This is a genomic window from Streptomyces sp. NPDC048516 (assembly GCF_043199875.1).
GTDB lineage: Bacteria > Actinomycetota > Actinomycetes > Streptomycetales > Streptomycetaceae > Streptomyces.
On record NZ_JBICWS010000008.1, the window covers coordinates 223926 to 281596 of the forward strand.

At 71.8% G+C, this 57671-nt stretch carries 47 protein-coding genes and 1 pseudogene (2 of these 48 cut by a window edge); 13 read left to right on the plus strand and 35 right to left on the minus strand.

Annotated features, from left to right (window positions below; translation table 11 throughout):
• From serA to ACGFR7_RS18450, 6 genes are all read right to left on the minus strand, one after another.
• Positions 1 to 563, minus strand: partial view of a phosphoglycerate dehydrogenase gene (gene serA, locus ACGFR7_RS18425; RefSeq protein WP_393319877.1) — the beginning only. It extends 1030 nt beyond the left edge of the window; only the first 563 of its 1593 coding nucleotides appear in the window; it begins with the start codon at positions 561 to 563; its stop codon lies beyond the left edge, outside the window.
• 296 nt (positions 564 to 859) lie between these two features.
• Positions 860 to 1858, minus strand: coding sequence for a ketol-acid reductoisomerase (gene ilvC / locus ACGFR7_RS18430; RefSeq protein ID WP_393319880.1), 999 nt, complete (start codon positions 1856 to 1858; stop codon positions 860 to 862).
• Between the two features lie 101 nt (positions 1859 to 1959).
• Positions 1960 to 2484: an acetolactate synthase small subunit gene (ilvN, locus tag ACGFR7_RS18435; RefSeq protein WP_350254180.1), complete on the minus strand. Its 525-nt coding sequence runs from the start codon at positions 2482 to 2484 to the stop codon at positions 1960 to 1962.
• Between the two features lie 40 nt (positions 2485 to 2524).
• Positions 2525 to 4384: an acetolactate synthase large subunit gene (locus ACGFR7_RS18440; RefSeq protein ID WP_393319882.1), complete on the minus strand. Its 1860-nt coding sequence runs from the start codon at positions 4382 to 4384 to the stop codon at positions 2525 to 2527.
• A gap of 208 nt (positions 4385 to 4592) precedes the next feature.
• Positions 4593 to 7511: a putative bifunctional diguanylate cyclase/phosphodiesterase gene (locus ACGFR7_RS18445; protein ID WP_393319885.1), complete on the minus strand. Its 2919-nt coding sequence runs from the start codon at positions 7509 to 7511 to the stop codon at positions 4593 to 4595.
• 302 nt (positions 7512 to 7813) lie between these two features.
• Complete coding sequence (locus ACGFR7_RS18450; protein ID WP_393319888.1) at positions 7814 to 8776, minus strand: 2-hydroxyacid dehydrogenase; 963 nt, start codon at positions 8774 to 8776, stop codon at positions 7814 to 7816.
• 88 nt (positions 8777 to 8864) lie between these two features.
• Here ACGFR7_RS18450 and ACGFR7_RS18455 point away from each other — a divergent pair, with 88 nt between their 5' ends.
• The 3 genes from ACGFR7_RS18455 to ACGFR7_RS18465 all read left to right on the plus strand — a co-directional run bounded on the left by ACGFR7_RS18455 (position 8865) and on the right by ACGFR7_RS18465 (position 11701).
• A complete protein-coding gene (locus ACGFR7_RS18455; protein WP_393319891.1) occupies positions 8865 to 9905 on the plus strand; it encodes an aldo/keto reductase in 1041 nt (346 codons plus the stop codon).
• Positions 9906 to 10218: 313 nt separating this feature from the next.
• On the plus strand, positions 10219 to 11400 hold the full coding sequence (locus ACGFR7_RS18460; protein WP_393319893.1) for a PQQ-dependent sugar dehydrogenase: 1182 nt from the start codon (positions 10219 to 10221) through the stop codon (positions 11398 to 11400).
• 85 nt (positions 11401 to 11485) lie between these two features.
• On the plus strand, positions 11486 to 11701 hold the full coding sequence (locus ACGFR7_RS18465) for a DUF6191 domain-containing protein (RefSeq protein ID WP_393319896.1): 216 nt from the start codon (positions 11486 to 11488) through the stop codon (positions 11699 to 11701).
• A gap of 53 nt (positions 11702 to 11754) precedes the next feature.
• On the opposite strand, the gene ACGFR7_RS18470 is transcribed toward ACGFR7_RS18465, so the two are convergent.
• The 6 genes from ACGFR7_RS18470 to ACGFR7_RS18495 form a co-directional block, all read right to left on the minus strand.
• Positions 11755 to 13155 carry a DUF4157 domain-containing protein gene (locus ACGFR7_RS18470; protein WP_393319898.1) on the minus strand — a complete coding sequence of 467 codons (1401 nt, stop codon included), beginning with the start codon at positions 13153 to 13155 and terminating at the stop codon, positions 11755 to 11757.
• 264 nt (positions 13156 to 13419) lie between these two features.
• On the minus strand, positions 13420 to 16587 hold the full coding sequence (locus ACGFR7_RS18475) for an AAA family ATPase (RefSeq protein ID WP_393320184.1): 3168 nt from the start codon (positions 16585 to 16587) through the stop codon (positions 13420 to 13422).
• A gap of 139 nt (positions 16588 to 16726) precedes the next feature.
• Positions 16727 to 16924: a hypothetical protein gene (locus tag ACGFR7_RS18480; protein WP_393319901.1), complete on the minus strand. Its 198-nt coding sequence runs from the start codon at positions 16922 to 16924 to the stop codon at positions 16727 to 16729.
• Between the two features lie 230 nt (positions 16925 to 17154).
• Positions 17155 to 17814: a hypothetical protein gene (locus tag ACGFR7_RS18485; protein WP_393319904.1), complete on the minus strand. Its 660-nt coding sequence runs from the start codon at positions 17812 to 17814 to the stop codon at positions 17155 to 17157.
• A 116-nt stretch (positions 17815 to 17930) separates the two neighbouring features.
• Entirely contained in the window at positions 17931 to 20189 is a 2259-nt protein-coding gene (locus ACGFR7_RS18490) for an MMPL family transporter (RefSeq protein WP_393319906.1), read from the minus strand.
• Between the two features lie 299 nt (positions 20190 to 20488).
• The gene (locus ACGFR7_RS18495; protein ID WP_393319909.1) at positions 20489 to 22603 is read right to left on the minus strand and encodes a phosphocholine-specific phospholipase C; all 2115 of its coding nucleotides are present in this window, start codon (positions 22601 to 22603) and stop codon (positions 20489 to 20491) included.
• Between the two features lie 461 nt (positions 22604 to 23064).
• Between ACGFR7_RS18495 and ACGFR7_RS18500 the strand changes: the two genes are divergently transcribed.
• Positions 23065 to 24150 (plus strand): DMT family transporter, encoded by a 1086-nt coding sequence (locus ACGFR7_RS18500; RefSeq protein WP_393319912.1) that lies wholly within the window; start codon positions 23065 to 23067, stop codon positions 24148 to 24150.
• Between the two features lie 331 nt (positions 24151 to 24481).
• Positions 24482 to 26212: a chitinase gene (locus ACGFR7_RS18505; protein WP_393319915.1), complete on the plus strand. Its 1731-nt coding sequence runs from the start codon at positions 24482 to 24484 to the stop codon at positions 26210 to 26212.
• Here the strand turns inward: ACGFR7_RS18505 and ACGFR7_RS18510 are convergent.
• On the minus strand, positions 26197 to 26634 hold the full coding sequence (locus ACGFR7_RS18510) for an ATP-binding protein (RefSeq protein ID WP_393319917.1): 438 nt from the start codon (positions 26632 to 26634) through the stop codon (positions 26197 to 26199). The two genes, ACGFR7_RS18505 and ACGFR7_RS18510, sit on opposite strands and share 16 nt — an antisense overlap.
• A gap of 113 nt (positions 26635 to 26747) precedes the next feature.
• On the opposite strand from ACGFR7_RS18510, the gene ACGFR7_RS18515 reads away from it, so the two are divergent.
• The 3 genes from ACGFR7_RS18515 to ACGFR7_RS18525 are packed head-to-tail and all read left to right on the plus strand — an operon-like array spanning position 26748 to position 28845.
• Positions 26748 to 27569, plus strand: a complete 822-nt coding sequence (locus tag ACGFR7_RS18515) for a helix-turn-helix domain-containing protein (protein ID WP_393319919.1) — start codon at positions 26748 to 26750, stop codon at positions 27567 to 27569.
• Positions 27566 to 27823 carry a DUF397 domain-containing protein gene (locus ACGFR7_RS18520; RefSeq protein ID WP_393319922.1) on the plus strand — a complete coding sequence of 86 codons (258 nt, stop codon included), beginning with the start codon at positions 27566 to 27568 and terminating at the stop codon, positions 27821 to 27823. Before ACGFR7_RS18515 ends, ACGFR7_RS18520 begins: the two co-directional genes overlap by 4 nt.
• A gap of 17 nt (positions 27824 to 27840) precedes the next feature.
• A complete protein-coding gene (locus ACGFR7_RS18525; RefSeq protein WP_393319924.1) occupies positions 27841 to 28845 on the plus strand; it encodes an aldo/keto reductase in 1005 nt (334 codons plus the stop codon).
• 35 nt (positions 28846 to 28880) lie between these two features.
• Here the strand turns inward: ACGFR7_RS18525 and ACGFR7_RS18530 are convergent.
• The 3 genes and pseudogenes from ACGFR7_RS18530 to ACGFR7_RS18540 form a co-directional block, all read right to left on the minus strand.
• Positions 28881 to 30516: pseudogene (locus ACGFR7_RS18530) on the minus strand (alpha/beta fold hydrolase).
• Positions 30513 to 30914, minus strand: a complete 402-nt coding sequence (locus ACGFR7_RS18535) for a hypothetical protein (protein WP_393319926.1) — start codon at positions 30912 to 30914, stop codon at positions 30513 to 30515. The pseudogene ACGFR7_RS18530 and the gene ACGFR7_RS18535 overlap by 4 nt, the downstream one beginning before the upstream one ends.
• 159 nt (positions 30915 to 31073) lie before the next feature.
• Positions 31074 to 32780 carry a N,N-dimethylformamidase beta subunit family domain-containing protein gene (locus ACGFR7_RS18540; protein WP_393319929.1) on the minus strand — a complete coding sequence of 569 codons (1707 nt, stop codon included), beginning with the start codon at positions 32778 to 32780 and terminating at the stop codon, positions 31074 to 31076.
• Positions 32781 to 33071: 291 nt separating this feature from the next.
• Between ACGFR7_RS18540 and ACGFR7_RS18545 the strand changes: the two genes are divergently transcribed.
• Positions 33072 to 33917: a hypothetical protein gene (locus tag ACGFR7_RS18545; protein ID WP_393319932.1), complete on the plus strand. Its 846-nt coding sequence runs from the start codon at positions 33072 to 33074 to the stop codon at positions 33915 to 33917.
• A 39-nt stretch (positions 33918 to 33956) separates the two neighbouring features.
• Here the strand turns inward: ACGFR7_RS18545 and ACGFR7_RS18550 are convergent, their stop codons facing one another.
• The 16 genes from ACGFR7_RS18550 to ACGFR7_RS18625 all read right to left on the minus strand — a co-directional run bounded on the left by ACGFR7_RS18550 (position 33957) and on the right by ACGFR7_RS18625 (position 51351).
• Positions 33957 to 34859, minus strand: coding sequence for an LLM class F420-dependent oxidoreductase (locus ACGFR7_RS18550; RefSeq protein WP_393319934.1), 903 nt, complete (start codon positions 34857 to 34859; stop codon positions 33957 to 33959).
• Positions 34860 to 35106: 247 nt separating this feature from the next.
• Positions 35107 to 36615 (minus strand): Asp-tRNA(Asn)/Glu-tRNA(Gln) amidotransferase subunit GatB, encoded by a 1509-nt coding sequence (gene gatB, locus ACGFR7_RS18555; protein ID WP_393319937.1) that lies wholly within the window; start codon positions 36613 to 36615, stop codon positions 35107 to 35109.
• Between the two features lie 16 nt (positions 36616 to 36631).
• Positions 36632 to 36865: a hypothetical protein gene (locus ACGFR7_RS18560; RefSeq protein WP_030087700.1), complete on the minus strand. Its 234-nt coding sequence runs from the start codon at positions 36863 to 36865 to the stop codon at positions 36632 to 36634.
• Positions 36866 to 36870: 5 nt separating this feature from the next.
• Positions 36871 to 38364, minus strand: a complete 1494-nt coding sequence (gatA, locus tag ACGFR7_RS18565; protein ID WP_393319940.1) for an Asp-tRNA(Asn)/Glu-tRNA(Gln) amidotransferase subunit GatA — start codon at positions 38362 to 38364, stop codon at positions 36871 to 36873.
• Between the two features lie 5 nt (positions 38365 to 38369).
• Positions 38370 to 38666, minus strand: a complete 297-nt coding sequence (gatC, locus tag ACGFR7_RS18570; protein WP_393319943.1) for an Asp-tRNA(Asn)/Glu-tRNA(Gln) amidotransferase subunit GatC — start codon at positions 38664 to 38666, stop codon at positions 38370 to 38372.
• Between the two features lie 293 nt (positions 38667 to 38959).
• Entirely contained in the window at positions 38960 to 39103 is a 144-nt protein-coding gene (locus tag ACGFR7_RS18575) for a hypothetical protein (RefSeq protein ID WP_393319946.1), read from the minus strand.
• Between the two features lie 150 nt (positions 39104 to 39253).
• On the minus strand, positions 39254 to 39496 hold the full coding sequence (locus ACGFR7_RS18580) for a hypothetical protein (RefSeq protein ID WP_393319948.1): 243 nt from the start codon (positions 39494 to 39496) through the stop codon (positions 39254 to 39256).
• A 98-nt stretch (positions 39497 to 39594) separates the two neighbouring features.
• Positions 39595 to 41703, minus strand: a complete 2109-nt coding sequence (locus ACGFR7_RS18585) for a putative bifunctional diguanylate cyclase/phosphodiesterase (RefSeq protein WP_393319950.1) — start codon at positions 41701 to 41703, stop codon at positions 39595 to 39597.
• A gap of 156 nt (positions 41704 to 41859) precedes the next feature.
• Complete coding sequence (gene ligA, locus ACGFR7_RS18590) at positions 41860 to 44076, minus strand: NAD-dependent DNA ligase LigA (RefSeq protein ID WP_393319953.1); 2217 nt, start codon at positions 44074 to 44076, stop codon at positions 41860 to 41862.
• A gap of 31 nt (positions 44077 to 44107) precedes the next feature.
• Positions 44108 to 45064: a methionine synthase gene (locus ACGFR7_RS18595; RefSeq protein ID WP_393320187.1), complete on the minus strand. Its 957-nt coding sequence runs from the start codon at positions 45062 to 45064 to the stop codon at positions 44108 to 44110.
• A 187-nt stretch (positions 45065 to 45251) separates the two neighbouring features.
• Positions 45252 to 45941 (minus strand): SDR family oxidoreductase, encoded by a 690-nt coding sequence (locus tag ACGFR7_RS18600; RefSeq protein WP_393319956.1) that lies wholly within the window; start codon positions 45939 to 45941, stop codon positions 45252 to 45254.
• 46 nt (positions 45942 to 45987) lie between these two features.
• The gene (locus ACGFR7_RS18605) at positions 45988 to 46530 is read right to left on the minus strand and encodes a TIGR00730 family Rossman fold protein (RefSeq protein ID WP_393319958.1); all 543 of its coding nucleotides are present in this window, start codon (positions 46528 to 46530) and stop codon (positions 45988 to 45990) included.
• A 201-nt stretch (positions 46531 to 46731) separates the two neighbouring features.
• Positions 46732 to 48108 (minus strand): NADP-specific glutamate dehydrogenase, encoded by a 1377-nt coding sequence (gene gdhA / locus ACGFR7_RS18610; protein WP_393319961.1) that lies wholly within the window; start codon positions 48106 to 48108, stop codon positions 46732 to 46734.
• Positions 48109 to 48799: 691 nt separating this feature from the next.
• Positions 48800 to 49492, minus strand: a complete 693-nt coding sequence (locus tag ACGFR7_RS18615) for a DJ-1/PfpI family protein (RefSeq protein WP_393319964.1) — start codon at positions 49490 to 49492, stop codon at positions 48800 to 48802.
• Positions 49489 to 50460, minus strand: coding sequence for a GlxA family transcriptional regulator (locus ACGFR7_RS18620; RefSeq protein ID WP_393319967.1), 972 nt, complete (start codon positions 50458 to 50460; stop codon positions 49489 to 49491). The genes ACGFR7_RS18615 and ACGFR7_RS18620 overlap by 4 nt, the downstream gene beginning before the upstream one ends.
• A 159-nt stretch (positions 50461 to 50619) precedes the next feature.
• Entirely contained in the window at positions 50620 to 51351 is a 732-nt protein-coding gene (locus tag ACGFR7_RS18625) for a VC0807 family protein (RefSeq protein ID WP_393320189.1), read from the minus strand.
• A gap of 413 nt (positions 51352 to 51764) precedes the next feature.
• On the opposite strand from ACGFR7_RS18625, the gene ACGFR7_RS18630 reads away from it, so the two are divergent.
• Positions 51765 to 52526 (plus strand): DUF4232 domain-containing protein, encoded by a 762-nt coding sequence (locus tag ACGFR7_RS18630; RefSeq protein WP_393319970.1) that lies wholly within the window; start codon positions 51765 to 51767, stop codon positions 52524 to 52526.
• A gap of 101 nt (positions 52527 to 52627) precedes the next feature.
• The gene (locus ACGFR7_RS18635; protein ID WP_393319973.1) at positions 52628 to 52876 is read left to right on the plus strand and encodes a hypothetical protein; all 249 of its coding nucleotides are present in this window, start codon (positions 52628 to 52630) and stop codon (positions 52874 to 52876) included.
• A 136-nt stretch (positions 52877 to 53012) separates the two neighbouring features.
• On the opposite strand, the gene mnmA is transcribed toward ACGFR7_RS18635, so the two are convergent.
• The gene (mnmA, locus tag ACGFR7_RS18640; RefSeq protein ID WP_393319976.1) at positions 53013 to 54143 is read right to left on the minus strand and encodes a tRNA 2-thiouridine(34) synthase MnmA; all 1131 of its coding nucleotides are present in this window, start codon (positions 54141 to 54143) and stop codon (positions 53013 to 53015) included.
• Positions 54144 to 54188: 45 nt separating this feature from the next.
• Between mnmA and ACGFR7_RS18645 the strand changes: the two genes are divergently transcribed.
• The gene (locus ACGFR7_RS18645; protein ID WP_393320192.1) at positions 54189 to 55031 is read left to right on the plus strand and encodes an N-acetylmuramoyl-L-alanine amidase; all 843 of its coding nucleotides are present in this window, start codon (positions 54189 to 54191) and stop codon (positions 55029 to 55031) included.
• Between the two features lie 12 nt (positions 55032 to 55043).
• Here the strand turns inward: ACGFR7_RS18645 and ACGFR7_RS18650 are convergent, their stop codons facing one another.
• Entirely contained in the window at positions 55044 to 56213 is a 1170-nt protein-coding gene (locus ACGFR7_RS18650) for a cysteine desulfurase family protein (RefSeq protein WP_393319979.1), read from the minus strand.
• Between the two features lie 210 nt (positions 56214 to 56423).
• On the opposite strand from ACGFR7_RS18650, the gene ACGFR7_RS18655 reads away from it, so the two are divergent.
• A complete protein-coding gene (locus ACGFR7_RS18655) occupies positions 56424 to 57278 on the plus strand; it encodes an alpha/beta fold hydrolase (protein ID WP_393319982.1) in 855 nt (284 codons plus the stop codon).
• 23 nt (positions 57279 to 57301) lie between these two features.
• Here the strand turns inward: ACGFR7_RS18655 and ACGFR7_RS18660 are convergent, their stop codons facing one another.
• On the minus strand, positions 57302 to 57671 hold the 3' end of the coding sequence (locus tag ACGFR7_RS18660; RefSeq protein ID WP_393319984.1) for a thioesterase family protein. 479 nt of this gene lie beyond the right edge of the window; the window shows 370 of its 849 coding nt (coding positions 480-849); its start codon lies beyond the right edge, outside the window — the gene reads right to left on this strand; it ends in the stop codon at positions 57302 to 57304.

The following is a 57671-nucleotide window of genomic DNA, read 5'->3' on the forward strand; positions in this document are numbered from 1 at the left end:
AGCAGCTTGACGCCCATCTGCGCGGCACGGGCCGGCTGGACGTAGGGGTCGTAGGCGACGACCTTCATACCGAACGCCGACATCCGCTGGGCGACCAGGACGCCGATCCGGCCGAGGCCGACCACGCCGAGGGTCTTCTCGCTGAGCTCGACACCGGTGTACTTGCTGCGCTTCCACTCGCCGTTCTTCAGGGCGGTGTTGGCCTGCGGGATGTTGCGGGCCGTGGCCACCAGCAGACCGCAGGCGAGCTCGGCGGCGGTGACGATGTTGGAGGTCGGGGCGTTGACGACCATCACGCCGGCCTTGGTGGCGGCGGAGACGTCGACATTGTCCAGGCCCACGCCCGCGCGGGCGACGACCCTGAGCTTCCTGGCGGCGGCGATGGCCTCGGCGTCGATCTTCGTCGCGCTGCGCACGAGGACGGCGTCGACATCGGCGATGGCGGGCAGCAGCTCGGCGCGGTCCGCGCCGTTGCAGTGCCGGATCTCGAAGTCCGGACCGAGGGCGTCGACGGTGGCGGGCGACAGCTCTTCGGCGATCAGTACGACTGGTTTCGGGCTCACGTGCTCTTCAGTCCTCACTAGTCCTGGGGGTACCTCCCACGCCCTCAAGGCTGTGGGGGAGGGCGGCCGTCCCGACGGCCGAAGGCGGTGAAGGGGGAAAGCCGCGTGGAAGACGCACGACGCTGTGAGCCTGACGCGCTTGTGGTTGGCAAGTGTAGTGGCGTTGGGGGGCGTGTCCTGTGCCGGTCCGTAAGGATCACCCGTGCGTGGTTCCACACGGTGGACAAGGCGCTCCGGCGGCCGGGCTCATGGACGAGGGGGCCGCGAGCTGTTCCGCGGCCCCCTGTCCGATCGGCTTACGCCTCGTCGTCCACCCAGCTCATCAGCTTGCGCAGCTGCTTGCCGGTGGTCTCCAGGAGGTGGTCCTCGTCGGCCTTCTTGTACTCGTTGTACTTCGGCAGACCGGCGTTGTACTCCGCCATCCAGTTGTTGGCGAAGGTGCCGTCCTGGATCTCGGCGAGCACCTTCTTCATCTCGGCCTTGGTGTTCTCGTTGATGATCCGCGGGCCGGTGATGTAGTCGCCCCACTCGGCGGTCTCGGAGACCGACCAGCGCATCTTCTCCAGGCCGCCCTCGTACATCAGGTCCACGATCAGCTTCAGCTCGTGGAGGCACTCGAAGTACGCGATCTCGGGCTGGTAGCCCGCCTCGACCAGGGTCTCGAAGCCGGCCTTCACCAGCGCCGAGGCGCCACCGCACAGGACGGCCTGCTCACCGAACAGGTCGGTCTCGGTCTCCTCGGTGAAGGTGGTCTTGATGACACCGGCGCGGGTGCCGCCGATGCCCTTGGCGTAGGAGAGCGCGAGCGCGAAGGCGTTGCCGCTCGCGTCCTGCTCGACGCCCGCGATGCACGGGACGCCGCGGCCTTCCTCGTACTGGCGGCGGACGAGGTGGCCCGGGCCCTTGGGGGCGACGAGGGCGACGTCCACGCCGGCCGGGGGCTGGATGAAGCCGTAACGGATGTTCAGGCCGTGGCCGAAGAACAGCGCGTCGCCGTCCTTGAGGTGGCCCTTGATGGACTCCTCGTAGACCTTGGCCTGGATCGGGTCCGGCACCAGGATCATGATGACGTCGGCCTCGGCGGCCGCCTCCGCGGGGGTCACCACGCGCAGGCCCTGCTCCTCGGCCTTGGCCTTGGACTTGGAGCCCTCGTGCAGACCGACGCGCACGTCGACACCCGAGTCGCGCAGGGACAGCGCGTGGGCGTGGCCCTGGCTCCCGTAGCCGATGACCGCGACCTTGCGGTTCTGGATGATGGACAGGTCGGCATCGTCGTCGTAGAACAGCTCGGCCACTTCGGGTATCTCCTTGGATCTAGCGGGGTGCCCACACAGTACGTCGGGCGGGGTGAGGAAAGTCGGTGGGTCTCGCCATACGGTCCGGTCGGGCCGCAGGGTCAGGCCGAACGGTCCAGTGCGCGCAGCGAGCGGTCGGTGATGGACCGGGCGCCGCGGCCTATGGCGATGGTGCCGGACTGCACCAGTTCCTTGATGCCGAACGGCTCCAGCATCTTGAGCATCGCCTCCAGCTTTTCGCTGGACCCGGTGGCCTCGATCGTGACGGCCTCGGGCGAGACGTCCACGGTCTTGGCGCGGAAGAGCTGGACGATCTCGACGATCTGCGAGCGCGTCTCATTGTCGGCGCGGACCTTCACCAGGACCAGTTCGCGCTGGACCGCGGCGCCCGGCTCAAGCTCGACGATCTTCAGGACGTTGACGAGCTTGTTGAGCTGCTTGGTGACCTGCTCCAGCGGCAGCGACTCGACGCTGACCACGATGGTGATGCGGGAGATGTCGGGGTGCTCGGTGACCCCGACCGCGAGCGAGTCGATGTTGAAGCCGCGGCGGGAGAACAGCGCGGCGATCCTGGCGAGGATGCCGGGGGTGTTCTCCACCAGGACGGAGAGCGTGTGCTTGGACATGGTCTTCTCTCTTCTTCCGTGCGTCCGTGACGTCCTGGGCTCAGTCGTCTTCGTTGTCGCCGAAGTCGGGACGCACGCCCCGGGCGGCCATGACCTCGTCGTTGGAGGTGCCGGCGGCGACCATCGGCCACACCTGGGCGTCCTCGTGCACGATGAAGTCGATCACGACCGGGCGGTCGTTGATGGCATTGGCCTTGGCGATGACCGCGTCCAGCTCGGCCGGGTCCTCACAGCGCATCGCCACACACCCCATCGCCTCGGACAGCTTCACGAAGTCCGGGATACGGGTGCCGGCGCTCGGCTGCTTGCCGTCGGCCTCGGGGCCGGAGTGGAGCACGGTGTTGGAGTAGCGCTGGTTGTAGAAGAGGGTCTGCCACTGGCGGACCATGCCCAGCGCCCCGTTGTTGATGATCGCGACCTTGATCGGGATGTTGTTCAGCGCGCAGGTGACCAGCTCCTGGTTGGTCATCTGGAAGCAGCCGTCGCCGTCGATCGCCCAGACGGTGCGGTCCGGCTGCCCGGCCTTGGCGCCCATCGCGGCGGGGACGGCGTAGCCCATCGTCCCGGCGCCGCCGGAGTTCAGCCACGTCGAGGGCTGTTCGTAGCCGATGAAGTGGGCGGCCCACATCTGGTGCTGGCCGACGCCCGCGGCGTAGATGGTGTCGGCGGGGGCGAGCTGCCCGATCCGCTCGATGACCTGCTGCGGGGAGAGGCTGCCGTCCTCGGGCAGGTCGTAGCCGAGCGGGTAGGTCTCCCGCCAGCGGTTGAGGTCCTTCCACCAGGCGGTGTAGTCGCCCTTGTGGCCGGCGTCGTGCTCGGCCTGGACGGCGACGATCAGGTCGGCGATGACCTCGCGGGCATCGCCGACGATCGGCACGTCCGCGGCACGATTCTTGCCGATCTCCGCCGGGTCGATGTCCGCGTGGACGACCTTGGCGTACGGCGCGAAGGAGTCCAGCTTGCCGGTGACGCGGTCGTCGAAGCGGGCGCCGAGGGTGATCAGCAGGTCCGACTTCTGCAGCGCGGTGACGGCGGTGACCGCACCGTGCATACCGGGCATGCCGACATGCTGCGGGTGGCTGTCGGGGAAGGCGCCCAGGGCCATCAGGGTGGTGGTGACGGGGGCGCCGGTCAGCTCGGCGAGCACCTTCAGCTCGGCGGTGGCGCCGGCCTTCATCACGCCGCCGCCGACGTAGAGCACCGGGCGCTTGGACTCGGCGATCAGCCGGGCCGCCTCGCGGATCTGCTTGGCGTGCGGCTTGGTCACCGGGCGGTAGCCGGGGAGCTCGGTGTGCGGCGGCCAGACGAAGGTGGTCTGCGCCTGGAGGGCGTCCTTGGCGATGTCGACCAGGACCGGGCCCGGGCGGCCGGTGGCCGCGATGTGGAACGCCTCGGCGATCGTCCGGGGGATCTCGGCGGGGTCGGTGACCAGGAAGTTGTGCTTGGTGATCGGCATCGTGATGCCGCAGATGTCCGCTTCCTGGAAGGCGTCCGTGCCGATCGCCTTGGACGCGACCTGGCCGGTGATCGCCACCATCGGGACGGAGTCCATGTGGGCGTCGGCGATCGGGGTGACGAGGTTGGTGGCACCCGGGCCCGAGGTCGCCATGCACACCCCGACCTTGCCGGTGGCCTGGGCGTAGCCGGTGGCCGCGTGACCGGCGCCCTGCTCGTGGCGCACCAGGACGTGCCGGACCTTCGAGGAGTCCATCATCGGGTCGTACGCAGGAAGGATCGCACCGCCGGGGATGCCGAACACGGTGTCGGCCCCGACCTCCTCGAGCGAACGGATCAGGGACTGCGCACCCGTGACGTGCTCGACGGCGGCGGGCTGCTGCGGTCCGCCGGAGTGACGGGCCCGCGGCTGCGGATGGTGGGCCCCGGAGGCCTGCTCGGTCATCTGCGTCTCTTCTCGAAGCTGAGGGTTTTGACGGGATATGTGAGGTTGCTATGCAACAAAAAACCCCCCGTGCCAGGTGGCAAGCGAGGGGAGCGCGTCGGTGTGCGAGTCGGGTTTCGTCAGTGACCCGGCTTCAGCCGACGCGCTTTCCAAGTACGAGAATTCGGGTGCGCATGGCACAGACCCTCCCCCCGCCGTGCACCGAGTGTCAAGTGGGTGGGACGGAGGTCTCACTATTTGAGCGCAATGGCGGATGCATGAGCGAATCCGGACCCGCCGGCCCGCCACGCCGGACGGGCAGCCCGCTGCCGGTGAGCACCACCGCCCGGCTCTGGCCCGGCAGGTCCGGCACCGGGTAGTGGGCGTGCGTCAGGGACCGCCGCAGCCGGTGCTCGTCGAGCGGTCCGGAGAATGCCATGCCCATGCCGTGCGTGCAGCCCATGGAGCGCAGCGCGAGGACCTGCTCGGGCAGGTCGACGCCGTCGGCGACGGACTGCATGCCCAGGTCTCCGGCGATCCGCAGCAGCCCCGCGGTGATCTTGTGCAGCCGGGCGGACTCCACCACTCCGTCGACCAGCCCGCGGTCCAGCCGCAGGACGTCCACCGGAAGCCGGCGCAGCGCGCTGATGGCCGCATATCCGCTGCCGAAGCCGTCGAGGGCGATCCGTACGCCGAGGCGGCGCAGCGCGACCAGCCGGCGCTCCAGGTCGTCGAGCGGGATGCGGGAATCGCTGTCGGACAGTTCCAGGACCAGCGCGCGCGAGGGCAGGCCGTGCCGGGTGAGCAGCGACTCGACGCCCTTGGGGGACAGTGCGTGGTCCAGCAGCCGGCGGGCGGAGAGCCGGACCGCGACCGGGACCGGGTAGCCCGCTCGGTGGCGCGCCGCGGCCTGCTCGACGGCCGCCTCCAGCTGCCACCGGTCCAACTCCGCGGTGCGCTCGCCGTCGTCGGTGAAGCGGCCGCGGTCACCGACCCGCAGGAATTCGGCGGGGGTGAAGAGGATGCCCTGGGCTGAGCGCCAGCGGGCGTGCGCCGCGACCGCGGTGACCCGGCCGCCGGCCAGCTCCACCACCGGCTGGTGCAGCAGCGTGAACGCCCCGTCGTGCAGGGCCGTACGCAGCTTGGTGGCGAGCTCGGCACGGTGTGCCACCTCGCTCTGCATCTGGGGTGCGTAGAGCTCCACCCGGCCCTTGCCGGCCTGCTTGGCGCGGTACATCGCCAGGTCGGCGTTGCGCAGCAGGCCCGCGGGGCTCACCCCGGGGTCGGCGAAGGCGACGCCGATGCTGGCCGCCACCCGGACGTCCCGGCCGTCGATGCGGTAGGGCTCGGAGAGCTTGATGCGCAGCCGGTCGGCGATCTCGTGGATACGGAATTCGCGGGCGGCACGGTCGCGGGTGCCGTCCCCGGTGATCAGCGCGGCGAACTCGTCGCCGCCCAGGCGCGCCGCTATGTCCCCGGAGCGCACCGAGTCACCCAGCCTGCGGGCGGCCTGCACCAGCAGTTCGTCGCCGGCCTGATGGCCGATGGTGTCGTTGACCTGCTTGAAACCGTCGAGGTCGATGTAGAGGACGGCGGTGTCGTGGTCGCTGGCCCGGCGGCCGATGACGGCCTGGGTGACGCGCTCGGTGAACAGTGCGCGGTTGGGCAGGTCGGTGAGCGCGTCGTGGGAGGCGTTGTGCTGGAGCTGGGCCTGCAGCCGGACGCGTTCGGTGACATCGCGGGAGTTGAAGATCAGGCCGCCGTGGTGGCGGTTGACGGTGGATTCGACGTTCAGCCAGCCGTCGCCGCCGGAGCGCTGTTCGCCGGCCCGGAAGCGGCATTCGATACGGGTGGTCGGTTCGTCCTCGGGGGCGGCGGCGAGGAATCTGCGGACCTCGTGCACCACCCGTCCCAGGTCTTCGGGGTGGATCAGCGAGGCCAGCTCGGAGCCGACCAGTTCCTCGGCGTCGCGGCCGTAGACCCCGGCGGCGGCCGGGCTCACATAGCGCAGCACACCGGTCGGGGCGGCGATCATGATGACGTCGCTGGAGCCCTGCACCAGGGAGCGGAAGTGGTTCTCCTTCTGCGCCAGCTCCTGGGTGAGGGTGATGTTGTCGAGCAGCATGATGCCCTGGCGGACGACCAGCGCCAGCACCACCGTGCAGCCGGTGAAGAGCACCACGCGGTCGATGCGGCGCCCGTCGAGGACGTTGGTGAGGATGCCGAGCGTGCAGACGGCGGCGGCGAGATACGGGGTCAGCGCGGCGAGCGAGCCGGCGATGGGGCGGCTGCCGTGCGGCTGGACCCGGCGGGCGGCGGGCTTGACGTCCTCCTCGGGGCACTCCTCGCCCGCGCGGCGGGCCACCCAGGGTGCGTACGCGAGCAGCATCGAGCCGGCGAACCAGCCGGCGTCCAGGATCTGTCCGGAGCGGTAGTGCTCGCGCAGCAGCGGCGAGCTGAACAGGGCATCGCACAGCACCGTCAGCGCCAGCGCCGCGACAGCGGTGTTGATGGCCGAGCGGTGCACCGAGGAGCGCCGGAAGTGCAGCGCGAGCACCATGCTCACCAGCACGATGTCCAGCAGCGGGTAGGCCAGCGACAGCGCGCTCTGCGCCACGCTGCGGCCCTGGAAGTGGGCGGTGTGGGCGAGCGCGAGGCTCCATGAGAGAGTGACCAGCGATCCCGCGATCAGCCAGGAGTCGAGACCCAGACATACCCAGCCGGCCCTGGTCACGGGCCTCTTGGCGAGCACCAGCAGGCCGACGATGGCCGGTGGCGCGAACAGCAGGAAGCAGAAGTCGGCCAGGCAGGGACTGGGGACCGTGGTGCCCTGGATGACCTCGTACCAACCCCATACGCCGTTGCCGAGTCCGGCCATGGCGGACGAGGCGGCGAACAGCATCCATGCCGGGCGGAACCGGCTGCGGCGCTTGCGGGCGTACAGGCCGCAGGAGAAGGCCGCCAGGAACGCCGCGAAGCTGAGGCCGAAGTCCCCCATGAACGCGGCGACTTCGGGTGACCCCCAGCCGAAGGCGGCGCCGACGGCATAGCCGCCGCAGAGCACGGCGAGGACGATCTGCGGCACCACGCCCGGTGGTTTGCCGGCCGGTGCCGGTGGCCGCGAGAGCATCGCCCCGAGGGCGCTCACCGGACTCTTCCCCTCATCCGTGCCGGGCGTCGCGAGCGGTGCGCCTGCGGACCTCGCAGCATTCCCGTGGGCGGTCGTGGATCGCGCTTCTCGCGAATCATCCATCGGCTGTACATCGCCCGTCGCCCCCCTCGAGTTCCGGATCTTTCGCATCGCGCCGTGTCCTTCCCGGCGTCGTCCCCGCTCGGGACGATACACCAGTTCCGTCACTCAGGGACATAGCGTCTCTACGGAGCGTGACTGTCAGCGAATGACGAACACGCTTTGCAGTCGTACGGCCTCGTACTGCTACGCGCAAGCGGTCAGTCGGCGGTGGCGACCACGTTCCGCAGGGGCTCGCCGGCCGCGAAAAGCGTCAACTGATCGCGCAGCAGCCGCTTCGCACGGGGCAGGAAAGCAGAGCTGGGGCCACCGACGTGTGGAGTGATGAGTACGCCCGGAGCGTGCCACAGCGGATGCCCGGGGGGCAGGGGTTCCGGATCGGTGACATCGAGTGCGGCGCGCAGCCGTCCGGATTCCAGTTCGGCGAGCAGCGCCTCGGTGTCGACGATCCCGCCGCGCGCGATGTTCACGAGCAGCGCGCCGTCCTTCATCCGCGCCAGGAAATCGGGTCCTACCAGGCCACGCGTGGTATCGGTGAGCGGAGTCGCCAGCACGACCACGTCCGCATCGGGCAGGAGGGCGGACAGGTCGGAGAGTGGATGCACAGGACCGCGCACAGTGTCACGCGCGGTGCGCGCGACGCGCATCACCCGCGCACAATCAAAAGGTGTGAGCCGGTCCTCGATGGCACTGCCGATCGAACCATAGCCCACAATGAGGACCGACTTGTCGGCGAGCGCCGGCCGGAAGCCGTGCCGCCACTCCCCCGCGTCCTGGCCCCTCACGAAGCCCGGGACATCGCGCAGTGCGGCGAGGATCAGGGTGAGCGCCAGCTCGGCGGTGCTGGCGTCGTGCAGCCCCCGGGCGTTGCACAGTTGGGCTCCGGACGGCATCCACTCCAGCCCCGGGAGCATGTTCTCGACGCCGGCGGTGAGGGTCTGCACCACCCGTACGCGGCTCATCCGGGCCAGCGGGCTCAGGCTGGTCTCCGTGTCCTTCATGTAGGGGACGGCGTAGAAGGCGCAGCAGGCCGGGTCGGCCGGGTAGTCGGGGCCGGCGTCCCAGTGGACGTAGCGGAGACCGCCAGGGAGACCGTCGATCTCGTCGGGCGGGATCGGGAGCCATACGTCATGCGCATCGGTGCGCTGGTCTGCGGTTGCCATGGCCGCAGGCTATGCGAAGAGACCTTCCGTTCAGACGTTAGTTTGGTCTGGCCCTTGATCGGGGGCGAGGGGACGGAGGCACAGCCAGGTGGAGCGCAGGACAATCGGTGCGGCGGCTCTCGACGTGGGCGCCATCGGGCTCGGCTGTATGCCGATGAGCTGGGGGTACACCGAGTCGCAGCGCAGCTTGGACAGCTCGCTGCGGGCCGTGCACACCGCGCTGGACCGGGGGTGCAGCCTGCTGGACACCGCAGATATGTACGGCCCGTTCACCAACGAGCTGCTGGTGGGGCGGGTGCTCAAGGAGCGGCGGGCGGAGGCGTTCGTCTCGACGAAGTGCGGGCTGCTGGTGGGCGAGCAGCACATCGTCGCCAATGGGCGGCCCGGCTACGTCAAGCGCGCCTGCGACGCCTCGCTGCGGCGGCTGCAGACCGACCGTATCGATCTCTACCAGCTGCACCGGGCCGATCCCGAGGTGCCCGTCGAGGAGACCTGGGGAGCGATGGCGGAGCTGGTGGCGGCGGGGAAGGTGCGGTCGCTGGGGCTGTGTGCGGTGGGCGCGCAGGCGGTACGGCCGTCCCGCGCGGCCCGTACGGAGCGCCGCCCGGCGAGTGGCGGGGCGCGCCCCCGCTCCCGGATGCACGACGGCACGCTGGCCCAACTGGAACGTATCCAGCAGGTGTTCCCCGTCAGCAGCGTGCAGGCGGAGCTGTCGGTGTGGTCGCCGGAGGCGTTGGAGGAACTGCTGCCGTGGTGTGAGTCGCGGGGGGTCGGTTTCCTCGCGGCGATGCCGCTGGGGAACGGCTATCTGACCGGCACCCTCACCCCGGGGCAGGGCTTCGAACGGGAGGACATACGGGCCCGCCACCCCCGCTTCACGGCCGAGATGATGGCCGCGAACCAGCCGGTGGTGGCGGGGCTGCGGCGGGTCGGCGCCCGGTACGGCGCCACGCCGGGGCAGGTGGCGCTGGCGTGGGTGCTGGCGCAGGGCCGGCATGTGGTGCCGGTGCCGGGCACGAAGAAGGAACGCTGGGCCGCGCAGAACGCCAAGGCCGCGCAGCTGACACTGACCCGCGAGGACCTGGCGGAGATCGCCGAACTGCCACCGGCGCGCGGGTCCTGGTACTGAGGGGCTTGGCACTGACGCGTCCTGGTGACGACAGGTCCCGGTGACGACGGGTGCTGGTGACGACGGGTGCTGGTGACGACGGGTCCCGGTGACGACGGGCCTTGGTGACGACGGGTCCTGGTACTGAGCGGGACGTCCCTGGGCCGGGAGAGCGGCACGGCGCGGAGGCCGCGCGTGTCCCGCTCGCGGCACGGCCGCCCCGGCCGGATCATGGCAGGTGGGAGTGGTGCGGGAACGGACATCGCGCGGCGCGGCGAGGCCACGGTGTGGTGTTCTGGTCCACTCCACGTCTGCCGACGAGAGGACCTCTGCCGTGCAACGCCGTTTCCAGACCGCCGTGTTGGCCGCCGCTTCGCTGCTCCTGGCAGCGGGCTGCACGTCCGGCGGCGCGCAGCCCCGGGGCGGGGGGAGCTCCGCCCCGGCCGAGAACCGTGGCGGAGCCGCCTCGCCGAGCGCCACCGCGTCGTCGGCCGCGCCGCCCGCCAAGGGCGCGGTGCAGGTGACCGGCACCCTGGCCACCGGGCTGAAGTCGCCGTGGGGCGTGGCGGTGCTGCCGGGCGGGGATCTGCTGGTCTCCTCCCGTGACACCGGAAAGATCTTCCGGGTCGCGGCGCACGGCGGGAAGATCACCGAGCTGGGATCGGTGCCGGGGGTGGATCCCGGGGGTGAGGGCGGGCTGCTGGGGATCGCGGTGTCGTCGACGTTCGGTGCGGACCACCAGGTGTACGCGTACTTCACCACCGCGTCCGACAACCGCATCGCCCGCATGATCTACGACGAGAAGCGCCCCCAGGGCAATCAGCTGGGCGCGCCCGACACGATCTTCAAGGGGATCCCCAAGGGCCAGATCCACAACGGCGGCCGGATCGCGTTCGGCCCGGACAAGATGCTCTACGCCGGCACCGGTGAGACCGGGGACACCGGGCTGGCGCAGGACAAGCAGTCCCTGGGCGGCAAGATCCTCCGGATGACGCCGGACGGACAGCCGGCACACGGCAACCCGGAAGCGGATTCGGTGGTGTACGACTACGGCCACCGCAATGTGCAGGGTCTGGCCTGGGACGACGACAAGCGTCTGTGGGCCTCGGAGTTCGGCCAGAACACCTGGGACGAGCTCAATCTGATCGAGCCGGGCAGGAACTACGGCTGGCCCGAGGTCGAGGGCAAGGGCAAGGCCAGGGGCGGGACCGCGGGCACCGTGTTCACGGACCCCGTCGAGGTGTGGAAGACCGCGGACGCCTCGCCCAGCGGTATCGCCTACGCCAAGGGATCGATCTGGATGGCCTCTCTGCGCGGCGAACGGCTGTGGCGGATCCCGCTGAACGGGACGAAGCCGGTGGCGGCTCCGCAGGCTTTTCTGGAAGGCACCTACGGCCGCCTGCGGACCGTCGTGGCGGCCGATGACGGGGCGTTGTGGCTGGTCACCAGCAACACGGACGGACGGGGCACACCGCACAAGGGCGACGACCGGATTCTCCGCCTCAAGGTGAGCTGACCGGGCTGATCCCCTTTCCGGATGGCCTGCCTACACTCGGGGGCAGGGGACGGGTGCGTGTCAACCGACGAGGGGGCAGGGCACCATGTTCAACATCGCCGAAGAACTGTTCGCACCGGGGCGCAAGCACACCGACGAGGAGCGGCAGAAGATGTCGCTCGTCGTCGATGACGTGGGTGACGGTGACCCCGGCAAGGGCCCGGTCGATCTCTCCTCGGGGACCGTCGTCGTCAGGGCGCCCCGGCAGCGGCCGGGCGGGGAGCCCGGCCGGGAGCGGGACCGGAAGCGGGAGCGGCCCTGAGGGAGCCGGTCCGGTCGGACCGCCCGATGCCGCAGGGGGTGCGCTCCTCGGGCTCAGGAGACTCGGTCGATGCCCTCGACGAACATCTGGAACAGCAGCCGTGACCACTTGGTGCCCAGGGCCAGGCTGAAATCTCCCCGCCCGTCCACCAGATCGCGGTTCCCCTGCTCGTCCCGGTCGTACTGCCGCGGATTCTCCTGCTTGATCCCGACATACCCCTCCAGCATCCCCTCGCCCTTCTTGGCCTGCGGCATGCCGCCGTGGAGGTTCCTGAGGGACTGCGGTGCGCGGCCCTTGCTGTCCCCGGCGACGGCCATGTGGTCCGGATGGAACAGCAGCTCGTGCGCGCCGGGCTTCAGCGTGAACTTCATCAGCACCTGTGTGGCGGGTTTCTTGTAGTAGGTGCGGGCCTGTTCCTCGTCGCCGAGGTGATGGCCGATCGGCAGGACGCCGTCCTTCGGGTTACCGGGGTCGCGTGCGGTCTTCTTCGTCTCGCCATATGTCTTGTTGAACGCGCCCCCGAGGGTCTTCTCCCCCTGATTGTCCATGATCCAGTCGTTCATGGCGGAGATCTTCTCGGCCGGCGTATGGCCCTCCCCGCCCCACCACTCCTCGATGTCCTCGGCCTCCGTTGCCTCCATCGCCCGGAACAACTCGAGCCGTCCCATCCCGTTCAGCTCGGTCTCGGACTTCCCGGCACACATATTGGCCAGCTCCTTGATGAGCTTGGGCCCGATATCGAGGAGGATCGCGTCCCCGGTGCGGCCCTTCGACGTCTTGGCAGGCGCCTTCACGGGCTTCTTGTCCGCCGCCCGCTCCTGCCAGTACTGGTCGGTGAGGTGGTCCTGGACGTTCCGCTGCACCATCGGCGTGACCGCCGGCCGCTCACGCGCCGCCGCGCGCTGTACCTGTGGCCCGGCCGGGACCGGGCCCGACATCACCCGGCGCGCGGTGGCCTCGGCTTCGCGCTCGAACCGGTCCGAAGGGTCCGAGACACGCAGCCCCGCCCCGTTGTCGGTTCCGGCGACGGGACCCTGACGCTGCTGGACCACGTGGGTGAGCTCATGGGCCAGGGTGTGCTTGTCGTTACCGCCCGCCCCGATCACCACATGGCTGCCGGAGGTGTAGGCGCGGGCGCCGACCTCGGCGGCGGAGGCCTTGGCCGCACTGTCGTCATGGATACGCACGTCGGAGAAGTCCGCGCCGAGCCGGGCCTCCATATCGCTGCGGGTCGCCTCGTCCAGGGGCCGGCCGCCGGCACGCAGGGTGTCGTGGACGGCAGACCGCTGCACGGCGGGCTGCTCGGTCCGGTGTCCGCAATCAGCGTGGTGCTGGTGTGGTTCAGGCTCGGCCCAGGAATGTCCGGCCTGGCGGAGCATCTGCACGACGGCGGCATTTCCGGCGCCGGCCTGCCGGGCGAGTGGGCCGCGCAGCGGTGCCGATGGGGTGGCCACGGGCTTGTCGGCTGGAGTACGGACGTGGGCAGGCCCGGTCGTTGGGGCCCTCTCGTGATCCTGCATGGGAATCCTTCGTCTGGCGCGCGACGTGTCGACTTTCCTGGATACACAGCGGATGCAGCCGGATGCCAGGTACGCGCGGGCAGAGTGGACCCTCCACAAGGGCAGCCCGACCCCGCCGACGGCTGCCCGTTCGGACGGGACCGCCCGGGGCGGTCGCGGCCGGTGCCGGCCCGGCGTGGCCCGGGCCCGCCGTGCCGGTCAGGAGGACACGGCAGATCCCGGGCCGGGTGCCGGCTCCCCGAACAGGCGCAGACGGTGCGCCACCGCGCCCGCCTCGCCGCGGCCCGAGACGCCCAGCTTGGCGAGGATGTTGGAGACATGGACGCTGGCGGTCTTCGGGGAGATGAACAGGGCGTCGGCTATCTGGCGGTTGCTGCGCCCCTCGGCGACCAGGCGCAGTACCTCGCGTTCGCGCGGGGTCAGGCCGAGGGATTCGGCGGGGACGGCGCCGGCGGGTGACGGGTCCACGGCCGCCGCAGGGGCGGCACCGGACGCCGGCTCCGTCGCGGCCGCCGGCTGCAGGCCGGGCAGGGGGACGCGGGCCCGCTGGGCGAGGAGGGCGAGTTCTTCGGCAAGCGGGCGGGCGCCCATCGTCGCGGCGGCGGTGTGCGCCTGGTTGAGCAGGAGCACGGCGGCCTCGCGCGGGGTACGGCCGTGCAGTCCGAGGGTGGCCCGCTCGCTGCCGTGGAGGAGGGATTCCGCCCAGCGGTAGCAGGCCCGGGCGAGCTCGTGCGGGCGTTCCAGGGGCTCGAAGGCGGCGACCGCCTCCGCCCAGGAGTCGGGGGTTTCGCGGCCTTCGGCGCGGCGGAGTTCGGCGTCGAGCGCGAGGCCGTGGGCCGCCCAGACCGGGCAGAGCCGGGGCAGCTTCTTCGCGGCCTCCCGGATGCGGGCGAGGACCGCGGCCCGGCCCGGCTCGGCGGCGGGAAGTCCGCGGGCGTCCGCTTCGGCGGTGGCGGCCGACCAGAGCAACGGCCAGGCGTAGCGCTGGGTGCCGGGCGGGAAGCCGGCGTCCAGGGCCTGCTGGAGGATGCTGCGGGCATCGAGGAGGCGGCCCTGGTGGGCGGCGATCCGCAGGGCGTGCCGCGCCATGACCAGGACATTCTGCGGCTGCGGGTCGTGGGTGCCGTAGTGCTCCTGGGCGACGGCCAGTTCGCGTGCGGCGGCGGCGAAGTCTCCCCCGTTCAGCGCGAGGTCGGTGTGGCGGCTGGCGGCCAGCGCGATGGTCCGGGGGTTCTGGGCGAGGCGGCGGGCATCGGCGACGGCCCGGCCCGCTTCCTCCCAGCGGCCCAGCGACTGCAGGGATTCGGCGCGGTTGCCCAGGACCCAGCTGGTGCTGTCCTTGAGGCCGTAGCGGGTGGTGAGTTCGACGCCCTGCTCGGTGACCTCGACGGCTTCACGGGAGCGGCCGACGCCTTCCAGGGCGGACGGGAAGTTGATGTGGCCGCGGGCGATGACGGCGAAGTAACCGCGGTCGACGGCGCGGCCGAGGCTGGTGCGGAAGTCGTCGAGGCCCGCGTCGACCTCCCCGGAGTCGACCCGCAGCCCCGCCAGGGTCAGCCGGGAGTTGAGCTCGGCCTCTTCATCGCCGACCAACTGGGCCAGTTCCACGGCGCGTTCGGCCGTCGCGAAGCTGCCGGGTCCCGGGTCGTGCAGGATCGCCCAGCTGGCGACGGCGGCCAGCACCTCGGCGTGCACGGAGGACGGCGGCAGGCCGCGCATCAGCTCCTGTGCGGCACCCAGGTCCTCCCAGCCGTTGCCGCGGCCGGTGCCCTGGCAGAGCCGGGAGCGCTGCACCAAGAACCACGCCGTACGAAGGGGGTCCCCGCTGCTCGCACCGTGTGGAGAGCTCGGGGAAGGGTCGCTCTCGCCGCGCAGTGACCGCAGGGCGCGCTTGACGATCGTGAAGGCGCGTTCGTTGTCGCCGGAGAGCCGGGCGGCCACCGCGATCTCGGCGAGCAGGTCGAGGAAGCGCAGGGCGTCGCCGTCGTGGCAGCCGCAGGCCGGGTACGCCTCGGCGTAGTCGACCGGGCGCACCCCCTGGCGGACCTCGGTGGGCGCGTCGTCCCACAGTTCCAGGGCGCGCTCCAGCAGCCGCAGTTGTTCGGCGTAGGCATGGCGGCGGCGGGCCTGGACGGAGGCGGCGAGGACGGCGGGCAGCGCCTTGGCGGCGTCATGGGACTTGTACCAGTAGCTGGCCAGCCGGGCGGCGCAGACATCGGCGCGGACCAGTGCGGGGTTGGCTTCCAGCGCCTCGGCGTAGCGGCGGTTGAGGCGGGTGCGCTCGCCGGGCAGCAGATCGTCCACGACTGCCTCGCGGACGAGGGCGTGCCGGAAGCGGTAGCCCGTGCCGTCCCGGGTGGGCACCAGGGTGTTGCTGCCGACGGCGGACCGCAGCGCCTCGATGAGGTCGTCCTCGGGCATCCGGCAGACGGCGGAGAGGAGTTCGTGTTCGACCGTGGAGCCGCCCTCCGCGGCCGTGCGCACCACTCGCTGGGCGTCCTCGGGAAGCGCCTCGACGCGCACCAGCAGCAGATCACGCAGGGGGTCGCTGAGGCCGTACAGCGCGCCGTCGGCGAGGCTGCGGGCCAGCTCCTCGACGAAGAAGGCATTGCCCTCGGAGCGCTTGAAGACCCGGTCGACGGTGTCCTCTTCGGGAGCGCTGCCGTGGATCCCGGCGATCTGGGAGCGGACCTCCTCGCGGTTGAAGCGGGCGAGTTCGACGCGGCGGACCGTGCGCATCCGGTCGATCTCGGCGAGGAAGGGCCGCAAGGGGTGGCGGCGGTGGATGTCGTCCGAGCGGTACGTCGCCACCAGGAGGACCCCCGCGTCGTGCAGGGAGCGCAGGAGGTAGGCGAGCAGTTCGCGGGTGGAGCGGTCGGCCCAGTGGAGGTCCTCGACGACGATGACGAGGGTGCGGTGGGCGGCAAGCCGCTCCAGGAGGCGGGCGGTCAGCTCGAAGAGGCGGGCGCGGCCGATCTCCTCGTCGTGTGCCTCGCCCGGGGTCTCCCCCAATTCGGGCAGGATGCGGGAGAGTTCGCCCTCCTGCCCGGCGACGGCGGCGGCCAGCTCGTCGCGCAGATGCCAGTTGAGGGTGTGCAGGATCGAGGAGAACGGCGCGAAGGGCAGGCCTTCGGAGCCGATCTCGATGCAGCCGCCGCAGGCGACGAGCGCGCCGGCGGCGCGGGCCGACTCGCAGAACTCCTCGATGAGACGGGTCTTGCCGACCCCGGCCTCACCGCCGATCAGCAGGGCCTGGGGCTCGCCGGACGCCGTGCTGCGGGCGAGCGCGTCCCCCAGCGCGGCGAGTTCGGCCGCACGGCCGATGAACACGGGACTGACGGGCCTGGTCTCCACGCCGGTGAGCATCGCACAGGGGTCTGACATTCCGGCAGGGGGCTCCGGTACGCGAAACGCCCGGCCCGGTGCGGAAGGCACCTGGGGCCGGGCGGACGGCTGGGGGCCGGGCGGCGGGGCCGGCACCTGAGGCGTCATGTGAGCGGCGCGGTCAGGCGGCGGCGCGGCGGAGCCGCAGCCACCTGCTCCGTGTACGCACCCGCCCTCCGGGTTCGTCCGTCCCGGAACGGGCGGCGCCACGGGGCCCGTTCTGCGGGGCCTCGGTCGCCTGGCGCGCCAGGCGCTGCCGGTCGGCCTCGCGGCGCAGCTCCTCGTGACGGATCCGGATCTCCAGCTCGGAGCGGTACATGGTGTGTCTCCCCTGACGGCGGTGAGGTGGTCACTCGACGGCTTGTCGATGTGCTCAAGCCTCGTCGCCCAGGGGGGTCCGCCACATCGGGAGAGTTCCCGATCTTCGGCCCCGGGCGGTGCTCAGAAACCCGCGGTATCGCCCGGTGGTTCCTTAGGCACCGCCCGTGGCACCCGTACGGTGCTCAGAAAGCGGCCCGGATGTCCTTACGGAGTCACGGAGTCACGGGGTTACGGAGCCGCGGGTCCGGCGCCGCCCGCGGGGGCCTTGGGAACGGTCGGCATGCTCCCGAACAGGTCGAGGTACATGCCCGCGGAGATCAGGATCCCCAGCACGCCGAGCGCCAGCCCGCCCCAGGCGACGGCCCGCACCCAGGTGGGGCGGTGCCGGGTGGTGGTCACCACCACCGTGGCGGCGATCACGGCGAGCAGCGCGAAGAAGCCGTTGACCAGGGCGTTGGTGTGCCAGGAGGCGCCGTAGACGGCGGAGATCTGGTCGGCGGCCTGGGCCTTGCCCGACTGGACCTTGATCTGGCCCATCAGGTTCGCGCGCTCGGCCAGCGTGGTGCCGAGCCAGGTGCCGGTGACGGACGCGAGGCCCAGCCCCGCGGCGACGACGGCACCGGCGCCGGCGGCGATCGAGGTGGTGGACCCGGCAGTGTGCGGGCCGTGGTCGAAGGTGTCGACGCCGTCGTCCGCTTCGAGGTCACCGGCCTCGTCCTGCGCGGCGAGGGCGGCGTTGTCATCGACCTGCTCATCGGCCTTGGCGGCGGCCTTTCCGGCCGCCTCCGCCTCGGTGGTCTCCGGGATCGCAGCAGTCTCCTTGGCCCCCTGCGCCGGCACGGTCTTCTCGTCGTCGGTTCGGTTCTCGGTCGTCCTGGTCGTTCCCATGGGCGCGACCGTAGGTGCCGCGTCTGAGAGTGAGATGAGAATGGCGGCGGCCGGCGGGCGGCAGACGGCGACACGCCGTCCGCGGGGCGCCGCGAGGGGGCGTCCGGCGCCGGGTCCTACACCCCCACCAGCGGTTTCTCCCCGCCCTGCGGCCCGGGCAGCCCCGCCACCGCGCCCGGCTCCGGCGGCGGCTCGATGCTGATCCGGGGCAGCCACCGGTCGAGCCAGGACGGCAGCCACCAGTTGGCGCCGCCCAGCATGTGCATCAGGGCGGGCACCAGCAGCGTACGGAGCACAAAGGCGTCCAGGGCGACGGCGCAGGCCAGGCCGATGCCGAACATCGCGATGGTCCGGTCCCCGCTGAGGATGAAGGCCGCGAACACCGCGATCATGATGACCGCCGCCGAGTTGATCACCCGGCTGGTCTCGGCGAGGCCGACCCGTACCGCCCGGCAGTTGTTCCGGGTCAGCTGCCACTCCTCGTACATCCGGGAGACCAGGAACACCTGGTAGTCCATGGACAGACCGAAGAGCACCGACACCATGATGACCGGCAGGAACGGTTCGATCGGGCCGGCGCTGCCCAGTCCCAGCAGCTCGCTGCCCCAGCCCCACTGGAAGACCGCGACGACGATCCCGAAGGACGAGGCGACGGCCGCGAGATTCATCAGCGCGGCCTTGAGCGGGATGCCGATGCTGCGGAAGGCGAGCAGCAGCAGGAGCGAGCCGAGCGCGATGACCACGCCGATGAAGAGCGGCAGCTTGCCGACGATGACGGCGGCGAAGTCGTCGTAGCTCGCGGTGATACCGCCGACCCGCACCCGCAGCGCGCTCGCGCCCTCGGCCGCGGGCAGCACGTCGCCGCGCAGGCGTTCCACCAGGTCGGAGGTCTGCCGGGACTGCGGTGCGGTGGTGGGGACGACGGTGATCACGCCGGTGCTGTGGCTGCCGTCGAACTCGGGAGCGCTGACCTGGGCGATGCCGGGTGTCTCCCGCAGCCGCTGCGGCAGCTTGTCGAAGGCGACCCGGTCCCCCGCGCCGTCCAGGGTGCCGACGAGCGTCAGCGGCCCGTTGAATCCGGGCCCGAAGCCGCTCCCGCGGCCGCCGCCGGACGCGCCGCCCGCCAGCAGGTCGTAGGCCTTGCGGGTGGTCGAGGTGGCCGGGTTGTTGCCCTGGTCGGAGGTGCCCAGATGCAGTCCGAGGGTCGGCAGGGCGAGGACGGCCATGAGGGCCGCCGCGGCCACCCCCAGCAGCTTGGGGTGCCGCTCGACGAAGGCGGACCAGCGGGCCGCGATACCGGCGGGCCGCTCGCGCCGGGGCCCGTGCTCGGCCAGCCGCCGGCGCTCGCGGCGGCTGAGCGCCCGCATCCCGATCAGTCCGAGCAACGCCGGCAGCAGGGTGACGGACGCGGCCACGGTCAGGACGACGGTGAGCGAGGCGGCGAGGGCGACTCCGTTGAGGAAGCTCAGCCGCAATATCAGCATGCCCAGCAGCGCGATACAGACGGTGGCCCCGGCGAAGACGACCGCGCGCCCGGACACCGAGACGGCGCGGACGGCGGCCTCGCCGACCGGCAGGCCCGCGCGCAGGCCCTTGCGGTGCCGGGTGACGATGAACAGCGCGTAGTCGATCCCGACGCCGAGGCCGATCAGCATGCCGAGCATCGGGGCGAAGTCGGCGACGGTCATCGCATGGCTGAGCAGGGTGATGCCGGCCGAGGCGGTGCCGACGGCGGCCAGCGCGGTGACGATCGGCAGGAAGGTCGCGGCGAGCGACCCGAAGGCGAGGAAGAGCACCACGGCCGCGGCGCCGAGCCCGATGATCTCCGCGAGCTGGGCGCGCGGCGCCTCGGTCAGCGCGATCCCCGCGCCGCCCAGCTCGACCTGGAGGCCGTTGCCGGAGGCGGCCCGGGCGGTGTCGACGACCTTGCGGACCTGTGCGGGGTCCAGGTCGTCGGTGGCGCGGTCGAAGAGCACGGAGGCGTAGGCGGTGTGCCCGTCCCTGCTGATCTGCTGCGCGCCCCGGCCGCCGGACGGGCCCGCGCCGGGCCCTCCGTAGGGGCCGTGCACCTCGGCGACGCCGGGCAGCTCGGCGACCTTCTCCAGGGTGTGCGTCATCGTCGTGCGGACCGTGGCGGCCCGCACCGTGGTGGAGTCCGTGTGCCACACGAGGGTGTCGCTGTCCCCTGACTGCCCGGGGAAGGCCCGGTCCAGCAGGGCGGAGGCCCGCCCGGATTCGGTGCCGGGCACCTCGTAGTTGTTCGAGTACGCGGACCCCACCGCCGCCGCGGCGGCCGCGACCCCCGCGAACGCGGCCAGCCAGAGCACGATCACCACGATGCGGCGCCTGAGACACCACCGAGCCAGAGCGGTCACGGACCTCGTCTGCTTCCCGGGGTTGTGCGTCGATATCTCCCGGGAGCGGGTGGTGCCGAGCGCGGATGTATGGGGGACGGGCGAGCCCGCCGCCAGCCCGTGAGGGAGCGGCGGACCCCCTTCTTCCGTGCAGGGTGTCAGCCCGGGGAGATCCTTTGAGGTGTTTGTGGACTTCCCCACAAAGAGTCGGAAATGGGGAACTCTCGCCGGGGGGCCGGGCCCCGCATCCCGGCCCGGTCCCGCCTGCTGCCCCGGCGCCGCCTCCTCCCCCTGGCCCGGCCCGGCCCGTATACCGTGCCTCAGCCGGTGACCGACTCCTTGCCGTTCTCCACGTGTCCCATCAGCCGGCGGTGGAAGGACGGGTCCTCGGCGGCCGAGAGACGGAGGTCGTACCAGCCGTGTGCGTCCTTCGCCGGATGGGCGACGGTGCGGCTGCGGCCGGCCTTCACCTGCACCGTCCGCGGCGCGGTATCCGCGTACGCGAGCGGCTGCAGGGTGAAGGTCAGGTCGGTGCGGCCGGGGTTGGTGAGGGTCAGGTGGAGCTCCTGCCGCCCGGCGTCGATCCGCGTCCCGGTCAGGACGGCCGCGGCGGCGCCCCGCCCCGTCCCGGCGAACTCCCGCCGGAAGCCGTTCGGCCCGGTCACCGTGAAGCGGTACGCCCCGTCCCTGACCGGCACCTCCCATGTCCCCTCCCCCCGCACGTCCCGGTGCTGCGGGGCGGCGAACTCCTTCGCGTACGGGTAGAGCGCCAGGTGCACGGAGGCCTCGCCGTCGTTGCGTACGGCCATCCGGAAGACCGCGGCGCCCGGGTCGAAGCCGCCGTCGGCGTCCGGCTGGTACGGCAGCGCCCTGGCCGGGCGGCTGCCGCCCTCCTGCCGCGGCAGCGCCTGCCGGACCGGCGGCCACGGCAGCCAGCGCCCGCTGAACGGCGGGATGGCGCCAGGCCGCGGCACCGGCGGCTGCCGGCGCCCGCGGGAGAAGTCGAAGGCGGCGGTCAGATCGCCGCACACGGTGCGCCGCCAGGCGCTGATGTTGGGCTCCTCGATGCCCGTCCAGCGCTCCAGGAACCGGGTGATCGAGGTGTGGTCGAATACCTGCGAGCAGGCGTAGCCGCCGACCGTCCACGGCGAGATGACCAGCATCGGCACCCGCATGCCCAGACCGGTCGGCCGGCCGTCCCAGAACTCCCCGTCCGTCCCGGCGGGCGGCACCGGCGGCGGCACATGATCGAAGAACCCGTCGTTCTCGTCGTACGTCAGGAAGAGCGCGGTGTGCCGCCAGACCTCCGGGTTCCGGCCGAGCGCGTCCAGCACCCGGTAGACGAGGGTGGCGCTCTGGGCGGGCGAGGACGAGCCGGGGTGCTCGGAGTCCGCGGCGGACGGCACGAGGTACGACACCTCGGGCAGTGCGCCGCTCGCCACATCGGCGGCGAACGCGGCCGCCGTGCTGCCCGGCTCACCGCGGCGCAGCGCCCGCTCGAACAGGCCGCGCCCGTCGCGGCCGAGGCCGCTCACGCCCTCCTCCAGCAGCCCGCGCAGCCGTCGGCGCCCGGCCTCGTCGGCGCCCGCCAGCTTCCCGTAGTAGCCGGTCATGTTCTGCACTGCGCCGACCTTCGCCAGGGCCTGCTTCGCCACCGCCTTGAAGGTCGCGTAGAACTCCAGGTTGTTGTCGGTGAAGTTGTCCCACTCCTGGTAGACCCGCCAGCTGCGGCCGGCCTTCTCCAGCCGCTCGGCATAGGTGGTCCAGGTGTAGCCGGTGTGGGTGTCCTCCGCGTAGGCGTCGTTGCCCACGGCGCGCTTGCCGTCCGGCTCATAGCCGGTCCAGCCGCTCACCAGGTGGTTGCGGTTGGGGCTGGTGGAGGAGTGGATCGAGGAGTGGTAGGCGTCGCAGACGGTGAAGGTGTCCGCGAGTTCGTAGTGCAGCGGGACGTCCTGCCGGTCGTAGTGCGCCATCGTGGCGGGGGACTTGGCGGTGACCCAGTTGTTCATCCACCCGCCGTTCCACGCGCTGGCCCCGCCGTCCCAGCCGTGGTCGAGCGCGCCGATGTACTGCAGGTCCTTGCGCTGTGCGGCGGCCGCCTCGCGCACCGGGAACGGCAGCACGGTCCCGAGGCCCAGCCACCCCGGCTGCTCGAAGACGCTCCGGCCGCCGGGCAGTCCGACGGCGTTGCGGTCGGCGTAGCCGCGTACGCCGCGCAGCATCCCGAAGTAGTGGTCGAACGAGCGGTTCTCCTGCATCAGCACGACCACATGCCGGAGGTCCGCGAGCCCGCCCCCGGCGCGCGCCGACCGCGTCGCCGCACCGGCCGCCAGCGCCTGCTGCAACGACGGCGGCAGCAGCGATCCGGCCGTCGCCGCGCCCGCCGCTGCCGCCCCCATTCCCAGTACACGTCTACGAGATATCTCAGGTGCCATGCCCGGCCTCCCAGTTGACGTTCCGGTCGATGTACCAGTTGCCGTTTCGGTTGGCGTACGAGGTGCCGTTCCGGTTGCCGTTCCATCAGCCCCTCGGCCGGCCCGCGGTCCGCCGGTCCGGGTCGAGGAGCGACGGGGACGATGAGGAGCGACGGGGACCTTAGTGGAGTGCCGTGACGGGCGACAGAGAGCGAACTGCCCGCCCGGGGAAGGACCGCGGCACCCGCCGGGAGCGGACGTGGCCGGTTCCGGCTCGCGCCGGCTGTTCCCAGCGGGCGCACCGCCCTGGGAAGATCGTCTCGGCCTCCCCCGGGGCCCGGCGGCCTCCCCCGGGCCTCGGCGGCCTCCCCTGCCGGGCGGCCGCACTCACCAAGCCCCACTCGCAGAGCCGCACCCGCCAAGCCGCACCCGCCGTACGGCCGCACTCATCGGACACGGATCGGACAAGGAACCCGCGCACCATGACCCCCCTGACCTCCGGCACCGCCCGCCCCGGCAACCGGCCCCTCTGGCTCATCGATCTGCCGGTCGTCCTGGTAGCCGTCGTCTGGGGCTCCAGCTACCTGGCCGCCAAGGAACTGGCCACCACAGCCACCGTCATCGCCCTGCTCCTGCTGCGGTTCGTGGTGGCCGCGCCGGTGATGGCGGTGGTCGCGGGTCGAGCGATCACCCGGCTCAGCGCCCGGGAGACCGGCGCGGGCGTGCTTCTCGGCATGCTCCTGTCCGGCGTCCTGCTGCTGGAGACGTTCGGGGTGGTGCACACCTCGGCGACCAACGCGGGCCTCATCATCAGCCTGACCATGATCTTCACCCCGCTCGCGGAGGCCGTGGCGACCCGCACCCGCCCCACCGGGGCGTTCCTCGGCGCGGCGGCACTGTCCGTGACCGGTGTGGCCCTGCTGACCCAGGGGTCGGGGTTCACCACGCCGTCGTCCGGCGATCTCCTGATGCTGCTCGCGGCAGTCGTCCGCACCGTGTACGTGATGGCCACGGGCCGTATGAAGACGGTCCGTTCGACCGACTCCGGGGCCCTGACGGTGGTCCAGTTCACCGGCGCCATCGCCGTCTTCGCGTGCGCGTCGCCCTTCGCCGGCGTCTCACCGGTGGATGTCGCGGCCGCCTACTCCCCGCAGCAGTGGGCCGCGCTCCTCCACCTGGCGCTGATGTGCACCCTCTTCGCCTTCTTCGTGCAGATGTGGGCGGTACGCCGCACCTCACCCTCCCGCGTGAGCCTGCTGCTGGGCACCGAACCGCTCTGGGCGGCCGTGATCGGCGTCGTCGCCGGCGGGGACCGGCCCGGCCTGCTCGGCGTGGCCGGGGCGGTCCTGATCCTCGTCGGTACGACCTGGGGCCGGCAGGCGGCGGCACCGGCGGCCACGGCGGAGGGCGGGCCGGAGCGGCCGGAGCGGCCGGAGCGGCCGGAGCGGCCGGAGGGAGGGTCTTCGGAATGCGGGGCCTCGGAGGGCGGGGCGCCGGAGGGCGGGGCACCGGAGGCCACCCCGGCCTCGCAACCGGCGGGCGCGGCCCCGGGGGCACCGCCGCTGTGAGCGGGCGGGCCCGGACGGTTCAGGCCACCGCGTCCCCGAGCACGCCCCGCGAGAGCCGCCCCCGTTCGACGGCCACCATGCCCGCCTGGAACCTGCTGTCCGCCTCCGGTTTGGCCGGCACCAGCGTGATGCCCCCTCCGGAACGCCCGTGCCTGCACCTCTCCCCGCGCCCGGGCCCGCGCCCGCGCCCGTCACGCAGCAGGCCTCCAAGTCCCCGCTGCGCCAGACCTCTTGACCGCCCTATTGGTCTGAACCATTCTGTGCCCAGAAGCGGTGGCCACCGTCTTGCTGCAGTTCTCCCCGTGTTCCCCCCTCGACACCGGAGACAGCCATGCCTCGTACCGCACATACTCGCCCCACCGGCCGCACCCGCCCTACCCGCCACAGACGCCTCCTCGCCGCGGCACTGACGGCCCTCGCCGCCACGGCGGCCACCCTCTCCGGCTCCGCCCCGGCCGCCGCGGCCGATGTCAACGTCGCCAGGAACGCCGGCTACGAATCCGGCCTGAGCAACTGGACCTGTTCGGCGGGCAGCGGCAGCGCCGTCGGCTCTCCCGTCCACAGCGGCACCGGCGCCCTCAAGGCGTCCCCCACCCCCTCCGACAACGCCACCTGCTCCCAGACTGTCGCCGTCAAGCCCGGGTCGGCCTACCGGCTCAGCGCGTACGTCCAGGGCTCCTACGTCTACCTGGGCGCCTCCGGCACCGGCACCACGGACGTCTCCACCTGGACGCCGTCCGCCACCGACTGGCAGCAGCTCAGCACCACCTTCACCACGGGCCCCACGACGACCTCCGTCACCGTCTACACCCATGGCTGGTACGGACAACCCGCCTACTACGCCGACGACTTCAGCGTCCTGGGGTCCGCCGGCGGGGGCGGCACCGACCCCGGGCCACAGGTCCCGGACGCGCCCGGCGGCCTGACCGCCGGTGCGGTGACCCCGTCCTCCGTGGCCCTGTCCTGGACCCCGGTCTCCGGCGCCACCGGTTACACCGTCTACCGCGACGGCACCAAATACGGAACGGTGAACGGCACGTCGGCGACGGTCTCCGGCCTGGCAGCCGCCACCTCCTACCGCTTCCAGGTCTCGGGCACCAACTCGGCCGGGGAGTCGGCCCGTTCGGCACCGCTCACGGCCACCACCGCCCCCTCCGGCAGCGGCGGCACCCCGGCCGTCCCCCGGCACGCGGTCACCGGCTACTGGCAGAACTTCAACAACGGCGCGACGGTCCAGAAGATCAGCGACGTGCCCGCCCAGTACGACATCATCGCGGTGGCCTTCGCGGACGCCACCACCACACCCGGCGCCGTGACCTTCAACCTCGACTCGGCGGGCCTGGGCGGCTACACCGTCGACCAGTTCAAGGCCGACATCAAGGCCAAGCAGGCGGCCGGAAAGTCGGTGATCCTCTCCATCGGCGGCGAACGGGGAACGGTCTCCGTCAACGACTCCGCTTCAGCCGCCAACTTCGCCACCAGCCTCTACACCCTCATGCAGCAGTACGGCTTCGACGGCGTCGACATCGACCTCGAAAACGGTCTCAACCCGACCTATATGAGCCAGGCACTGCGCTCGCTCTCCCAGAAGTCGGGCGGCCACCTCGTCCTCACCATGGCGCCCCAGACCCTCGACATGCAGTCCACCTCGGGCGGCTACTTCCAGACCGCGCTGAACGTGAAGGACATCCTCACCGTCGTCAACATGCAGTACTACAACAGCGGTTCCATGCTCGGCTGCGACGGCAAGGTCTACTCCCAGGGCACCGTCGACTTCCTCACCGCCCTGGCCTGCATCCAGCTCGAAGGCGGCCTCGACCCCTCCCAGGTGGGCCTGGGTCTGCCCGCCTCCACCCGGGGCGCGGGCAGCGGCTATGTCGACCCGTCCGTCGTCAACGCCGCCCTGGACTGCCTCGCCAAGGGCACCTCCTGCGGCTCCTTCAAGCCCGCCCGGACCTACCCCGGCCTCCGGGGCGCGATGACCTGGTCGACCAACTGGGACGCGGCGAGCGGCAACGCCTGGTCGAACGCGGTCGGCCCGCACGTTCACGGCCTGCCGTAGCCCTTGCCGTAGCCGCGGAACTCGCACCACACGATCTTCCCCGGCACGCGCTCGCCGATGCCCCACGCGTCGGCGAGCGCGGACACCAGCAACAGCCCCCGCCCGGACTCGCCCTCTTCTCCGTCGCACGGCGCCCACACCGGCACCCGCGGCTCCCCGCCACCACTGTCGTGCACCTCCACGCGCAGCAGCCCGTCCTCGCCCAGCGAGAGCCACAGCCGGTAGCCACGGCCGGGCGGGACGCCGTGCAGCAGGGCGTTGGTGGCCAGTTCGCTCACGCAGAGCAGGACATCCTCCGCGAGGTGGTCCAGGTCCCATTCGGTGAGGGCGGTACGGGCGAACTCCCGCGCCAGCGGGACGGATCGGCGCTCGCGCCGATAGAACGCCGTACGGGCGCAGAGCGCCCGGATCTCCTTGTGCATAACTCCCACTGTCACAGTGCGTCACTATGCTGGACCACAGCGTCAGGTCGTACGGATGCGATGTACGACTTCTGGCGGTGTCATGCCGTCGCGGGGAGGGGAAGGCAGAGCGCATGCACCCGGCGAACAAACCGAAGAGGATCACTTCCTGGCATGTGATCGGCGCCCAGCTGAGTCACTTCCGGAAGGCCGCCCGCATGACCCAGCCCATGCTGGCCGAGCGGGTGGGAGTGCACGAGGACACCATCGGCTCGGTCGAGCAGGGCCGCAGACCGCTGAAGCTCGACCTGGCCGAGACGATGGACGAAGTCCTGGGCACCAAGGGGGCGTTAGCGGTCGCGGTGGCGAAGGTCCCGGAGCGGGAGAAGCTGCCCGCGTTCGTCCAGGATCTGGTGGAGCATGAGGAGGAGGCGCTGACGCTGCTCTGGTACGAGAATCAGGTCGTGCCCGGCCTTCTCCAGACCAAGGCGTACGCACACGCGCTCTTCTCCTCCCTGTACCCCCCAATCAACGATGAGTTGGCCGAAGAGTGGGTGAGCGGGCGGCTGAGCAGACAAAAGGTGCTCCAGCGGAAGCCTCCGGCGATGATGAACTTCGTGCTGGAGGAAGTGATCCTGGACCGCCCCATTGGCGGGCGCGACGTCTTACGAGAACAGATTCGGCACTTGCGTCGTTGCGCTGAACTCCCGTTTGTGGGACTGCAGGTCATGCCAACGCGCCGCACAACTCACGCTTCCCTCGACGGCCCGATGATTCTGCTGGAGACACCGGAGCATGACCACCTCACCTATATCGAGGCGCAGCGAATCAGCTTCCTCGTTGATGATCCGGACGAGGTCAGTGTGTACCAACAGAAATATGGGATGCTGCGGTCACAGGCCCTTACGCCCGAGGAGACCATGGGCCTGCTGGACGATCTGGCAGGAGAGTCATGACAAGCTCAGCCACTCCGCAGCCCTCTAACGATCTCACCTGGCGCAAGTCCAGCTACAGCGCCAGTGAAGGCGGCGCATGTGTCGAAGTCGCCTACGACTGGCACAAGTCGAGCTACAGCGCCAGCGGCGACTGTCTCGAAGTCGCCACCTGCCCCCACGCCATCCACGTCCGCGACTCCAAGAACCCCACCGGGCCGTCGCTCACCCTGAGCGTCTCCGCCTGGGCCGCCTTCATCGCGGACGTCTCCGCCTGACCGGCGCCGGAGGGACGATGAAGCACCGACGGCTCGGTACGCACGGGCCGAACGTCTCCGCGCTCGGCCTCGGCTGTATGGGGATGTCGACCTCGTACGGCGTCCCGGACGACGCGGAGTCCGTGCGGACCCTTGACCGGGCGGTCGAGCTCGGCGTCACCCTGCTCGACACCGCGGACGCCTATGGGCGGGGCGCCAACGAGGAGTTCCTTGGCCGCTGGCTGCGCGGCCGCACGGCGACGGAGCGGGACGGGCTGGTCGTCGCGACCAAGTTCGGGCTGCGGCACGACGCCGCCACGGGGCGGGTGAACGAGGTCGACTCCTCCGCCTCCTGGGTGCGCGAGGCCTGTCACGCCTCGCTGCGCCGCCTCGGCACGGACCGTATCGACCTCTACTACCTGCACCGCCGCGATCCTGCCGTCCCCATCGAGGAGACGGTCGGCGCGATGGCCGAGCTCGTCGTCACCGGTGCCGTACGCCATCTGGGCCTCAGCGAAGTGAGCCCGCAGACGCTGCGCCGGGCGCACGCCGTCCACCCCATCAGCGCCGTACAACTGGAGTACTCCCTCTTCACCCGCGAGGTCGTGGAGGGCGAGATGCTGGCGACCTGCCGGGAGCTCGGCATCGGCGTCGTGGCCTACTCGCCGCTCGGGCGCGGCATGCTGACGGGTGCGCTGGCGTCCCGCGACGACCTCACCGCCGAGGATGCCCGGCGCCGTTGGCCGCGGTTCTCCGAGGCGAACATCGACCGCAATCTGCGCCTGGTCCAGGCCGTTCGCGCGGCCGCCGGACCCCTCGGCTGCACCCCGGCGCAGGCCGTCCTCGCCTGGCTGCTCGCCCAGGGCGAGGACATCGTCCCGATCCCCGGCACCAAACGCCGGACGTATCTGGACGAGAACGCCGCGGCGGCCGGTATCGCGCTGGCCCCGGAGCAGACGGCCCGGCTGCGGGCGGCCGTGCCCGACGGCGCGGTGGCCGGGGAACGCTACCCGCTCGCCGCCCTGGAGCGCCTGGGCCACTGAACCGGGAAGCGGCCGGGCGGACCCGGCCGCGCCCGTCACCGCCGCTGGCCGGCCCGCTTGGCGCAGGGCTGGTCGTCTTCCGGCAGCTTGCCGGTGGCCAGGTACCGGTTGACCTTGCCGTCCACGCAGGCGTTGCCGTACTCGCCGTAGAGCCCGTGGCGGTTGGCGCCCTTGAGGGTGATCAGCCGGGAGCTCGGCAGCAGGCCGTGCAGAGCGAGACTGTTCTTGTACGTGGCGCGCGGGTCGCCGGTGGCGGCCACGATCAGCGCCGGAGCGTCGTGACGCACCTGCGTGGGCTTCTCGCGCGGCCGGTCCCAGAAGGCGCACGGTCCGATGTTGTTGGTCAGCGGTCCGAAGAGCGCGTGCTCGGCGCGGCTGCGCTCGATGTCCCGCCAGTAGCGCTCGGGGTCGCGCGGGGCCGGCTTGTCCCCGCAGATGATCGCGGACTGCGCCCCGGCGGATTTCGCGTCCTCGCCGTTCAGCATGGTCCGCAGCGCTGCGGCGAACTGCGGAGACAGCCGGGTCGGCTGCCCGCCCGCGGCCTTGGCCAGTACGGCCAGGTGCTCGCCGAGGGCAGCCCGCTGGGGGTCGCTGTCATCCGCGATTTCGGCAGTGATCAGGGACGGCACCTGGGTGTCGTCGAGGCGGAAGACCTCGGGGGCGGTGCCGACCGTCAGACCGCGCGCGGACGCCGCGACGACACTGCGGACCGTGGCGAGCACGTCGGCACGGGTGCGGCCGAGGCCGTAGCCGGCGTTGCGGCGCGCCGCCCAGGCGGCCCAGTCGGAGAGCGCCCGTTCGTTCTCGGGCTCGGCCCCCTGAAGCAGCCGGGGGCCGTAGCCGTCCGGGGCGAGCGCCCCGTCCAGTACGGTCCGGTCGAAGCGGCCGGGGAACAGCTGGGTGTACACCGTGCCCAGGTAGGTTCCGTAGGAGTAGCCGAGGTAGGAGATCTTCCGCTCGCCGAGCGCACCGCGGATGACGTCCATGTCGCGCGCCGTGTTGCGGGTGCTGATGTGCGGCAGCACCGACGCGTTGGCGGCCCGGCACTTGTCGGCCAGGCCCTTCTGGAAGGTGACCTGCCGCTCGAAGCTCGCGCGGCTGAGACCGGCCGAGAGGACGCTGGTGCCGACGGGCCAACGGCAGTCCAGCGGGGTGCTGCGTCCGACGAAGCGCGGGTCGAAGCCGATGATGTCGTAGCGGGCCGACCGCTTTCATCGCCTTGCGGACGTCCGGCGGGGACTGGAGGGCAGGGCCGCCCGGGCCGCCGTTGTTGAGGAGCATCGAGCCGATGCGGTGGCGGGGGTCGGTGGCCTTGAGCCGGGAGACCGCGACGGTGATCGTGCGGCCCCGGGGGGCGGCGTAATCCAGTGGCACGGTCACGTCCGCGCACCGCACACCGGCCTTCTCCAGGCCACGGCCCATCGCGTCGCCGGGGCCCTTGATACAGCTGCCCCAGGCGAGGCGCTGCCGGTAGTAGCGGTCGAGCCCGGCCCCGGAGCCGGTTCTGGGTCCGGCGGTTGCCGCGGCGGGGTCGCGGTCCGAGGCAGGGGGCACAGTGGCCGCGGCAGGGGGCACGGTGGCCGCGGACACGGCGGGGGAAGCGGCGAAGCAGGCAGCGAGGGCGATGCCCGCTGCCGAGGCGCGGCGCAGGGCCGGGCTGAGGATGATCACGCAGACTCCTCGATCTGATGAGGGGTGATGTCGCCGGCACAGAAGGCGCGGTCGACGACGGCGCGGAAGTCGGCCTCTGCCTGGTCGGTTTCGGGCACCTTGTTGAGTGCGAGAGCGATGCCGCGGCCGTCGGGGGTGACCGCGCCCAACCCGCGGTGTCCGCCGGGCACCGTCCCGCTGTGCCCCCACCACATCCCGCCGCACTGCAGCGGAGAGGCGATCAGACCGAGTCCGTACCGGGCGCCGGGCCACAGCCGCCGCGGGTCGGCGGGGACGGTGTGCTTCATCTCGGCGAGCCAGCGCGCGGGCACCAGCTTCCCGCCGAACAGCCCGCGGTAGAACGCCGCTCCGGCCGGCGCATGCCAAAGGGAGGTTTCTTCGCTCTGCTCGGTAAACATCTCACGTCGTCAGACGCTAGAAGCGCCGGCGCCGGTACTCACTGCGGCTGTCCCCCCAGTCTCAGGGGAGCCAACCCCAGCAACGCTCACCCCGGATGCGGGGACGGGGACGCGATGCCGGGACAGCCGTCCGTTGCGTCGATCTGACCCGAGACCGGCCTAAGTCCCGTACACGGCAGCCACGTTGCTCCGCGGGACCGGCCGGATCTTCGCCGCGGGCGCCAAGGCGAAAGCGCGGAGCAGGTTCTCTGTGGTGCGGGTGACGAAGGCGCGCGTACGGTCGTCCATGCCGTGGTCACGGCCGTCGTCGCGCGTTCCCGCCATCAGGGCCTCCACCCACCGCATCGTTCCGGAGGAGAAGACGCCGGCACCGCTCGGCACGGTGTAGTAGGCGGAGTCCGCGTGGCTGCGCCGGCCGTTGCAGACCAGCGGTGAGTGGGCAAGGATCTCCAGCCTCTTGGGCGTGGGCGCCTGTGGGGTCACCCGGTCGTACTCCACCCCGACCAGGTGGTCGAAGGCATCGCCCCGCTTCGCGCCCGTACCCGCGAAGAGCCAGTGATCCGCGCTGTGCACGACATAGGGCGCATCCGTCGGGTAACCCTCGTAGAAGACGCCGGTCAGGGCGGACTCCGGGTCGGCGGCGGGCGGCCTGCGGAAGTCGTGGGTCGGCAGGGCCCGGTGCTGACCGGCGAAGTGCGGATCGTCCCGGTAGGAGGTCTTGTAGCAGACCACCGTGCGCAGGGCACCGGACGACGCCGGCCCCGGCCCTGACCCCGGCCCTGGCCCCGGCCCCCGCCCTGGCCCCGGTTCCAGCCTGACCCGGCGGAAGCAGGCATTGGCCCCGAGGAAGGCGAGATTAGTACCGGCGTCGCGGGCCCGGGTGACGTGCTCCCGCTGCTGCGGGGTCCAGTACTCGTCGTGGCCGAGCGAGAGCGCCGCCGAGGCACCCCGCAGCGCCGATGGGTCGCGGTGGACGTCCACCCCGGTGGTGTAGGCCAGCGGAAGGCCGAGCCGCTCCGCGAGGACCACCAGTGCCCACTCGTAGACCAGGAACTTCCCCGCGCCGTTGCCGTCGTAGGGCCGGTCGAAGCTGACCTCCAGAGAGCGCGTCCCGTACCCGCCGTCCGCGCCCCGGTAAAGGCTGTAGCCGCCCCACGCGTTGTACGCCTGCCAGGTCGTCACCGCGTGCATCAGCACCGTCCGGCCGGTGGCGCGGGCCGAGCGGACGACCATCGGGACGTATCGCTGGTGCCCGTGCTCCGCGTCCAGCCGGAGCAGATAGGCGCCCGGCGGCCAGCCGTCCGCACGCACCCGGAGGCTGCGCTCCCAGTCCGCCCGTACGCTGCGGATCCCGGGCAGCAGCCGCGGGTGGCGCTGACGCCGTCCGGCCACCCGGCCGGAGTGCCAGACCCGCCGGGCCCGGGCCCCGCGGTACCAGCCCACCCGGTAGGCGGAGACACGGAAGCCGGGTGCGGTGGTCGAGACGTACAGCCCGAACTCCTCGCCGGGCAGGACGCTCACCTTGTCGGTGTAGCCCTGGACGGCATCGGGCGGACCGGCCGAGCGGAGCCGCCAGTCGGGGTGCCCCGGCCGGTCCCGCTCCGCGGCCAGGTCCGGCTGGTCGCCGCCGGCCCGGGGGCCGTTGCCGGACGTGGCGTCACAGCCGGCCACCGCCACGGCGAGACCGGCGGCCCCCATGGCGGCGACCCCGAGGAACCGCCTGCGCGCAAGGCCGCCGGGGGCGCCGGGGCTGCCGGCGCCCCCGGGGCCACCCGCCTCGGGGCCACCTGCCTCGCCGCATTCCGCGCCGCCCTGGCACTGCTCACCGTGCCGGCGCTGCTCACCGTGCTGGAGGTCGTCACCCATCGCTTCGCTCCCGTGCGCCCCCTTCCCGTCGAGCCGTCGGGACGATCATCCGCCGACCCGCGCCACCGGACGACCCCGGGAGGCCCAATGCGGGTACGGCGCCGTGCCACGGACCGGAGGCGGCCACGGCTCACCCACCCCACCCCGCCCCGCCCCGCTTCACACCATCGTCTACAGTCTTGTAGACGAAAGCCGGGCAGGACCACCGACCACGCGTGGTCGGCTGAACGATGCCCGGCATGCACATGGTTGCCGACACGGCGCAACCGCGTCGGGAGGGCGGACAGCACGATGGCACAGCCGAGCAACGAGGCGCCGGCACGGCCCGTGGGCGGGGAGTGGCCCCGCACCCCCGCGCCCGGCGGTGGACACGGATCGGGCTGGAGCAAGGTCCCGCAGGTCACAGCCCTGTTCTGGGGAGTGAAGGTACTCACCACAGGCATGGGCGAGACGGCCTCGGACTACCTCGCCCGGACGCTCGGCCCGATACCGGCCGGCAGCCTCGGGCTGGCCGGGCTGGTAGCCCTGCTGGTCCTCCAGCTCCGGGCCACCCGCTACCGGCCCTGGGTCTACTGGTCCGCCATCGTCATGGTCAGTGTCTTCGGCACGATGGCCGCCGATGTCGTGCACGTCATGGCCGGCATCCCCTACACGGTCTCGGTCATCGCCTTCTCGGGCGGGCTGGCCGCGATCCTGACGGCCTGGTACGTGTCCGAGGGGACGCTGTCCATCCACAGCGTCCGTACCCGTCGCCGAGAGTCCTTCTACTGGGCGACGGTGCTCGCCACGTTCGCCCTCGGTACGGCGGTCGGCGACCTCACGGCGGGCACCCTGCACTGGGGATATCTCCCGTCCGGCCTCCTGTTCACCGCCCTCATCGCGGTCCCCGCACTGTCCGGTCGCTTCCTCGGCCTCAATGCCGTCGCCGCCTTCTGGTGGGCGTACGTGCTGACCCGCCCGCTAGGGGCCTCCTTCGCCGACTGGATGGGCGTCTCCACCGCTCGCGGCGGCCTCGGCTGGGGGACGGGTCCGGTCACGCTGGCACTCATCGTGCCCATCGTGCTCCTCGTGGCCTACCTGGCGATCAGCCACAAGGACACCCCACCCGAGCAGCCGGCCACGGGTGCCACCACCTGAGGAGGAGGAAGCCCCCCCTCACCGCGCGTCGCAGCGGCGTCAGGATTCGGTCAGCGCCGGTGCCAGTTCCCGTAGTTGGTCGATCCCCAGCCCCCGGCCCGCCGCCACCGGCTGCAGGGCGACATGGTCCGCTCCGGCCTCGTGGTGCTCGGCCACCCGCCGCCGGATGGCGTCCGCGTCCCCCCACGCCACGATCGCGTCCACCAGCCGGTCGCTGCCGCCGCCGAGGAAGTCCTCGTCCCCGAAGCCGAGCCGCCGCAGATTGCCGGTGTAGTTCGGCAGCTGCAGATAGAGGCGCGTGTGGTGTTCACGGGCCAGCGCGCGGGCCGTCGTGGGGTCGGATTCCAGCAGCACGGCCTGTTCCGGTGCGAGCAGCGGGCCGGTGCCGAGGACTTCGCGGGCGCGGGCGGTGTGTTCGGGGGTGACGAAGTACGGGTGGGCGCCGTCCGTCCGGTCGCGTGCCAGCTCCAGCATCTTGGGGCCGAGCGCCGCCAGTACCCGGCCCGGTGCCGTATCGGCCCTCGGGCCGTCGTACGGGGCCCCGTCCATCGCGTCGAGGTAGGCCCGCATCGCCGCGAGCGGCTTGGCGTAGCTGTGGCCGCGCGCATCCACCAGCGGGGCGTGACTCGCCCCCAGGCCGAGCACGAAGCGTCCGTCGTACGCCTCGGCCAGGGTCTGGGCGGCGGCGTGCGCGGCGGACGCGTCCCTGACCCAGATGTTGGCGATGCCGGTGGCGACCGTGATCCGTTCGGTGGCGGCCAGCAGCAGACCGGCCAGGCTCACCGACTCGGAAGCCGGCGTTTCGCCGAACCACAGGGCGCCGTACCCCAGTTGCTCGATCTCGGCCGCCGCCCGGCGCGCGACGGCGGCCGGCACCCCGCCGAGCCCGCCGTGCCATACGCCGACCCGGCCGATCCTCGCGGCGAGAGATTCGTGCTGCACCGTTCCTCCAACTGGCCCAAGGGTGACGCCCCGTCCTCGGCCTCGTCCTCATTCTCGGACTGCGCAGGGGCCTCTTCTCGATCACAGCATGGCGGCAGGCTCCGGCATTCCCGGGCCGGGCGACCGGGTCAGTCAGGTGGGCCGGCCAAGTGGGCCAATCGGGTGGGCCGTACGACGAAGCGGCCGTCGTCCCGAGAAGTCGCTCTCGGGAGGACGGCCGCTCAGCGCTGCCGGACGGACGGGGACGTCAGCCCTCGACGCCCAGCTTCTCCAGGATCAGCTCACGGACGCGGGCCGCGTCCGCCTGGCCCCGGGTGGCCTTCATGACCGCGCCGACCAGGGCGCCGGCCGCGGCCACCTTGCCGCCGCGGATCTTGTCGGCGATGGCGGCGTTGCCTGCGATGGCCTCGTCGACGGCGGTGCCCAGGGCGCCCTCGTCGGAGACGACCTTCAGGCCGCGCTTCTCGACGACGGTGTCCGGGTCGCCCTCGCCGGCCAGCACGCCCTCGATCGTCTGGCGGGCCAGCTTGTCGTTGAGCGAGCCGTCGGCCACCAGCGCGGTGACCCGGGCGACCTGCTCGGGGGTGATCGGCAGGGCGGCCAGGTCCACGCCGTCCTCGTTGGCGCGGCGGGCCAGCTCGCCCATCCACCACTTACGGGCCGAGGCGGAGTCCGCACCGGCGTCGACGGTGGCGGTGATCAGGTCGACCGCGCCCGCGTTGAGGATCGACTGCATGTCGTGCTCGCTGATCCCCCACTCCTCGCGGAGGCGGTTGCGGCGGATCCGCGGCAGCTCGGGGAGCGCCGCCCGCAGTTCCTCGACCCACTCGCGGGAGGGGGCCACCGGCACCAGGTCCGGCTCGGGGAAGTAGCGGTAGTCCTCGGCGTTGTCCTTGATGCGGCCGGCCGTGGTCGAGCCGTCCTCCTCGTGGAAGTGCCGGGTCTCCTGGACGATCGTGCCGCCGGAGGAGAGCACCGCGGCGTGCCGCTGGATCTCGAACCGGGCCGCACGCTCGACGGAGCGCAGGGAGTTGACGTTCTTGGTCTCCGACCGCGTACCGAACGTCTCGGTGCCCTGGGGACGCAGCGACAGGTTCACGTCGCAGCGCATCTGGCCCTGCTCCATCCGGGCCTCGGACACGCCCAGCGCCTTGATGAGCTCGCGCAGCTCGGCGACGTACGCCTTGGCGACCTCGGGGGCCCGCTCACCCGCGCCCTCGATGGGCTTGGTGACGATCTCGATGAGCGGGATGCCGGCGCGGTTGTAGTCCAGGAGGGAGTGCCGGGCGCCGTGGATACGGCCGGTGGCACCGCCGATGTGGGTGGACTTGCCGGTGTCCTCCTCCATGTGGGCGCGCTCGATGTGCACCCGGAAGATCTCCCCGTCCTCCAGCTGTACGTCGAGGTAGCCGTCGAAGGCGATCGGCTCGTCGTACTGGGAGGTCTGGAAGTTCTTCGGCATGTCCGGATAGAAGTAGTTCTTCCGGGCGAAACGGCACCATTCGGCGATGGAGCAGTTCAGCGCCAGGCCGATCTTGATCGCGGACTCGACGCCGATCGCGTTGACGACCGGCAGCGAGCCGGGCAGGCCGAGACAGGTGGGGCAGGTCTGCGCGTTGGCGTCCGCGCCCAGGGTGGTGGAACACCCGCAGAACATCTTGGTCTTGGTGCCGAGCTCGACATGGACCTCCAGGCCCATGACGGGGTCGTAGGCCGCGAGGGCGTCCTCGTACGACACCAGGTCAGTGACAGTCACGGTGAAACTTTCCCTCTCAGCCCAGCAGGACGTCGTCGTCGCCCAGGCGCTTCAGTTCGCGGTAGAGGATCGCCAGGCCGGTGACGATCGCCGCGGCCGAGACGGCGGCGTCGATCAGGCGGAGCGTGTCGTTCTCCTGACGGGCCAGCTTGGCCTGCTTGGCGACGCTGAGGGCGCCGAAGGCGGTGCTGCCGATCGACAGGTACAGGCCGCCCTTGGACTTCTTGAAGTTCTTGGCCTTCTTGGTCATGGCGCTCACAGTGCAGGTGCCTCCTCTAGCAGCGGGTGACCCCACTGGGCGGTGAACGCGGCCTCGACCGCGGCACCGACCTTGTAGAGCCGGTCGTCGGCCATGGCAGGAGCGATGATCTGCAGGCCCACCGGCATCCCGTCCTCGGGCGCCAGGCCGCAGGGCAGCGACATCGCCGCGTTGCCTGCCAGGTTGGTGGGGATCGTGCACAGGTCGGCGAGGTACATCGCCATCGGGTCGTCGGCGCGCTCGCCGATCGGGAAGGCGGTGGTCGGCGTGGTCGGCGAAACGATCACGTCGACCTGTTCGAAGGCCTTCTCGAAGTCGCGGGTGATCAGCGTCCGCACCTTCTGGGCGGAGCCGTAGTACGCGTCGTAGTAGCCGGAGCTCAGCGCGTAGGTGCCGAGCATGATCCGGCGCTTGACCTCGGGGCCGAAGCCGGCCTCGCGGGTCAGGGCCGTGACGTCCTCGGCGGACTTGGTGCCGTCGTCGCCGACCCGCAGGCCGTAGCGCATGGCGTCGAAGCGGGCCAGGTTGGAGGAGCACTCCGACGGCGCGATCAGGTAGTACGCGGACAGCGCCAGGTCGAAGGACGGGCAGTCCAGCTCGACGATCTCGGCGCCCAGCCCCTTCAGCAGCTCGACGGACTCGTCGAAGCGCTGGATGACACCGGCCTGGTAGCCCTCGCCGCGGAACTGCTTGACGACGCCGACGCGCATGCCCTCGACGCTGCCGTTGCGGGCCGCCTCGACGACCGCCGGGACCGGCGCGTCGATGGAGGTGGAGTCCAGCGGGTCGTGGCCGGCGATGACCTCGTGGAGCAGCGCCGCGTCCAGGACCGTACGGGCGCAGGGGCCGCCCTGGTCCAGGGAGCTGGAGAAGGCCACCATGCCGTAGCGGGAGACGCCGCCGTAGGTGGGCTTGACGCCGACCGTGCCGGTGACGGAGGCGGGCTGGCGGATGGAGCCGCCGGTGTCCGTGCCGATGGCGAGCGGGGCCTCGTAGGAGGCGAGGGCGGCGCTGGAGCCGCCGCCGGAGCCGCCGGGGATCTTGGTGAGGTCCCAGGGGTTGCCGGTCGGGCCGTAGGCGCTGTTCTCGGTGGAGGACCCCATGGCGAACTCGTCCATGTTGGTCTTGCCGAGGATGACGACGTCGGCGGCCTTGAGCTTCTTGGTCAGCGTCGCGTCGTAGGGCGGGAGCCAGCCTTCGAGGATCTTCGAGCCGACGGTGGTGGGAACCCCCTCCGTCGTGAAGATGTCCTTGAGCGCGAGCGGGACGCCGGCCAGCGGGCCGAGCTTCTCGCCGCGGGCGCGCTTCTCGTCCACGGCGCGGGCCTGGGCGAGTGCGCCCTCGCGGTCGACGTGCAGGAAGGCGTGCACCTTCTCGTCGACGGCCTCGATGCGCGCCAGGTGGGCCTCGGTCACCTCGACGGCGGTGACCTCGCCGGCGGCGATCTTCGCCGCGATGTCGGCGGCGGTGAGCTTGATCAGGTCTGCCATGTCGGTCACTCCTCCCCCAGGATCTGCGGCACCTTGAAACGCTGCTGCTCCTGGGCCGGGGCGCCGGAGAGCGCCTGCTCGGGGGTCAGCGACGGACGGACCTCGTCCGCCCGCATGACGTTGGTCAGGGGCAGCGGGTGGGAGGTCGGCGGTACGTCTTGGTCGGCGACCTCGGAGACGCGGGCGACCGCGCCGATGATGTCGTCGAGCTGTCCGGCGAAGTGGTCGAGCTCTTCTGCCTTCAGCTCCAGACGTGCCAGCCGGGCGAGGTGGGCGACCTCCTCGCGCGTGATGCCAGGCATGCAGCGATCCTCTGGTGTTCTGGGCGGAGTGTTCCGGGCGGAGAGTCCAGGCGGAGTCTTCTCGTCGAATGCTCCTGTGAACTTTTCCGGCCCAATCCTATGGCGTACGCAAGAGCTGCCGCGAAACCGTTTCGCCGGGGGCGGCCGTGAGCGCCGGGCAGGGGGCGATTTCCACCGTCCGCCGGAGGGTGACGCGGCCCGGGGCGTGCCGGGGTGCCGCCCCTGGGCACGGGGGCGAGGAAGGGCCGGACAGGAGTGACCAGGGCCGGCCGGCCGGGAGCGGCTGGGGGCCGTCAGGGGTCTTCGACGGGCCGGCGGCCCCGGGCCGAGATCATCGGTGAGGTGGCGAGGCCGAGACGCCCTGCCGCGATGTCGGCGAGGTGCTGCTCGATCTCGTCGTCGGTGGCGAGGCCCGCGGCGGTGAGCTTGCCGCGCACCTGATGGACCGTACGAGGCGGGCGTGGATCAGGTCGAAGGGGCCGGCCGGGGGCGCGTCGCGGGCGAGGTCGTGGCGGAGCGCTTCGGCTCCCTCGGCGGCGGCCGTTTCCGCCCAGGACACGTCGATGCCGGTGGCGAGCACGCACACCTCAGGGAGCCTGCGGCCCGGACGGCTCGTCCGCCTCCTCCGTCGCCTGAGCCCCATGGGAGGGGGCGTGTTCACCGGACGTGTCACTCGCGCCGGACGCATCGGCGCCCGGGGAAACGTCACCGTCGCCCGGCGCATCGCCGCCGGCGGACACCTGGCCGCCGCCCGGCGCAGCACTGCCGCCTGACACCTCGCCGTCGCCGGACACGCCGCCGTCGCCGGGCACGCCGCCGTCGTCGGACACGCCGCCGTCCAACGGCCCCTGTTCATCGGGCCGGACCACTGCTGAGGGCGTTTGTGCGGGTTCTTCGGAGCGGGGACACGGGACGGCCGGTGGCCGGGTCAGTTCAAGACCTGTCCCGAAGGGCGCTCGGCGGCCTTCTCCGCCGCCAGGGCGGCCGTCTCCGATTCACGCTGCCAGCCGCGCTCACCGCGGGCTCTCAGCCATGCCGTGGTCTCGTCCGGTGGCATCGCGGCGGCCACCAGCCAGCCCTGTACGGCATCACAGCCGAGGTCCCGCAGCCGCTCCCAGGTCTCGTCGTCCTCGACGCCCTCGGCGACCACCAGGAGGCCGAGGGAGTGAGCGAGGTCGAGGGTGCAGCGGACGATCTCGGCGTCCTCCGTGTCGACCGCCAGCCGGGCCACGAAGGAGCGGTCGATCTTCAGCTCGCTCACCGGGAGCCGCCGCAGATGGACGAGGGAGGAGTAGCCGGTGCCGAAGTCGTCGAGCGACATCTTCACGCCGTGCGCGGTGAGCCCGGCGAGGGTGTCGGCGGCCCGCTGCGGGTCCTCCAGCAGGACATGTTCGGTGATCTCCAGTTGGAGGGCGCCCGGTGGGACGCGATGCCGGGCGAGCCGGGCGGCGACCGCTCCGGCGAAGCCCGGGGAGTGCACATCGCGCGGGGAGACATTGACGGCGACCGGCACCTCAAGGCCCATCGCGCGCCAGCGCGCCACCTGGGCGAGCGCCGTTTCGAGGACGTACTCCGTCAGCCGGGGCATCAGCCCGGAGGACTCGGCGATGGCGATGAATTCGTCCGGTGGCACCCGGCCCCGGTCCGGATGCACCCAGCGGACCAGTGCCTCCAGCCCTGCGACATGGCCGTCGAAGCCGACCTTGGGCTGGTAGTGCAGCTCGACGTCGCCGGCGTCCAGGGCCCGGCGCAGATCGCCCAGCAGACCGAGGCGGTCGGGGGTGTTGCCGTCCCGCTTGGCCTCGTAGAGCTCGACACCGCTGCGGTCGCGCTTGGCCTGGTACATGGCCACGTCGGCGCGGCGCAGCAGCCCTTCGGCATCGAGGGCGTGGTCGGGGAAGACCGCGACCCCCGCGCTGGCTTCGAGCACGAGGGTCAGTCCGTCGAGGTCCAGCGGGGAGCCGAGGGCGGCGACGAGGGAGCGGGCCACCCGCTGGGAGCTGGTGAGGGAGTCGGTGGTGGGCAGCAGGACGGCGAACTCGTCACCACCGAGCCGGGCCGCCTCGGCACCCCGCGGGAGGGCGTGCCGCAGGCGGTCGGCGATCTGCAGCAGCAGGCGGTCGCCGGCCAGGTGGCCGAGGGTGTCGTTGACGGAGCGGAAGCGATCCAGGTCGATGAGGACCAGCGCCGAGCGGGAGCCGACGCGCTCGGCGTCGTCCAGCGCGGTCCAGGTGCGCTCCAGCAGCCACTGGCGGTTGGGCAGGCCGGTGAGCGGGTCGCGCAGCTGCTCCTCGGCACGGGCACGGGCTATCCAGAGGGTGGAGTCCAGCGCGATGAGCGGGACCGCGAACAGCGGCAGCAGCAGCGGGGCGTAGAGGGCACAGACGGCGATCAGCGGGGCGATGCCGAGCAGGGCGATGCCGACGAGTGCCTGGCGCAGTACGGCCGTTCGGGGGATGGCGGGCAGCTGGCCGGTGCGCGGGGCGAGGCTGACCCACAGGAGACCGCGGCTGACGAAGAGGTAACCGGCGGCGGTGACGACGACTTCGGGGAGGACGGCGAGGTTCCAGGACGGCGGGGCCCAGGGGTGGCGGACGCTGGAGACCACGCCGAACGCGGCGAGGCCGAGCGCCGCGGCGCCGATGCCGAGGATGTCCACGGCACCGTGCACCACGGCCTGTCGCCAGCGGTGCCGCCGGGCGGCACCGACCAGGACCACGACGGAGAGGCTGACGAGGATGGCCGGCACCCAGCCGTAGAGCAGCAGGACGGCCAGGGACAGGGCGGCGCCGGAGCCCGTGCCGCCCCACCAGCGGTCCCGGCCGAGGGCGACCAGATGGCCGACGATGATGCCGGTGAGGATCGCCAGCGACCAGCCTATGGAGGCGCCGGGGAACAGCGCCTCACCTTGGCCGAGGGTGACGATGACGCCCGTGGCGAGCGCGAGGCCCGCCACGAGGACGATGGTCGCGGGCAGCGCGGGCACGACGAGCCGCCGGAGCCGCGACGCCGGAGCGGCGCTGTCGGTCGGTTTCATTCCGATCCCTCTCACAGCCGGCTGTGCCCGCGCCACGGCAGGCGCACTCCTCAACAGTAGGCCGCGGAAGGCCGCCACGGGCAGCGATCGACGACGGTTGCCCGAATGCGACCCGGCGTCGCGGATCAATCTGGTATGCGCCGATGGGGTGACACCTCACTCCTCCTCAGGCGGAGTGACAGCTACCGCTCGCGCTGCGTCAGGACCCTGCTCCAGCAGCACCGCGAAGCCATCATCGTCCAGCACGGGGACCTTCAACTGCATGGCCTTGTCGTACTTCGAACCAGGGTTGTCGCCCACCACTACGAATCCGGTCTTCTTCGAAACGGAACCGGTCACCTTCGCTCCGAGGTTCTGTAGGGCCTCTTTCGCGCCATCTCTGGTGTGTGACTGAAGTGTGCCCGTTACGACGACGGTGACGCCTTCGAGGGGACGCGGGCCCTCGTCACCCGTGTGCTCCTCCTCCATTCGGACGCCGGCGGCCCGCCAGCTCTCGATGATCTGCTGGTGCCAGTCCACGGCGAACCACTGCTTCAACGAGGCGGCGATGGTGGCTCCGACGCCGTCGACGGCGGCCAGCTCCGTCTCGTCCGCGTCCCGGATGCGGTCGATCGAGCGGAACTCCCGTGCCAGCGCTTCGGCCGCCACCGGGCCCACATGCCGGATCGACAGGCCCGTGATGATCCGGGCCAGCGGGCGCTGCTTGGCCGCCTGGATGTTCTCCAGCATGGCCAGGGCGTTCTTCTTCGGCTCGCCCTTCTGGTTGGCGAAGAAGGTGACGACCTTCTCCTCACCGGTCTTCGGATCGCGCTTGGGCAGACCGGAGTCGGGGTCGAGGACGTACGACTTGATGGGCAGCAGCTGCTCGATGGAGAGGCCGAAAAGATCACCCTCGTCCTTGAGCGGGGGCTCGGCCGGCTCCAGCGGCTGGCTGAGCGCCGTCGCCGCGACATAGCCGAAGTTCTCGATGTCCAGGCATTTGCGGCCGGCCAGGTAGAACAGCCGCTCGCGGATCTGGGCGGGGCAGGCACGGGCGTTGGGGCACCGCAGGTCGATATCGCCTTCCTTGGCGGGCTGCAGCGCCGTCCCGCACTCGGGGCACTCGGCCGGCATCACGAACTCCCGCTCGCTGCCGTCCCGCAGGTCGACGACCGGGCCCAGGATCTCCGGGATGACGTCGCCGGCCTTGCGGATCACGACGGTGTCGCCGATGAACACGCCCTTGGCCTTGACCACGTCCTGGTTGTGCAGGGTGGCGAACTCCACCTCGGACCCGGCCACCGTCACCGGCTCGACCACGGCGTACGGCGTGACCCGTCCCGTGCGGCCGACGCCGACGCGGATGTCGACGAGCTTGGTGTTGACCTCCTCCGGCGGGTACTTCCAGGCGATCGCCCAGCGCGGCGCCCGCGAGGTCGACCCCAGCCGCCCCTGCAGCCGGATCTCGTCCAGCTTGACGACCACACCGTCGATCTCGTGCTCGACGGCCGTACGGCGGGTCTCGGCGTCGCCGTAGTGGGCGATGAACTCGCGCACCGCCGCCAGGGAGTCGACGACCTTGTTGTGCGTGGCCGTCGGCAGGCCCCACCCCTTGAGCAGGTCGTAGGCCTCCGACTGGCGGCCGATCTGCAGGCCTTCGCGGGCGCCGATGCCGTGGACGACCATGTGCAGCGGGCGGCCGGCCGTGACCTTGGGGTCCTTCTGGCGCAGCGAACCGGCCGCGGCGTTACGGGGGTTGGCGAACGGCGGCTTGCCCTCGGCGACCAGCCGCTCGTTGAGCTCCAGGAACTTCTCCATCGGGAAGTAGACCTCCCCGCGCACCTCGACGAGTTCCGGGATCCGGTCGCCCTGGATACGGTGCGGGATCTCGGCGATCGTCCGGACGTTGGGCGTGATGTCCTCGCCCGTACGGCCGTCGCCGCGGGTGGCGGCGCGGGTCAGCCGGCCGTGCTCGTAGGTGAGGTTGACCGCGAGGCCGTCGACCTTCAGCTCGCACAGGAAGTGGTATCCGGCGCTCCGGGGGTCGCCGCCCAGCTCACCGGCGATCCGCTCGGCCCAGCCCGCCAACTCCTCGTCGTCGAAGGCGTTGTCGAGCGACAGCATCCGTTCGCGGTGTTCGACCTCGGTGAACTCCGTGGCGTACGCCCCGGCGACCTTCTGGGTCGGTGAATCGGGGGTGCGCAGCTCGGGGTGCTCGTCCTCCAGCGCCTCCAGGGAGCGCAGCAGCCGGTCGAACTCCGCGTCGCTGACGACCGGGGCGTCCTTCACGTAATACCGGAAGCGGTGCTCCTCGATCTGCTCAGCGAGCTGCGCGTGCTTCTCCCGCGCCGCCGCGGGCACGTCGGATTGAGCTGCGTGCTGTTCGCCAGCCACCGTCTTGTCCTCCCGTGGTCCTTGAGTGCGGTCACTCAGGGTTGTCTGCGAGTGATCTCGCCGCCCGGACGCAGTGGGCGAGGGCCGAGCGGGCATAAGCGGGCGAAGCGCCCGCCAGCCCGCACGCGGGAGTGATCACCACGGACTCGCTCAGAGTCCCCGGCGTCAGCCCCAGCCTGCGCCACAGCGTCCTGACACCCATGACGCTACCGGCAGGGTCTGACAATCGGCCGTCCACGCCCGGCACCACGCCCGTGAACAGCGCCGTACCGCCCTCGACGGCCTCTCCGATCGCTTCTTCCTCACGCTCGGTGAGCAGGGAGAAATCGAACGAGATGCCCGTGACACCGGCCCGCCGCAGCAGCCCGAACGGCACCTCGGGCGCGCACGAGTGGACGACCACGGGGCCGCCCTCCGCCACCGCGACAAGATCACGCAGCGCGCCCTCGACGACGGAGCGGTCGACGGCACGGTGGGTGCGGTAGCCGCTCGCGGTCTTCACCCGCCCCTGGAGCACGGCCGTGAGCGAGGGTTCGTCGAGCTGCAGCACGACCTGGGCGCCCGGCACCCGCCGCCGTACGTCCGCGAGATGGCCGCGCAGCCCCTCCGCCAGGGACGCGGCGAGGTCCCGGCACGCCCCGGGATCGCCGACGGCCGCCTCGCCGTTGCGCGTCTCCAGGGCGGTGGCCAGGGTCCACGGGCCGACCGCGGAGACCTTCAGCGGCCCCTCGTAGCCCTGGGTGAACTCCTCCAGCGCGTCGAGGTCTTCGCCGAGCCAGGAGTGGGCGCGCCGCGTGTCGCGGCCCGGCCGGTCGCTGATCCGCCAACCGCTGGGCTCCACATGGCCGTAGACCTCGACGAGCATCCCGAGGGTCCGCCCGATCATGTCGGCGCCGGGCCCGCGGGCCGGGAGCTCCGGCAGGTACGGGAAGGCCTCCAGCGACCCGGTGACGGTCTTCGCCGCTTCCCGCGCGTCACCGCCCGGCATCGACCCGATCCCGGTCGCCGCGCCCGCGGCCCACTTCTGCGTGCTGTTCTCGCTCACCCAGGCAGGGTATGCGGCGGCCCGGCGGACGGGGTGCGCCAGGTGTGCGTACCGGACGGCCGCACCGGCGCGGGCGGGCGGTCACGCTCCGGTGCGCACCCCGGCACACCGGGCGGGGCGGATCCGGCTCTTACCGGCCGGGCCGCACCGACACATCGTTGATCTCCGCGTCCCGCGGCAGATCGACGGCCGTGAGGATGGCCGTGGCGACCGACTCCGGGTCGATCCAGCGGGACGCGTCGTACTCCTTGCCCTCCTGCTGGTGGGTGCTCTCCTGCATCGGCGTGGCCGTCCGCCCCGGGTAGACCGAGGTCACGCGGACGCCGTTGCCGTGCTCCTCCGCCCGCAGCGAGTCCGCCAGCGCCTTCAGGCCGTGCTTGCTCGCCGCGTACGCCCCCCACTGGGGGTTCGCGTGGAGCCCGGCGCCGGAGTTGACGAAGACGACATGCCCCTGGGCGACCCGTACCAGCGGCAGCAGCAGCCGGGTGAGCTCGGCGGGCGCGACCAGGTTGGCGGCGAGCTGCCGCTGCCAGGCCTTGGCCGGCAGATCCCCGACCGCGCCCAGCTCGATGACGCCCGCGCTGTGCACCAGGGAGTCGATACGGTCCGGCAGCGGCTGCTGCCCGAACGCCCAGGACAGCTTCTCGGGCAGGGCGAGGTCACCGACGAGCGTGCGGGCGCCGGGGAACTGCGCGGCCAGCTCCTTGGCCCGGACCGCGTTGCGCGCCAGCAGCCACAGGTCCTCCCCGCGCCGGTCGAGCCGCCGTGCGACCGCCGCTCCGATGCCCGACCCTGCGCCCGTGATCAAGTGCGTACCCATGGGGCCGATCCTAACGAGCGGCGACGGGGGCGCGGAGCACGGTGGCTCAGGCCACCGTGCCCGCCTTCTCCTCCAGGTAGGCCAGCGCACCGACGCCGTCCGCCGCGAAGAAGACCAGGTCGGTGAGCGGAATCGGCAGGAACCCCTCCGCCTCCATCCGCTGGAACTGTTCCTTCAACCCGTCGTAGAAACCGGCGGTGTTCAGCAGCACCACCGGCTTGGTGTGCATCCCGTGCTTGCGCAGCTCCAGGATCTCGGTGGCCTCGTCCAGCGTGCCGGTGCCACCGACCATCACAACGATGGCGTCGGCGCGCGCCAGCAGCTGCGCCTTGCGCTCGGCGAGGTCCTTGGTGACGACCATCTCATCGGCGCCCTCGCGCGCCTTGTGCGCCAGGAACTCCACGGAGACGCCGATCAGCTTGCCCCCGGCGTCCTGCACCCCGTCGGCCATGACCTTCATCAGGCCGCTGTCCGAACCGCCCCAGACCAGCGCATGCCCGCCCTTGCCGATCAGCTCGGCGAACTGGCGGGCAGGGGTGACATAACGGTCATCGAGGTCGGCGGCGGAGCAGAAGACGCAGATATTCATGCGGCCACCTTACGAGCGGGGCCGCGGGGTGGTGCCGGGGCGGGCGGGGTGGCGCCGGGGCGGGCGGGGTGGCGCCAGGGCGGGCGGCCAGGGCCGGTGGCGCGTAGGGGACGGGCAGGGCGGCGGACGGCGGGCCGTAGGGACGGGGCCGGGCGGCGGCGCGGTGCCCGGCCGGGCCACACCGCCGCCCGTGCCCTCCCGCTAGATCAGCCCCTGGTCGAGCATCGCGTCGGCGACCCGCTCGAAGCCGGCGATATTGGCGCCTGCGACATAGTCACCGGGCAGCCCGAACCGTTCCGCGGTCTCGTAGCAGCGGTGGTGGATCGAGCGCATGATCGTCGCGAGCTCGCCCTCCGTACGTTCGAAGGACCATGCCTCGCGCGAGGAGTTCTGCCGCATCTCCAGCGCGCTGGTCGCCACACCGCCCGCGTTGGCGGCCTTTCCGGGGCCGAAGGCCACCCCGGCCTCCTTGAGCAGCGTCACCGCCGCCGGGGTGGTCGGCATGTTGGCGCCCTCGGAGACCGCCTTGACGCCGTTACGGACCAGGATCCGGGCGGCGTCCTCGTCCAGCTCGTTCTGGGTCGCCGACGGCAGCGCCACATCGCACGCGACGTCCCACACCCGCCCCCCGGGCACATACTTGGCGGACACTCCGCGCCGCTCGGCGTACTCGCTGATCCGGCCGCGTTCGACCTCCTTGATCTGCCGCAGCAGCGCCAGGTCGATGCCCTTCTCGTCGACGACATAGCCGCCGGAGTCCGAGCAGGTCAGCACGTGGGCGCCGAGCGCCTGCGCCTTCTCGATGGTGTAGATCGCGACGTTGCCGGACCCGGAGACCACCACCTGCTGCCCGTCCAGCTCCTCGCCGCGCTGCTTGAGCATCTGCTCGGTGAACAGCACATTGCCGTACCCGGTGGCCTCCGTACGGGCCTTGGAGCCGCCCCAGGCCAGGCCCTTGCCGGTCAGCACACCGGGCTCCCAGCGGTTGGTGATCCGCCGGTACTGGCCGAAGAGGTAGCCGATCTCCCGGCCGCCGACGCCGATGTCGCCCGCCGGTACGTCCGTGTGCTCGCCGAGATGACGGTGCAGCTCCGTCATGAACGACTGGCAGAAGCGCATGACCTCGGCGTCCGACTTGCCGTGCGGATCGAAGTCGCTGCCGCCCTTGCCGCCGCCGATGTTCAGCCCGGTCAGGGAATTCTTGAAGATCTGCTCGAAACCGAGGAACTTCACGATTCCCAGATTCACCGACGCATGAAAGCGCAGACCGCCCTTGTACGGGCCGAGCGCGCTGTTGAATTCCACCCGGAAGCCCCGGTTGACGTGAATCGCTCCGGAATCGTCCTGCCAGGGGACCCGGAACATGATCTGCCGCTCCGGCTCGCAGATCCGCTCCAGGATCTTCGCCTCGGCGAACTCCGGGCGGGCCGTCAGCACGGGGGCCAGCGTCTCCAGCACCTCGAGAGCCGCCTGGTGGAACTCGGGCTCCCCGGGATTCCGCCGGACCAGCTCGGCGTACAGGGATGCCGGCCCGGTCCGATGAATGCCGGGATTGACCTCAGATTGAACAGTCGACATGACTTCCGTTCCCTTCGTGGCCGCGGAGAGGCCGTCTGCGGTCCGGACCCTGACGAGCCCTCACAAGTGCAACAACTCCTTGTGAGTCCTTATCGTCACCACTCCTCGACCCGGCAACCTTTGACGTCCCGTCGCGTTGCCGACTTTATGGGCGGCATCCCGCCGATCGACTGTGGGATGCGCGACACGCCGTTCCCTTACGCAATCCCGCCAACCCGGTGACGCCCCGGGCCCACCTCTCCCCCGCCCCGTCTGCGCAGGTCAGAACACCGGCAGCGACCCATCCGACGGCACTCCCCGCGCCACGTCCCCCCGCCGCGGCACGGTCTGTGCAACACCTCACAGTTGACCGGCGGACTGTCTCCCCGCGCCTCACCGGCCCCGAGGGCCCCACCCACCCCTGCACGGACACCGGCGGACCAGTCAATGCCCGTCATGTCCGTCATGCTCCTCACCGCCCCCGTAAGCGCCGGCCGGTCCCACTGGCCGGCCGGGACCAGCCCACCCCCGTGATGCGGCTGGTCCCGGCCGGCCCGCCCCCGGGACGTCCCGGGCCGGCGGAAGATGCGGTGATCCGCCTCGTGACGGCCCCGCTCCTCCCGCTTCCTCCGGAACATCCGGTCCCTGCGGTCCTGCGGCCCTGCGGTCCTGCGGTCCTGCCCTTGGTTCCGTCGCTCCCCGGACGGGACGCCTAGACCGTGTCCGAGAAATGATCGCGGGGCGGGGCGGGGCGGGCTGACGGACGGGGCGTGGCCAGGAGCTGAACGGTGCCGGGGTCATGGGCGACGACCGGCTCGTCGGCGAGGTAGGGCGGGGCGGGCTCGTACTGGATGTACCGGCGGACCGCCCGGGCGTGCGCGCGGCCGTGAAGACTGCCGATGAGCCACAGGGCCATGTCGATTCCGGCCGAGACGCCCTGGCTGGTGACCAGGTTCCCGTCAACGACGAAACGGGCGTCGTCGACCACGGTGATCTCGCCCCGGGCCCGCAGGGCGTCCTCGAACTGGTAGTGGGTGGCGACCCGGCGGCCGCGCGCCGGGCCCGCCTCGTGCAGGAGCAGGGCTCCGGTGCACACACTTGTCGTCCAGGCCGCGTCGGCCGCGGTCTCGCGGATCCAGTCGATGAGCACGGGGTTGGACACTTCACGACGCGTCCCGTTGCCACCCGGAACCAGCAGCACATCCAGCGGAGGGTGGTCGTCCAGAGTGTGGTCCGGCAGCACCCGCATGCCTTTGTTGCAGCGGACGGCGTCAGGGCGTTCGGCGATGAGCAGCGCCGTGTCGGCATGGTCGCGCAGCATCGAGGAGGCGGTGAACACCTCCCACGGACCGGTGAAATCCAACTCCTCGGCACCATCGAAGATCAGCAGACCGTAGGTGGTCATATGTACTCCCTTGCGGACCGGAATCGGTCGCGGTAGTCGGACGGTGAGACGCCCAAGTGCCGGTGGAACGCGCGGCGCAGCGTCTCGGCGGTGCCGAAGCCGTACCGCCGGGCAAGGGCTTCGACGGGGTGCTCGCCCTCGACGAGCGCCCGCTTGGCAGCCTCGATGCGTACGCCCTCGATATACGTGGTGGGCGGAGTACCGAGCTCGGCGGTGAACCTGCGCTGGAGGTGGCGGGGGCTCAGCCCGGCGTGCGCAGCGAGGTCGGTGATGCCGTGCCGGGCGCCGGGATCGGCATGGATCGCCGAAACCACCGCGCGGATCGGGTCGGTGGTCGGCTGCGCCGACCACAACGGCACGCTGAACTGCGACTGGGTACCGGGACGGCGCAGAAACAGCACCATCTCCTGCGCGGTGGCGTGGGCGACCTCGCGGCCCAAGTCGTCCTCCACCAGAGCGAGTGCGAGGTCCATCCCGGCCGTCATCCCGGCCGACGTCCACATCCGCCCATCCCTGAGGAAGATCGGATCGCAGTCGACGACCAGTTCGGGATGCTCCCGTTTGAGCTGCTGCTCACGCGCCCAGTGGGTGGTCACCCGCCGTCCCCGGAGCAGTCCGGCGGCTGCCGGCAGGAACACCCCGCTGCAGACCGAAGCGACGCGCCGGGCGCCGGCCCCCGCATCGGCGATCCAGCCCGTCAGCACCGGATCGTGCCGGGCCTGGTCGACACCGTCACCGCCCGTCACCACCACCGTGTCGATCTCCGCGGGGTTCAGATCGGCGACGCCATAGGGAGCGTGTACCGCAGGACCGCTGACGGAGCGCACCGGTCCCGGCTGCGGTGCCACGATCTGGCAGGAGTACCCACCGGTGAGCCGGTGGGCATACTGAAACACCTCGTACGGGCCGAAGAGGTCAAGAGGCTGGAAGCCCTCGAAGATCACAAAGGCGATGTGGCGCTGCTTCACTCCTCCACCCTCCGGCCCGGCGCCGGATGGCGTCAACGACACATACCCCACGCTTCGCGCCATGCCCCTCGGTACGACAGCAGGAGCTGGACGGCTCGGCAAGGCGCGCTCACGCTGCCGTCCCCTGGGTCGGACCCGGCCCCGCGGGCTCGGGGCGTTTCAGCTTCCGGTGACGGCCGGCACGGCGGCGGCCGCGCCCGCCACGCCCGTCACCGCTTCACCGTCCTGGTAGCCGCCGACGCGCGCCGCCTCGGCCCGGACCATCTTCTCCATCGGCTCGGCGCAGCTACCCCCCGCGACGACCATCGCCAGCAGGATGGCGACCACCGTCAGCACGGTCCCCAGCCAGACCATCGTGTGGACCGGGACGGTGTAGGCGCCGATCACCCGCGCCACGCACTCGACCAGCAGCACGGTCCCCCATATCAGCGAGAACCTCCGCTCGGCTTGACGGAACGGTGCGGACCCGGCCATCAGCCGGTCCCAGGCGACACTCCGCTCCGCGTTCCCCTTCGTCACGTACAGCTTGAGGCCGGCGGTCAACAGGGGCTTCCCCATGAACACGGAGACGATCATCGCTATGCCGACGACGCTGCTCACCCCGCCGTCCTTGGCGAGCATCAGCCGCGGGTCGCCGGTCATCGTGCTCATGGCCAGGCCCACGACGTTGACGACAAGAATCAGCAGCGCAAGGCCGTTGACACCCGTCCCCCGCACGAGGCCCCAGACCGTACGCAACGCCGGCACCACACTGCTCCAGCCCAGCGCCGCGACCTCACTGAGCCCGAAACCGTTGTGCAGGACGTAGTACGACGCCAGCGGAATCCCCACGTCCAGGACCAGCGGCAGCAAGCTCTGCGCCAGCGGATTCGGCGTCACACCGTCCGCCATCTGCCCCTGCTCCGGGCCCTGTTCGCGGCTCTGTTCCCGGATCTGCTCCCGGATCTGCTCCCTGCTCGGGCGTTGACTCGCGCTCTCGCTCTGGCTCCGGTGCACCGCGGGTCCCCCAAGTTGCTCTCTGAACTACGTCTTTCCTCGATGTCTTCAGCTTCGGGCACGGTCGGGCACCGCAACAGTTTCGGCTGTACTCACTTCTCCATGACATTTGTCAGGTGTGGGCGGCGCGCAGCACCTCACCCGGCGCTCCGGCGCCCCCCGCCCCGGATCAACGTCCTCAGCCCCTTCCGCTGCTCACACTGCGGTTAGCCGGACGTTAGTGCCGCGGCAGGCCGGCGATAGGGGCCCCGAGCAGAGTGGGTGACGTACCGAGGAACAACGACACCGACTGCCCCGGGGGACCCGAAATGAGCTCCAGCGCCACCGTCCGCACCGCTCGCCGCCGCCGCACCCTGCGCCTCGCCGCCGCGGCCCTGACCGCAGCCGCCGGCCTCACGCTGACCGCCTGCTCCGGCTCGGACGCCGCCGGCGCGAAGCCCGCCGGCCGCGCGGACGCGGGCGCGGTCGCCGCCGACACCAGCGGCACGGGCTCCTCCACCGGAGCCCAGTCGGGTTCCGATGCTCAGGCGGACTCCGGTGCCAAGACGGGCTCCGACGCCAAGGCCGGCTCCGGTGCCAAGGCGGACGCCACGGCCAAGCAGTCGGGCGGCGCACACGCCACCGGCGGCGGCAAGGCGGGCTCGGGCCTCGAGCGCTGCCACACCTCCGGCCTGAAGGCATCGTTCGCCACCGGCGGCGACGCGACCCCGGACCCGAACGCGGGCGGCGCGACGACCACCAGCGTCGTACTGACCAACAAGGGCAGCCACAGCTGCGTGATCGGCGGCTTCCCGGGCGTGGACCTCACGACCGAGAACGGCGGCGGAGCCTGGTCGCGGGCGCGCTCGTCGGCCAAGCACAGCTCGATCACCCTGCAGCCCGGCGACAGCACCGACTTCACCATCAACGTCGCCCTCACCAAGGAAGAGAAGGGCTTCTGGCAGCCCGCCCACGCGGTCATCACCCCGCCCAACGAGACCACCGCACTGACCCTGGACTGGCCCTGGGGCGCCCTCGTCGACCAGCGCGGCGCCACCCACCCGGCCACCTTCGTCAACCCCATCGGCTGACCACCCCGGCACCCACCCCGGACACCAGCCACCACACCTCTGAGCCCGACCGGCTCAGAACCCGCAAGAGAAACAAAAGCCGAACAAGCTAGGAGACCACCATGAAGTCATGGCGTACGCGCATCGGTTTAGGGCTCGCCGTCGGTGCCGCAGCGGCCGCCATCCCCCTGACCGCCGCCACCGCCTCCGCCGCCCCGCCCCCCGGCGACGGCTGGGTCCCCGTCGGTGCCGAGCGGTACCCCTCGAAGGCGGCGTGCGAAGCCTCGGAACTCCCGAATGCCCAGGCGAACGGGTACCACGAGGTGTGGTGCGACGACAGCAAGGCCATCATGCCCATCTTCAACCGCTGAACCCTTGACCGCGCTCTGCTGATGACCGCGCTCCGCTGAGGGCTGTCCAGCCGCCGAGGACTCCTCCCGCCGGTACAGAGCCAGAAAAGTCCGCTGCCCCGGTGCGACGCACCGGGGCAGCGGACTTTCCACGTCGCTAGGCCCCCGCCCGCACCCGCCGCTCGGTCGTGGCAATGGTCGCCGAGCCGACCACCCGGCTGCCGTCGTAGAGGACGATCGCCTGGCCGGGGGCCACGCCGCGGACCGGCTCCGCGAAGGTCACCTGAAGCTCGGTGCCGTCCACCACCTCCGCCGTGACCTCGGTCTCGCCGCCGTGTGCACGGAGCTGGGCGGTGTACGGGGCGGGGCCGGCCGTCGGGGGGCGGCCGCACCAGCGGGGGCGGATCGCGGTCAGGGCCGTGACGTCGAGGGAGTCGGCCGGGCCGACCGTGACGGTGTTGTCGACCGGGGAGATGTCGAGGACGTAGCGCGGCTTGCCGTCGGCGGCCGGGTGGCCGATGCGCAGGCCCTTGCGCTGGCCGATCGTGAAGCCGTACGCGCCCTCGTGGGTGCCCAGGACCGCACCGGCCTCGTCGACGATGTCGCCGGGAGCCGTGCCGAGCCGCTTGGCGAGGAAGCCCTGGGTGTCGCCGTCGGCGATGAAGCAGATGTCGTGGCTGTCCGGCTTCTTGGCGACGAACAGGCCGCGGCGGGCGGCCTCTTCACGGATCTCGGCCTTGGTGGTGAGGGTGTCGCCGAGCGGGAACATGGCGTGCGCCAGCTGACGGTCGTCGAGGACGCCGAGGACGTACGACTGGTCCTTGGCCATGTCGGAGGCGCGGTGCAGTTCGCGGGTGCCGTCCTCACGCAGGACGACGGTGGCGTAGTGGCCGGTGCAGACGGCGTCGAAGCCCAGCGCCAGGGCCTTGTCCAGGAGCGCGGCGAACTTGATCTTCTCGTTGCAGCGCAGGCAGGGGTTGGGGGTGCGCCCGGCCTCGTACTCGGCGATGAAGTCGTCGACGACGTCCTCACGGAAGCGTTCGGCGAGGTCCCAGACGTAGAACGGGATGCCGATGACGTCGGCGGCGCGGCGGGCGTCGTGCGAATCCTCGATCGTGCAGCAGCCGCGGGCGCCGGTGCGGAAGGATTTCGGGTTCTCGGAGAGCGCGAGATGCACGCCCGTCACGTCATGGCCGGCCTCGGCGGCGCGGGCCGCGGCAACGGCGGAGTCGACACCGCCGGACATGGCGGCGAGTACGCGGAGGCGGCGGGGTGCGTCATCAGTCATAGCGTGTCCAGGGTAGACGGAACCGCCGACCGGTCCGAAAGCGTTATGGAGCGCATGGGGAAAAGGGACGGGGACAGGGGTGGGGAAATCACCGGCAAAGACGGCGGTGAGCAGCGCGAAGGCCGGGGGGCCGCGTCCGGCCTCACCCGGCGGCGGGCGTTGTGGATCGGGGGCGGCGGGGCGGTGGCCGCGGGGGTCGCGGCGCTCGCGGCGGGCGGTGAGCCGGCGCGCTGGTGGTGGCGGCTGCCGGGGAACGAGAAGCCGCGCACGGCGGGCGCGGTGGACTTCCGGGGCGCGCAGTGGATCGCGGCGTCCCCGGAGAACTACCGGCGGGCCGACCGCCCGGCGGATTACGGGATCGACCGGGTGGTCATCCATGTCGTCCAGGGCAGCTACGCGACCGCGCTGGACGTCTTCCAGGACCCGGATCACGAGGCCGCCGCCCATTACGTGGTCCGGAAGGACGGGCATGTCGCGCAGATGATCCGCGAACTGGACGTGGCGTTCCATGCGGGAAACCGCGGCTACAACGAGCGGAGCGTCGGGATCGAGCACGAGGGGTACGTGGACCGGCCGGAGTCGTTCACGACTGCCATGTACGCGTCGTCGGCGCGGCTGACGGCCGGGATATGCCGGCACTACGGCTTCCCGGCCGACCGGGAGCACATCGTGGGGCATCGCGAGGTGCCGGGGACGGATCACACCGATCCGGGGAAGCACTGGGACTGGGACCGGTATCTGGGCCTCGTACGGGCCGAGCTGCGCCGTCCCGTACGGAAGCCACCGCGGGCCGCGGGCAAGGGGAACGGCGGCACACAGGCCCCCACGGGGACACCGGGGGCACCGGGGGCAACGCCCGCACCGGAGCACCGTGGCGCCACTCGCTAGCGAAGCCCACGGCTAGCTCAGCCCCGCGCTCCGCGCCCGTTCCACCACCGGGCCGATGGCCTCCGCCAGCGCCGCCACGTCCTCCGCGGTGGAGGTGTGGCCCAGCGAGAACCGCAGGGTGCCGCGGGCGAGCTCCGGGGACATGCCGGTGGCCAGCAGGACGTGGCTGGGCTGGGCGACACCGGCGGTGCAGGCGGAGCCCGTGGAGCAGGCGATGCCCTGGGCGTCCAGGAGCAGCAGCAGGGAGTCGCCCTCGCAGCCGGGGAAGGAGAAGTGGGCATTGGCCGGGAGGCGGCCCGCGGGGTCCGGGTCGCCGCCGAGGACGGCGTCGGGGGCAGCGGCGCGTACCGCCTTGATCAGGTCGTCGCGCAGCGCCCCGATGTCGCGGGCGAAGTCCTCGCGGTGTGCGGCGGCATACCGGCCGGCGGCGGCGAAGGCGGCGATGGCCGGGGTGTCGAGGGTTCCGGAGCGTACGTGCCGCTCCTGGCCGCCGCCGTGCAGCACCGGGACCGGGGCGTACTCACGGCCGAGCAGCAGCGCGCCGATGCCGTACGGCCCGCCGATCTTGTGGCCGGAGACCGTCATCGCGGCGAGCCCGGAGGCGGCGAAGTCGACCTCCAGCTGGCCGAATGCCTGCACCGCGTCGGCATGCAGCGGGATCTCGAACTCCGCGGCGGCCTCGGCCAGTTCGCGCACCGGCTGGAGGGTGCCGATCTCGTTGTTGGCCCACATGACCGTGGCGAGCGCGACATCGGCGGGGTTGCGGGCGATGGCCTCGCGCAGCGCCCCGGCGTGCACCCGCCCGTAGGTGTCGACCGGCAGCCATTCGACACGGGCGCCTTCGTGCTCGGCGAGCCATTCCACGGCGTCGAGGACCGCGTGGTGCTCGACGGGGCTGGCCAGGACACGGGTCCGGGCCGGATCGGCGGCCCGGCGCGCCCAGTACAGGCCCTTGACCGCGAGGTTGTCGGCCTCGGTGCCGCCCGCGGTGAAGACGATCTCGCTGGGGCGTGCGCCGAGCGAGACCGCAAGGGACTCGCGCGCCTCCTCGACGGTACGCCGGGCCCGCCGGCCGTCGGCGTGCAGCGAGGACGCATTGCCGGTGACGGTCAGCTGGGCGGTCATCGCCTGCACCGCCTCGGGAAGCATCGGGGTGGTGGCGGCGTGGTCGAGGTAAACCATGGTGCGCACGATTCTACGAGCAGGCCCGGCGGGCTCCGGGGGCGCATGCGCAGCGCGCGGGAGCGGGGGCGGCCGGGCGCCGCCGGACGCCCGGTCCCGCTGAGCGGTGGGCGGCCCCTGGGCTTCGGCGGATGACGCGCGGACCGGACGACACCGTGTCCCGCCGCCCGCCTCTCGACACCCCTGTAAGGAGTCACTAGCCTGACGCTCATGACGCAGTGGCTCTTGGACCGTACGTTCCGCAGCGCGTCCGGCGACGAGGTGCGATGGGCCGTGCACGGCGAGGGCCGGGCGGACGCACCGGCGGTGGTACTGCTGCACGGGACGCCGTTCTCGTCGTACGTCTGGCGCGGTGCGGCCCGTGCCCTCGCGGCGCGGCACCGGGTGTTCGTCTGGGACATGCCGGGCTACGGCGCCTCGGGGAAGCGGGAGGGGCAGGACGTCTCGCTCGCCGCGCAGGCCCGGGTGTTCGAAGAGCTGCTGGCGCACTGGGAGTTGACCGGCGAGGACGCCCGGCCGGCCGTCGTCGCACATGACTTCGGCGGGGCCGTCGCCCTGCGGGCGCATCTGCTGCACGGTGCGCGCTACGCGCGACTGGCCCTGGTCGACCCGGTGGCGCTGGCCCCCTGGGGCTCGGCCACGTACCGGCTGCTGGGCACGCACCCCGAGGTCTTCGGGCAGCTCCCTTCGGCGCTGCACCGCGCGCTGGTGCGGGAGTACGTATCCTCCGCGAGCCATCCGGGGCTGGCCCCGGCCGTCCTCGACCGGCTGGTCGAGCCCTGGTGCACGCCCGAGGGACAGCCCGCGTTCTACCGGCAGATCGCGCAGAACGACCAGCGGTTCACGGACGAGATCCAGGGGCACTACGGCACGATCGAGCTGCCGACGCTCATCTGCTGGGGCGCGCAGGACAGCTGGATCCCGGTCGCGAAGGGACACGAACTGGCCTCCCGCATCCCGGGCTCCCGGCTCCGCGTGATCGAGGGCGCGGGACACCTGGTGCAGGAGGACGCGCCGGCCGAACTCTCGGCGGAGCTGGCCGAGTTCCTGCGGCCCGGGCAGTAGGCCCCGGCGGCGGCGCCACGGCGCTACTCCTGCAGCACCGCCCGCGCCAGCTGCCGCGACTGGGCGACCAGCCGGTCCTCGAAGTCCCAGACCTCCGCGTCCTCCTCCAGGAAGCCGCCGGCCAGATTGCGGGTGGTGATGGCGACCCGCAGCGGACCGGGCGCGGGGCGCCGGCGGATGTGGGCGGTCAGCTCGACGGTGGGCACCCAGCCGGACAGCCCCATCTCGAAGGCGGTGGGCGGCAGGGCGTCGACGGTCAGCAGGAGGGAGAGCGGGTCGGGCTCGCGGCCGTCGGCGAGGCCGAACCAGGCGCGCATCTCGCCCTTGCCGGACGGGGCACCGACGGCCCAGCCCGCGGTCGCCGGGTCCAGGCGCAGCGCGAGCCGCTCGGCG

Coding starts and splice junctions, on each gene's coding strand:
- ilvN (WP_350254180.1), bottom strand. CDS start 2,484: ATGTCCAAGCACACGCTCTCCGTCCTGGTGGAGAACACCCCCGGCATC.
- ACGFR7_RS18440 (WP_393319882.1), bottom strand. CDS start 4,384: ATGACCGAGCAGGCCTCCGGGGCCCACCATCCGCAGCCGCGGGCCCGT.
- ACGFR7_RS18450 (WP_393319888.1), bottom strand. CDS start 8,776: ATGGCAACCGCAGACCAGCGCACCGATGCGCATGACGTATGGCTCCCG.
- ACGFR7_RS18465 (WP_393319896.1), top strand. CDS start 11,486: ATGTTCAACATCGCCGAAGAACTGTTCGCACCGGGGCGCAAGCACACC.
- ACGFR7_RS18475 (WP_393320184.1), bottom strand. CDS start 16,587: ATGCTCACCGGCGTGGAGACCAGGCCCGTCAGTCCCGTGTTCATCGGC.
- ACGFR7_RS18480 (WP_393319901.1), bottom strand. CDS start 16,924: ATGTACCGCTCCGAGCTGGAGATCCGGATCCGTCACGAGGAGCTGCGC.
- ACGFR7_RS18485 (WP_393319904.1), bottom strand. CDS start 17,814: ATGGGAACGACCAGGACGACCGAGAACCGAACCGACGACGAGAAGACC.
- ACGFR7_RS18495 (WP_393319909.1), bottom strand. CDS start 22,603: ATGGCACCTGAGATATCTCGTAGACGTGTACTGGGAATGGGGGCGGCA.
- ACGFR7_RS18500 (WP_393319912.1), top strand. CDS start 23,065: ATGACCCCCCTGACCTCCGGCACCGCCCGCCCCGGCAACCGGCCCCTC.
- ACGFR7_RS18505 (WP_393319915.1), top strand. CDS start 24,482: ATGCCTCGTACCGCACATACTCGCCCCACCGGCCGCACCCGCCCTACC.
- ACGFR7_RS18510 (WP_393319917.1), bottom strand. CDS start 26,634: ATGCACAAGGAGATCCGGGCGCTCTGCGCCCGTACGGCGTTCTATCGG.
- ACGFR7_RS18515 (WP_393319919.1), top strand. CDS start 26,748: ATGCACCCGGCGAACAAACCGAAGAGGATCACTTCCTGGCATGTGATC.
- ACGFR7_RS18520 (WP_393319922.1), top strand. CDS start 27,566: ATGACAAGCTCAGCCACTCCGCAGCCCTCTAACGATCTCACCTGGCGC.
- ACGFR7_RS18525 (WP_393319924.1), top strand. CDS start 27,841: ATGAAGCACCGACGGCTCGGTACGCACGGGCCGAACGTCTCCGCGCTC.
- ACGFR7_RS18535 (WP_393319926.1), bottom strand. CDS start 30,914: ATGTTTACCGAGCAGAGCGAAGAAACCTCCCTTTGGCATGCGCCGGCC.
- ACGFR7_RS18540 (WP_393319929.1), bottom strand. CDS start 32,780: ATGGGTGACGACCTCCAGCACGGTGAGCAGCGCCGGCACGGTGAGCAG.
- ACGFR7_RS18545 (WP_393319932.1), top strand. CDS start 33,072: ATGGCACAGCCGAGCAACGAGGCGCCGGCACGGCCCGTGGGCGGGGAG.
- ACGFR7_RS18560 (WP_030087700.1), bottom strand. CDS start 36,865: ATGACCAAGAAGGCCAAGAACTTCAAGAAGTCCAAGGGCGGCCTGTAC.
- gatA (WP_393319940.1), bottom strand. CDS start 38,364: ATGGCAGACCTGATCAAGCTCACCGCCGCCGACATCGCGGCGAAGATC.
- gatC (WP_393319943.1), bottom strand. CDS start 38,666: ATGCCTGGCATCACGCGCGAGGAGGTCGCCCACCTCGCCCGGCTGGCA.
- ACGFR7_RS18585 (WP_393319950.1), bottom strand. CDS start 41,703: ATGAAACCGACCGACAGCGCCGCTCCGGCGTCGCGGCTCCGGCGGCTC.
- ACGFR7_RS18595 (WP_393320187.1), bottom strand. CDS start 45,064: ATGCCGGGCGGTGACGCGCGGGAAGCGGCGAAGACCGTCACCGGGTCG.
- ACGFR7_RS18600 (WP_393319956.1), bottom strand. CDS start 45,941: ATGGGTACGCACTTGATCACGGGCGCAGGGTCGGGCATCGGAGCGGCG.
- ACGFR7_RS18605 (WP_393319958.1), bottom strand. CDS start 46,530: ATGAATATCTGCGTCTTCTGCTCCGCCGCCGACCTCGATGACCGTTAT.
- gdhA (WP_393319961.1), bottom strand. CDS start 48,108: ATGTCGACTGTTCAATCTGAGGTCAATCCCGGCATTCATCGGACCGGG.
- ACGFR7_RS18615 (WP_393319964.1), bottom strand. CDS start 49,492: ATGACCACCTACGGTCTGCTGATCTTCGATGGTGCCGAGGAGTTGGAT.
- ACGFR7_RS18625 (WP_393320189.1), bottom strand. CDS start 51,351: ATGGCGGACGGTGTGACGCCGAATCCGCTGGCGCAGAGCTTGCTGCCG.
- ACGFR7_RS18630 (WP_393319970.1), top strand. CDS start 51,765: ATGAGCTCCAGCGCCACCGTCCGCACCGCTCGCCGCCGCCGCACCCTG.
- ACGFR7_RS18635 (WP_393319973.1), top strand. CDS start 52,628: ATGAAGTCATGGCGTACGCGCATCGGTTTAGGGCTCGCCGTCGGTGCC.
- mnmA (WP_393319976.1), bottom strand. CDS start 54,143: ATGACTGATGACGCACCCCGCCGCCTCCGCGTACTCGCCGCCATGTCC.
- ACGFR7_RS18645 (WP_393320192.1), top strand. CDS start 54,189: ATGGAGCGCATGGGGAAAAGGGACGGGGACAGGGGTGGGGAAATCACC.
- ACGFR7_RS18650 (WP_393319979.1), bottom strand. CDS start 56,213: ATGGTTTACCTCGACCACGCCGCCACCACCCCGATGCTTCCCGAGGCG.
- ACGFR7_RS18655 (WP_393319982.1), top strand. CDS start 56,424: ATGACGCAGTGGCTCTTGGACCGTACGTTCCGCAGCGCGTCCGGCGAC.